The organism is Pleionea sediminis (genome assembly GCF_007570825.1).
Classification (GTDB): domain Bacteria; phylum Pseudomonadota; class Gammaproteobacteria; order Enterobacterales; family Kangiellaceae; genus Pleionea; species Pleionea sediminis.
The window spans coordinates 403,700-461,370 of sequence record NZ_SUNB01000002.1 but is presented as its reverse complement, the minus strand read 5'-3'; the positions used below and the strand labels follow the sequence as shown (position 1 = coordinate 461,370).

Sequence of the window (57,671 nt, the reverse complement as noted above, 5' to 3'; positions counted from 1 at the left end):
GTTAAAAAATACTGAAATTCCAGAAGACCGCTCAAATTACGGAACCTTTACTGAATTAGCTGAACAAGCGCAAAAAGATTTGCGAGCCATTATTGAAGCTTCGGCATCAGCAAAAGACTTAGCCAAAGGGACACCAGAACAAAAAGTTGGTGATCTTTATAATAGTGTTTTAGATACTGAAACTTTGAATAAACGTGGCGTTAAGCCCATTGAACCATTCCTTAATGAGATTGATGCCATCGATTCAAAGGAAAAACTTGCTGATTATTTTGCAATTGTTTCCAAGCGCGGTTCCTCGGCGCCAATGGCAATTTTTATCAATAACGATGCAAAAGATCCGACACAATACATCATGTATTTGACACAGTCAGGATTGGGTTTACCAAATAAAGAATATTACTTTGATGAAACAGAAAGTTTTCAAACCATTCGTGCAGAATATCTTAAGCACATTGCAAAGATGTTTGAACTTGTCGGATTAAAGAATGGAGAGCAGTTTGCCAAAGATGTAATGTCTTTAGAAGCAGACATTGCTGAAATTCATTGGAATAAAGAAGATAATCGCAATAGTGTTAAAACGTACAATAAAAAGTCGCTCGATAGCATGGATGTTTTGGCGGGAGATTTTAACTGGAGCGGATATTTCGCAAGCTTGGGTGTGACTGAGCAAAAAGAACTTATTGTTCGCCAGCCGACTTATTTTTCTGCGTTTAATGACGTATTCAAAAACACCGCATTGGATCAGTGGAAAACTTATCTAAAATGGCACTTAATCTCTGGTAATGCCGGACTGATGAGTGAGACCCTCGATCAGGAAAACTTCGCATTTTATGGCAAAATTTTGCAGGGCACTCCAGAGCAGCAACCTCGATGGAAGCGAGCTGTCACAGCTGTCAATAACTTGTTAGGCGAAGTTGTCGGTAAAGTTTATGTCAAAAAACATTTTAAGCCAGAAGCAAAACAACGTATGTTGGAAATGGTTGAAAATCTTCGAGAAGCCTACAGACAAAGCATTATTGAACTGGATTGGATGGGAGAGGAGACAAAGAAACAAGCACTCGATAAGCTTAGTAAGTTTCGACCTAAAATTGGTTATCCGGACAAATGGCGAGATTATTCTGCTCTGACAATTGAGCCTGGAATGTTGCTTGAAAACTACATGGCAGCCCGTGAGTTCAACTTTAACACGCAGCGTGACAAGCTCGGTAAACCGATTGATCGCGATGAGTGGTTTATGACACCACAAACAGTTAATGCTTATTATAATCCCGTCATGAATGAAATTGTTTTCCCTGCTGCTATTTTACAGCCACCATTTTTTAATATGGAAGCGGATGATGCTGTGAATTATGGCGGTATAGGAGCTGTGATTGGTCATGAGATGGGGCATGGATTTGATGATCAAGGCTCGACCTATGACGGTGATGGTGTTCTCCGTGACTGGTGGACGGAAGAAGACAAAAAGGAATTTAAATCTCGAACGCAACAGTTAATTGATCAATACAGTAGCTTCGAGCCGTTACCAGAAATTCATTTAAGTGGTGAATTTACGTTGGGTGAGAATATCGGTGATCTTGGTGGTTTGACCATAGCTTATAAGGCTTACGATTTATCGTTAGGAGAACAGCAATCTCCAGCAATTGATGGATTTTCTGGCGAACAACGTTTCTTTATGGGATGGGCTCAAGTTTGGGCGCGTAAATATCGTGAAACTGAGTTAAAGCGTCGTATTAAAGTTGATCCTCATTCACCTAGTGAATACCGGGCTAACGGTGTTGTTCGAAACATGCCGGAATTTATGGCAGCATTCGAAGTTAAACCTGGTGATGAATTGTATCTACCTCCAGAGGAACGAGTGAAAATTTGGTAATCACTTTTATTCTTGTCACCAATTTGGCGTTGCAATAGAAAAGCCGCGAAGTTTCGCGGCTTTTTAAATGCTTAATGGTTAGTCTTATATTGAATAATCTCAATTAAGAAAGTAACTTTTTAAAAAGCTGCTACTGTTCTAAAGTTTTTATTGCAAATTTTACAAAATCCCCCGATGTTAAAATGCCGACGACTTTAAATTCATCGACAACGACAATACAGCCATGTCGGTTATTACGAAAAAATTTTGCAGCGTCGATTAAGGGTGTTTCTGGGGCAACGGTAATTGCTTTTTCATCCAGAATATCGGCAATGCTCTGCTTTTTCTCATATTCTTCAAGGTTGTCTAATCCTTGCTCGTTGATTATTTCTATCGCGTGTGAAAGTACTGCTTTTTGGGTTAAAACACCTTCGAAGTTTTCTGTTGTTGCATTCACAATGGGGACATGACGAATGGAGTGCTCTTTCATTGTTGCGCGTCCCTCAAATAAAGAATGAGCATCGGTTAAACACACTGGATCAACCGTCATAAAGTCAGCAACTCGATACATAATATCCTCTGAAAAAATATTGACCTACCGTATTTATAGATCGACCAGATTCTGAAAACAAATAAAAAAACCCGCTAATTAGGCGGGCTTTGATTTTTATCAATCTTATTTTAAATAATACCGTTATTTATATCCGATGAGTACGGCAATGACCAGTGCAATCGAGCCAGCAATGAATAACTTAATCATCAGTGGGCCGATAAAGCGAAACCATTTGCTATAGGGAATGCCGCACATTCCAAGAATTCCCATTAGAACTGGATTGGTAGGAACAATCATATTCATAAAGCCATCACCCATTTGAAAGGCAAGAACCGCAACTTGTCGTGATACACCAACAATGTCTGCAATGGGTGCCATGATTGGCATTGTGACATAGGCTTGTCCCGAGCCAGACGGAATGAAGAAATTCAATACGCTTTGGATAAACAACATGCCGATTGCTGATATTTCAGCTCCCACGCTGGTGAGCGGAGTGGCGAGTGCGTTAATCACCGTATGCAAAACTTGGCCATCACTCAGCAGCATTTCAATGCTTCGAGCAAAACCTATCAGTAGCGCGGTGCCTGTTAATTCCGATGCTCCTTGAGTGAATATTTTGGCAGCCTCATCCAAAGAGGTTTTGTTGATTAATGTGGTGATAATCGCAAGAACGACAAAAATTGCGCCTAACTCGATAAAATACCAACCGTATTGCGCGATTCCATAAACAATAACGACTAAAGCAATAAATGTCGTTATCAATATTGCCAGTCTCTGCGGTGTCATTTTGGGATATTCTGTCGGCTCTGGTGGCTGTGCTTCTTTGATTCCGTAGACCAAACTAGCTTCTGGGTTGTGGCGAACTTTATTGGCGTATTTCCACAGATGGTGAAACCCGATGGCCAGAAAAGGGACAAATAAAATTAAACGGTATTCCCATCCTGACGTAGGCGGTATGTCGGCCACACCTTGTGCGACAAGTACGGTAAATGGATTAATAACTGCAGTTCCGTAACCTAAGCCATAACCTATGACCATAGAGCCTACCGCTGAAACTGTATCCATTTTTAGAGCGACGCACAGCGAAATCAAAATTAGTACTAACGGAATATATTCTTCAGCCATTCCTATGGTTGTCGAGCCAGCCATAAAAGAGAGCATACTCATGAACAGAAGCAAAGCAGGGCGATGAGAAAAGCGATTCAATACTTTTCCTAATAGCGCATCAATAGCGCCCGTAGAGCGTAGAACTGCAATTGAGCCGCCAATGATTAATAAGAAGAAAATAATGCCCTGAGCTTCGCCCATTGCTTTGGGGATTACGGTAAACAATTCCCAAATGGGTAACGATTCGGCATCTTCGATAACTTTATAAGTGCCGGGTACAACAATATCGTGTCCTTTCGCATCTTTGGTCATATCAAACTGACCGGCGGGCAAGATCCAGGTAAGAATGTATGCCAACACCATCATGGAAAAGAGTAGGACGAGAGTATGAGGAACTTTAAGTGTTTTCATTGTGATGTTTTTACTTTGTTATAGCTTAAGTTTTATCGCATTGTATCAAAAAAAAACCCGGCAATTCTGCCGGGTTTTTTGATCGGTGAACGTTATTTAACACCGTGCATAAGCTTGTTGATGAAAGGTGCAACAATAAAGAAGAAAATTGCAACGACTAATCCACCCCAGAAGAGTTGATCAAATACGGCGTAGTATCCTTCAATTGACCCCGCTGCTGCATTACCTTCACCACCGCCACTGGCGGCGATTGCTGCAATTCGACCCGCAACATAGTTTGCTGTAGCGATAGAGAGGAACCAGCCACCCATGGCTAAACCGGTTTCTTTCGGAAGAGCAAGCTTGGTAACCATTGAGAGTCCAATCGGAGAAAGGCAAAGCTCACCCATTGTGTGGATAAGATAACAAAGTGCCAGCATTTCCCAAGGTACTCGGCCATTTTCTCCAACCATAAAGTCAATGGCGAAAACAAGCGCATAAAATCCAACGCCGACACCGAGCAGACCAAAGGCAAATTTTCTCGGAATTGAAGGATTCATATTCCACTTTTCGAGCTTTGGCCATAAGAGTGCAAATAACGGGGCAAGAATAAGTATGAACACGGGATTTGCTGATTGGAATACAGTGAAATCGATATTACCTGGCATATCTACGTAGTCACGAGCAAAGAAGTTTAATGATGAGCCGGCTTGTTCAAACAGAGCCCAAAAACACATATTCGCGACGAAAAGAATTAGCATGGCGATATATCGATGAAGTTGTTCTTTGCTACCACTCTTTATACCGCTGTATACAAAGTAGCCTGCAAGGCCTAACATCATAACACTTAGTATGGCACCAAGAACTTCACTGCGACTTAATAAAATATAAACTGGAGCGATTAAAACAGCCGCACCAATTAATACCTGCATCATTGATTTTTTGCCATCGCGATCTTTTGGTGCTGTTCCGACTTCACCCAACCAATGTTTCAATAGCTGGAACACCATCAAACCTAGAATCATACCGATACCAGCCGTGAAAAAGCCCCACTTATAGCCGTAGAGCGCACCAACGACGGTTCCACAAATGATAGGAGCGATTAATGCGCCTGCGTTGATTCCCATGTAAAAGATGGTGAAACCTGAATCTCGACGAGAATCCGATGGGCTGTAGAGGTTACCAACCATAACGGAAATGTTTGGCTTGAACAGACCGTTACCAACAACGAGGACGGCAAGACCCAATAGGAAGATCGTTAAGTCAGGCGTTAAGAGCATGAACATACCTGCGGCCATCATCGCTCCGCCGAGCATTATCGACCGTTGATATCCCAATATTTTGTCAGCAACGTAACCGCCCAAAATACCGGTCATATAAACCATTGAGGTATATCCACCGTAGGTCAAGCTGGCTTCTGCTTCCGCGCCTTTGCCCATGTGTTCGAAAAAGGTCATCGCAACGTATGGTGCCAAAATGGCACGCATGCCGTAGTACATGAAGCGTTCCCAGAACTCTGCTGAGAACAACATCCACAAACCTTTTGGATGTCCGAGGAATTCTCCTGGTGGAATTCCTGGAACGGTATCTTTCGGAGGTGTCGCCGAGCCGGCGTGAGCTTTCACCTCTTCTTCTGTGTGTGTTGTCATAATTTATTTTCTCCCGAAAAGGATATTTATTGTGCGCTATTATTGAAAACAGCGACTGCCCCAAAACTCCTCTTTATACCTTGTTCGGCGCGGCATACACAAGATTGACGCAGCGTGAATTTTATGTATTCGACAGATATTCAATAAATTGGACAAAATCGACGAGCTTGTCGGACTTCTTTGCTGGTTAATTGTTAATCGGATCGAGACCAAGGCTGCTTCTAATCGCGTTTTCCAGTTCAATGCTATCAGGATCCGAAGTTCTGAGGTGGGCATGCCATTGGTTGTTTTTTGTTAATATTGCGACAGTTGGCGTGCCGGGAACTCGGTAGTCTTTTCGTAAGTTGTCGCCATTGAGACCAACGGTAAATGTATAACCGTGCCTTTCAATGTAAGATTTGGGGTCTCCGTCCTCTAAAATAGTGATAGCAATGACCTTTAGACCATCTTCCTTATACTTGTTGTGTAGGCGCTCGATACCGGGTAGCAACTTTTTGCAATACGGACACCAGGTTGCCCAAAAAACAATCAAAACGGTTTGCTCTTTGTACTCGGAGAGATGGAATGATTGCTCGCTTAAAGTTTCGATTGAAAAGTTTTTGGCGATGGGGAGCTCTTGAGAATTTTCGGCTTGGGCAAAAGTTGAAAAAGTAACAATGAGTAAGAAAGTTAAATTAAGTAGACGTTTCATCATAGTAATAGCGTTTTTTAATTGGTATTTAATGAGAGTTGCTGATATCTAGAATGTTACAACTTAACTTTATAATGAGTATTTATTTAGGCATTTAAGTGGATTTATTCTCTGATACTTCATTGTCTCCAATTATCGCTGAATCTGAGCGAGGAAAATTAATTATTTTCCCTAATTGGATATCGAATTCGGAATGCGATCATCTATTCAATGCTTTGGAAAAGGAGATTGGATGGCAATCAGAAGAAATTTCAATGTTTGGTCGAACTATTGCCGTCCCAAGAAAAGTTGCTTGGCATGGAGATCCGGGTGCAAATTATCGTTACTCGGGCGTTAATCATGAACCTCAGCCGTGGCTACAAAAACTGCTTGAATTAAGAGAACGACTTGAAAAAGAATTTATGGATCCGGTGAATAGCGTACTGTGCAATTTGTATCGCGATGGTCATGATTCTATGGGATGGCATAGCGATAATGAACCGGAGCTGGGGCAGTTACCGACGATTTATTCGATATCTCTTGGAGCGACGCGTTATTTTGATATTCGGTTAAAAGAAAATCACCGAGAAAAGCGGCGCTTTGAACTGGCATCAGGCAACTTGCTGATCATGAAAGGTGCCTTTCAAAAATTTTGGGAACACCAGGTGCCTAAGCAGAAAAAAAATTTAGAGCCGCGAATCAATTTGACCTTTCGAAATATTCGGTCGTACCAGCAAAGTTAAACGGTTGAACTGCATGACGCATCGCCGTAGACTGATATTAAAATTTGATTAAGAGAATGACAAAATGAGTTTTTTAGCCTGTCGAGTGACTAATGAAAATGATCAAGTAACTCATAACTTGGTCGAAATGAATGTTGATGATCTTACTGAGGGTGATGTGGTTATTAAAGTGCATTACTCCAGTGTTAATTATAAAGACGCTTTAGGAGCAACGGGTCGAGGCAAAATCTTAAAAACGTTTCCTTTGAATGCAGGCATCGATCTTGCTGGCGAAGTGGTTAGTTCTGAAAGTGATGATTTGAAACCCGGTCAACTGGTATTAGTCAATGGGTGTGGTATCGGTGAGCAGTTTGATGGCGGGTTAGCTCAAATGGCACGAGTTAAGCGCGAGTTTGTGATCCCAATGCCTGAAGGATTAGATGCTCGTCGCGCGATGGCATTAGGTACAGCCGGTTTTACTGCAGCTCTAGCGTTACATCGTATGCAAGAAAATAACCAAACGAAAGAAAAAGGACCGATTGTTGTGACGGGCGCTTCAGGAGGGGTTGGTAGTCTTGCTGTGAATCTTTTGTCATCACAAGGTTACGAAGTGATAGCGGTTTCTGGTCGAAAAGAATATTACGACTTTTTGAAACAACTCGGTGCCAACGAAGTGGTCAGTATTGATGATTTAAACTTGGGAGGTAAACCCCTAGAAAAAGGACGCTTCGGTGGTGTCATTGATAACGTTGGAGGGGAATTACTGGCTAAGCTAATCGCCCATACAAATCTTTGGGGAAATATTGCGTCTATTGGTTTGGCCGATAGTCATAAGCTTGATACTACGGTTTTTCCATTTATTTTACGTGGTGTCAGCATTTTAGGTGTGAGCTCTACCAATTGTCCGATGCCTCTACGTACAGAAATATGGAATCGTCTCGGTGGCGATCTGAAACTCAATGCGTTGGATTCTATTATTACTGATGAAGTGCCATTAAAAGATGTTTCGCCTGTATTTACTGACATACTTGATCGCAAACGTTATGGCCGTGTTGTTATTAATTGTCAGTAGTTTTTTTGCAAGATTAAGATTGGAAAATTAAATAGGAATGAAAAAAGCTCACTACTGATTAGTGAGCTTTTTTAATGCAAGTTTTCATCACAATAGATGGTGGTCGCTTGAGCCGACATAGGTTGAGAAATTAAGAATCCTTGAACTTGCTGACAGCCTGCATTTTTCAGGAAGTAAAGCTGTTGGTCGTTTTCGACACCCTCGGCAATAACATTTAATTTTAAGTTTTTAGCGAGAGAAATAATGGCATGAGTAATTGCTTCGTCGTTTTTGTCTTGCGCCAAATCTTGGATAAAGGCTTTGTCAATTTTTAAAGCATCAATCGGCAATTTTTTCAGATAGCTCAATGAAGAATAGCCGGTGCCGAAGTCGTCAACCGAAATGCGAACACCCATGTTCCTTAGTTGAGATAAGGTTTCGATTGCAGTATCTGGATCTTCTAATAGCATGGTTTCAGTAATTTCGAGTTCTAGAAGCTCTGGTGGCAACTCTGTTTGTTGCAAGATTGATGAGACTCTTTGAAACAAACTATCCGTTTGAAATTGTCGAGCGGATATATTGACAGAAATGGGAATGTTGAAATTTCTTAATTGCCATTTTTTGGCTTGTTCACAAGCTTGCTCCAGTACCCATTTACCAATTTCGTTGACTTGACCCGTTTCTTCTGCAACGGCTATAAATTCTTCTGGACCAATAGCGCCAATGTCTTTATTGTGCCATCGAAGCAAAGCTTCCATCCCAATAATTCGATCATGTATCAAGTCAAGTTTGGGTTGATACACTAACTCAAGTTCATTTCTTTCCAGCGCCTTACGTAGTTGATTGCCGACGGCTAGTTTTCGTAATGTTTGTGTTTGGATATTTTCATCAAAAAATTCAAAAATGCCGCGACCTTTTGATTTAGCAAAGTGTAAAGCACTCTCAGTGTTTTTTAACAATGCAAAAGCATCGGCACCATCTTGTGGAAATCGTGCAATACCAATGCTAGGGCTAATATTGACTTCATGGTTACGAATGACAATCGCTTCTTTGAATGCTTCAATCAGTGATTGGGCAAAATGTTCAAGCTGACTTCTTTGAACCATTTCTGGAATAAGGAGTACAAATTCGTCACCAGCAAGGCGGGCAACTGTTGTTCGATTGTTAGGTATTAATTGTTTAAGTTTGATAGCAACACGTTGTAATAGTTGATCACCAATACCGTGTCCCAGTGAATCGTTAATATGTTTGAAGTGGTCAACATCGACACACAATAATCCAAAGCCTTTATTTTCTGTTTGAATACTCTCAATAAGTCGTTGCTGGAATAAGCCTCGATTAGGTAGGCTGGTTAGAGTGTCGTAATTGGCCAAAAAAGATAAACGATCTTCTGAGCGCTTACGAGCGGTAATGTCTGAAAAAATTACGACGAAGTATTCGTTCGACTGATTCGGTTGTTGCAGTGCTTTTATTTCGGTGTTGGTGAGTATTTCCTGATTATTCGCTGTCTTTTGCCACAGCTCACCTTGCCAATACTTTTCCTGATTAACTGTCGAGAGCAACTGATCGTAAAACACACGTGTGTGTCGACCGGAGAAGAATTGATGCAGAGGTTTTCCAATGACTTCGTCTTCCTGAAGATTCATTAATTCGGAAAAGGCGGCATTGACAAGACACACTTTCAATTGGTCATCGGTGAGCACGACGACTTCATTCATGCTCTGAATCACCTGAGCAGATAAACGTAGGTTTTGTTCTGCATGTTTGCGTTCAGTGATATCAGTTTGTATACCTGCGGCGCGAATGGGTTTTCCTTTTTTGTCTCGACGTACAATTTTCCCTCGATCGAGTAACCAGCGCCATTGACCTTTGCTATCTAAAATTCGGTATTCGTTTTCAAAATGATCAGTATCTTCAAAAAAGTGATGAGCAATTGAACGCAGTACTTCTTCGCAGTCTTCGGGGTGCATCATTTCGATTAAGTGTGCAAGTGTGCCCGTTACTTCTGATTCATCGTACCCCAATAAAGAATGAAAGCCTTTACGCACGACGGTTCCAGTTTGAATGTTCCAGTCCCAAAGACTATCGCCACTACCTGATAACGCCCAGGCCAATTGTCTTTCAGAATCATTTAATTGATTGCGAGCACGACGCAGTGAGTGAGCCGTGTAGATGGCTAACATGAAAAATGCGAATAAAGCAATGCCGGATAAAACCAACATAGGCACGCTTAGAAAATTTGTTATTTCCAAGCCAGCAGTCGCAGAGTGAGCAGTTAAGCTCACGGCAGTCAGCATAAATTATTTCCTTATGAAACACGAAAATTTTCCAGTGCAGTTCTTACATTTTATCTCTGTTATAATCTGCATCTGTTTTTGTTGCGCTATTGTAACTGCACGCCTACGGGCGCCGCTAGTAAATAGTAACAAATGATGACTATACAACTTATTGCTTTATTAAATTGAGAGATGGGGCACGATCTCTCACAAAAGTATTGAGGTAGAAACAATAATTTATGACTGCTGCTCTTTCGATAAAAGATTTACGCAAAACCTACAAAAATGGCTTTGAAGCGCTAAAAGGCATTAGTTTAGAAGTTAAAACTGGTGACTTTTTAGCGTTGTTAGGCCCTAACGGCGCGGGAAAGTCGACAACCATAGGAATAGTTAGCTCGCTGGTTAATAAATCATCAGGATTTGTCTCCGTGTTTGGCTACGATTTAGACAAGGAATTATCGCAAGCAAAAAAATGTTTGGGGTTGGTGCCTCAGGAATTTAACTTTTCTCAGTTTGAGTCACCTTTACAGATTGTTGTGAATCAAGCGGGATACTATGGAATTAAACGAAAGCAGGCTTTGAACAGAGCTGAAGTGGTGCTTAAACAATTAGGCTTGTGGGAAAAGCGAGATCAACCATCCAGAAATTTATCGGGCGGCATGAAGCGGCGGTTGATGATCGCACGAGCATTAATGCATGAACCAAAGCTTTTAATTTTAGATGAACCAACAGCCGGAGTTGATATTGAACTTCGCCGATCAATGTGGGATTTTTTAACGGAATTAAATGCGCAAGGCACAACCATCGTGTTAACAACGCATTATTTAGAAGAGGCAGAAAGTCTTTGTCGCAATATTGCGATCATTGATGATGGACAGATAATTGAGAATACGAGTAAGAAAGAGCTTTTGTCCAAGTTAGATGTTGAAACTTTTGTTTTAGATATTGAATCGTGGCAGGGAAAACTGCCGAATATCGATAATATTGAAATTCGCTCCATTGATGAGCACACACTCGAAGTTGATGTAATGCGCTCTGATAACGTTAACTCTCTATTTTTAAAACTTAACGAGGTTGGTATTAAAGTGCTGAGTATGAGAAATAAAGCCAATCGTTTAGAAGAGTTGTTTGTGCGAATTGTAGAGAATAAAGGAAGTTAAGGTAACGAAATGCGAGATAATTTAATTGCTCTCCAAAGTATTTTGAATAAAGAGATAACACGGTACTTTCGTATTTGGATTCAAACACTGTTACCACCAGCAATAACGATGTCATTGTATTTTGTCATTTTTGGCAATTTGATTGGTTCCCGTGTTGGAGAAATGGCGGGTGTCTCATACATGGCATACATTACGCCTGGAATAATTATGATGTCGGTTATCACAAATTCATATTCGAATGTTGTGTCCTCATTTTTTAGTGCTAAATTCCAGCGTCATATTGAAGAGCTGCTAGTTGCTCCGGTGCCTAATATTTATATCTTATTGGGGTATATCGGTGGAGGTGTCAGTAGAGGTTTGTTAACGGGAATTATTGTAACATTCATAAGCATGTTTTTCGTTGATATCCAGATTCACAATCTTGCTGTCGTATTTATAGTCATTTTAATGACATCGACTTTATTTGCGTTGGGTGGTTTGGTGAATGCGGTTTACGCTAAAAAGTTTGATGACATTTCGATTGTTCCCACTTTTATATTGACCCCGCTTACGTATCTCGGTGGTGTATTTTACACCATTACTTTATTACCTGAGTTTTGGCAGGGCGTCTCAAAAATTAACCCAATATTGTATATGGTTAACGCATTTCGTTATGGATTTTTGGGGTATTCGGATATTTCTTTGACGGTTGCATTTGCAATTATTGGACTTTTTATTATCGCCATGTTTTCTTTTGCGCTATATTTACTCAATACTGGTAAGGGTTTGAAAAGCTAAGAGAATTCCATTGACGGAACAAACGAAATCTAATTCAAATACACAAACGCGAGCAATTTTTCCATTAAAAACCGTGTTGTATCCCGGTGCTGAAATGGAATTAATTATTTTCGAGCCGCGTTATCTTGATATGGTGAGCCACTGTTTGCAGCATCAAATTCCCTTTATTGTCTGCTGTATTACTGAGGGGCATGAGTCGGGAGCTGAGCAAGTTTTTGAGCCGATAGGGTGTTTTGCTCACATTGTTGATTTTGATCAAAGTGATGATGGTGTTTTAATCATTCGCGTGCGTGGTGGAAGCCGAGTTTGTGTTATTGATCACTCTATGACGGCACAACATCTCCGTGTTTCAGAGAATTATAGAATTTTGCCTGAAGTTGAGGACATTCTTCTGCCGGAAGAAGTCAGTCCCTTGCGTGAGTTGTTGATCAAGTTAGCAAAGCTTCCTGATGTTAAGCTCGACATTGATCAACTTAATTTGAATAGCGCTCTGTATATTGTTCACCATTTAGCACAGTTGTTGCCTTTGGAACTCGATTTTAAGCAGTATTTATTGGAAGAAAACGATGGCTTCGAGAAATGTTTCGAGTTGTACGAACAACTATTATTTGACTCTATTCAGGAAGAAGAATAACTAAAAGTAATTTTATCGGCGAATGCAAGTTTGCTATATATGAAAGGATGTTTTGACGGACAAATTTATGCAAGTTGTAGTCAATTTGCATCTGGTCTGTTAAAGGGTATTTAGCTGTAAGGGAATGTGTTTCGGTATTTTAGTTAAAATATGTTAAGCGCTGTCCTGCTGTCTTCCGGAGTATCTATGAAATCTCAATTGAATAACGTCAATATCAAACGTGAGCAAGTTATAACTGCGCCACTTCAACTCAAAAGTGAGATACCTCTTTCGGATAAAGGCCGTCAAACGGTGTTTCAGTATCGGCAGCAAATAGGAGAGATTCTTGAAGGCAAAGACAAACGAGTTATTGTTGTCGCCGGACCATGCTCAATCCATGATATTGAATCGGCCAAAGAATACGCACTTCGATTGAAAAAACTACACGATAAGTATCAAGATAAAATGTTGGTTGTTATGCGAGTTTATTTTGAAAAACCTCGTACGACAGTTGGCTGGAAGGGCTTGATTAACGATCCTGAGCTTAATGATACCTTTGATATCGAACGTGGACTTCGAACGGCCAGAGAGCTTCTCACCTGGATTGCAGACCTTGGGCTTCCGGCAGGAACGGAAGTTTTGGATCCGATTACTCCTCAGTATATTGCTGAACTGTTCAGCTGGGCGGCTATCGGTGCGCGAACCACAGAGTCGCAAACTCATCGTGAAATTGCCTCTGGGTTGTCGATGCCCGTGGGATTTAAAAATGGCACGGATGGCAACATCGATGTGGCTATTAATGCTATGCAATCAGCTTCTTCACCGCACCATTTTTTGGGGATTAATTCTGAAGGTCAAGTGTCATTGATTGAAACGAAAGGAAATGCACACAGCCACATTATTTTAAGAGGCGGTAAGTTTCCGAATTATGACTCCGTCCATATCGCGATGTTGGAGCAGCGGCTTCATCACTTAAATATTACGCCGCGATTTGTTATTGATTGTAGCCATGGTAATTCGCAAAAGGATTTCCGCTTACAACCTCTGGTGTTTAAGAATGTTGTCGAACAAATTCGTCAAGGTAATCGCTCCATTTTAGGTTTAATGCTCGAAAGTCACCTGACCGAAGGGCAACAAAGCATTAATGACGATTTAACTCAGCTGGTTTATGGGCAATCAATAACGGATGCTTGTATTGGCTGGGAAACTACGGAAGAATTGTTGGACCATTGTTTTAATGCGTTATAAGCGCTAACAGGCATTAATGACTTCTAAGGCTAGACTGGCCGAACTGCGGCATAAAATTGATGAGTGTGACCAAGAGCTGCTCGAGTTGTTGGCGCGTCGACAAAATTATGTCGGTCAATTAGTTGAACTCAAGCAATCACTCGGTGATGCCTTATTTGTGCCAGATAGAGAGCAGAAGATGCTATCGTCGATACGAGCACAAGCAAAATCTCTGGATTTAGAGCCAAGTCTGGCAACCGATATTATTCAAAGAATTATGCGAGACTCATACGAGCGACAGGCTCGCCTGCCGCTGGCCAGTCCCGGCTGTCAATCTCGTAAAATTTGTGTCATTGGTGGTCAAGGGCAAATTGGTCAAGTATTTGTTGATTTGTTTGAGCGCAGTGGACATCAGGTTTCGGTTATTGAAAAAGATGACTGGAACAAAGCTGATACAATATTAAACCATCAAGATTTAGTGATGATCACGGTTCCTATTAGTCATTTGGATGAGGTATTTGCGCAACTTGGCAATTTATCTTCAAAGACTCTGTTAGCCGATGTTACGTCAATCAAAGAACAACCTATTCAGAATATGTTAAAAGTTCACTCCGGTCCTGTAATTGGTCTGCATCCAATGTTCGGCTCGGGTGTGTATCAGTTGGCACGACAACTCATTCTTTATTCGAAAGGTCGAGATTTTGAGGCTGCTCAATGGCTGTTAAAGCAATTTAAATTGTGGGGTTGTCAGCTGACCGAAGTCGATGCGCAGAAACACGATAAAGTTATGGCAACCGTTCAAGCTCAGCGATTGTTGATGTCTTTTGTTTCAGGGTGGCAATTAATGGAAGGTGAAGTGTCCTTAGACGATTTATGGCAATTGAGTTCACCGGTTTTTCGTTTGGAACTGTCTCTGGTTGGACGTCTTTTTGCACAATGTCCCGATGTGTTTGTTGATATTATGTTGCAAGCGCAACAACATGCTTCTAACACGGAACAATTGAGTCATCGAATCGATAAAATACTTGGCTGGTTAAATAATGCTCGCAGAGATGAGCTGCTTCACCAATTTAATAAAATATCGGATTATTTTTCGCACGCAAACCACGACTTTTTACATCAAAGTGATACACTACTGGAAGCATTCCGTGAACGAGTCGAGCCAGATTAAGCTCACACTAGTCGTTTCGTGTTCTCGTCACATCCTGTTAAAAATAACTTCACACGGTGAATGAAAGATCGAATTCTTATGCCAATAAAATCTTTAAGTACTGAGCAATTATCGACACGTATTAGTGTTCCCGAACTTCCTTTTTCAACCATGCAAGAGCTCGAGCATAATATTGAGTTTTTAGGTCAGCAGCGAGCAAAAGACGCTCTAGTTTTTGGTCTTGAAACTCGGCGTAAGGGTTACAATTTATTTGCTATGGGGAATAGTGGCACCGGCCGAATATCAATGGTGATGCGTCATTTGGAAGCTAAAGCCCAACTTGAAAAACCTCAACCCGATTGGATTTATGTTAATAACTTTGATGAGTCGCGTGAACCTTGGGCCGTTCAATTACCAACTGGGTATGGCAAGCGATTGGTCAGTGACTGCCAAATGATGGTTGGACGTTTACTGGTAACTATTCCAGCCGCTTTTGAGAATCCAAGTTATCAGCGTCGAAAGTCGACGGTTGATAAAGAGTTTAATCAGAAGTTTGAATCTGCAATAGAAACACTGGAAGCAGAGGCGAATGCTCAAGGTTTCGCTTTATATCAAGATGCTTTCAATATTTCATTTTCGCCCGTAATAGATGGTAAGCCCATTGACGATATTACGTTTACTAGTTTACCGCCCGAAAAGCGGGAAGTTATCAGTAAAGCTGTGGATGATCTGGAAGATAAACTTACGGAAGCTTTGTTAGAAATGCCACAATGGAAAAGAGAATCTTACGATGCAATGCAGGTACTTAATTCGAGCACGATTGAGTCGGCGTCTTCTCCAATTATATCGGAAATGGAAGAAAAATATCGTGGATTGGCTGGCATCCAAATTTACTTTAAAGAATTACGCAAACATCTTGTTAAATTAGTTTTGGAGAATTTTAATTTATTAGAGTCACCGGAACTTAAGAATGATAAAGACTTGCGTGAATTACTGCAGCACACGTTTGTACCTAACTTATTGGTTTCTAATAATCCAACTTCTGGTGCTCCTGTCGTTTATGAAGCACACCCAACTTTTGCCAACCTATTTGGGCGCATTGAGTATTGGAATGACGGAGGAGCATTCGCAACCAGTTACCAATACATAAGAAGTGGTGCGTTGCACCGAGCTAATGGTGGTTATTTGATTCTGGAAGTCGAAAAAATATTTGATGACCCTTACATCTGGGGACAGCTTAAGCAAGCATTGCAAACTCAAGAGTTAAAGCTTGATCCTCCGACATTGGAAGGTCAGAGCACAGTGACTATTGGTTTGAGTCCGCATGGTGTACCGCTTGATATAAAAGTTGTTTTGGTTGGAAGTCGAGAATTTTATTATTTGTTGCAAGATCAAGACTCAGAATTTAGCGAGCTCTTTCGCGTGTTGGTCGATTTTGATGAACACCTGGATAAAAATGATGGTAGCGTGACACACCTTGCTCAACTTGTTCGAACGCATAGCGAAACCGAAGGTTTTGCAGAAGTAACTCGCGATGGTTTTATTGAGCTCGTAAAATTCAGCTCTCGCTTATGCGGTCATCAAGATCAGTTAACGACACGTTTCGGCGAAGTATTTGAGTTGTTAGGCGAAGCTGAAGTTATGCGTTCGCAAAAACACGATGAGAAAATTGATCGTATTCATATTGAAGAAGCTCTTCAGCAGCGTGAGTATCGTCATTCTCGTATTCGAAATGAAATGTTAGAAGAAGTCTTACAAGGACAAATTATTATTCATACTGAAGGCGAAGTTGTTGGTAGTATTAATGGATTAACCATTTGGGAAATTGGTTCAACAGATTTTGGTACGCCAGCTCGTATTACAGCAACCGTTTTTCCTGGTAATAAAGGTATTGTTGATATTGAGCGTGAAAGTGAATTAGGATTGTCTATTCACTCGAAAGGCGTATTAATTCTCTCGGGCTATTTATCTAATCGTTACGCGAAAGAATTTACTTTAACCTTGTCAGCTAACATTGTAATGGAACAGTCTTATGGTTTAATTGATGGTGATAGTGCTTCTTTGGCAGAGTTGTGCGCATTAATTTCGGCTGTTACCGATAAACCAATTCTTCAGTCAATGGCGGTTACCGGATCTATTAATCAATTTGGTGAAGTTCAAGCTATTGGAGGTGTGAATGAAAAAATTGAAGGCTTTTTTGGGCTTTGTAAAGCACGTGGGTTAACAGGCAAACAGGGTGTAATAATTCCAAAAGCAAATCAATCTCAACTGATGCTAAAGAAGGAAGTGATTGAAGCAGTTGAGCAAGGTTTATTTTCTGTCTTTGCTGTGAGTACGGTAGATGAAGCTCTTGAGTTGCTTTGTTTGTCTGAATCAGGAACGCTTACTGAATTAAATGATTTGATTTCAAAAAATTTAAAGCATTTGCACGATGTTTGTGAGGAAGATGACGAAGAAGATGAAGAGCACGACGATGAAATTAAGCGTGCTGAATTGTCGCAAAAGGAAAATGTTGAACGAAATTCAGATAAAGAGCCTGTTAAAAAATCAAATCCGATATCTGCGTCGTCTCAAGTACGAAACTATGACTCTTCTTCCTCTCAAATGTTAAAAAATCGTTTGGCAAATAAATCTGTTTCAAGTCCCTTATCGACTCGAGAAAATAAGTTGAAAGCGAAAGTGACTAAGGCTATTGCAGCAGGTATTCAGTCAAAGTCTCATAAAAACTGGAGCAACTCATGAAAACTATTGTTTTAGGAGGTGGTTGCTTTTGGTGTTTGGAGGCGGTTTTTCAAAGAGTTCGTGGTGTTTCTAAAGTTATTTCTGGTTATAGTGGCGGGCATCAGGAAAATCCTGACTATAAATCAGTTTGTCGAGAAGAGACTAGTCATGCGGAAGTTGTTTTGATTGAGTTTGATGAGAGCGTAATTTCTGTTGAAAGCTTATTAGAAATATTTTTCACCATTCATGATCCCACAACGCTTAATCGTCAGGGTAATGATATCGGTACTCAGTATCGTTCCGCCATTTATTTTTCTGACTCAGAGTATCAAAATGTAATTGAAAGCTTTATCCGAGAAAAGTCAGATGATTTTGAGAGTCCAATAGTAACGGAAGTAAAGCCTCTCGATAAGTTTTGGCCTGCAGAGTCTTATCACATGGACTATTATAACAATAATGTAAACCAACCTTACTGCCAAATAGTCGTTGGTAGTAAAGTGGCTAAGTTAAAACAATATTTTGAGGATCGACTTAAGGAGTCGTAGGATGCTCAATAAAATTCTATGGATAATCGCTGCAGGCATTGTGGCGATTATGATTTGGCCAGAGCCTGAGATAACTTATGGTCCAGGAGTTCGAGCTCCAAAACAACCCTTGCAAACAAACCTTTCCAATGCTTCCGGATTTAAGCATCAAGATTATACCATCACACCGCTTGCCAACTTTTCTATCAATGCAAAAGTCTTGTCTCGCGAAAATTACTATTCTGGAAGGGAAGCCGACTTATCGCCTGTCGATTTTGCGCTAGGTTGGGGACGGATGTCCGATGAGAGTATTCTACAACACTTTGATATTTCTCAACGTAATCGCTGGTATTATTGGCGCTCAGATAATATGCCTATACCACGTAATGAAATTTCCAGTAGTAGTGCCAATATGCATCTCATACCGGCGAATAACCAAATTAAAGGTCAACTAGCTCGTGTAAAAAAGGGACAAGTCATTTCTTTGAAAGGAAAGCTTGTCAAAGTTAATGCTGCTGATGGGTGGCGCTGGCAAAGTTCTCTATCTCGTACTGATACCGGCGATGGTGCTTGCGAATTAATCTGGGTAGAGTCGATTCGAGTTCATTAATTTTTTCTTCGTTATTGGTTTTTATCAGAGTGAAAGTAAGCCTCAATTGATATGAGGCTTGGCTCTAAATTTGGTAAACTTATTTAGCGTTGGCGACATCTTTTACATGGATAATCATTCGATACCAAACAAATGAAATCCAAAATAGGGTAATAAAAGCTTCGGCAGGGCCTGCTTTGTTCATGTAGTTTTCATCAAACCCTTCTGTTACTCCGACAAAGACAGAGAGTAGAATAATAAGCAGAAACATAACTGGAATGAGTCGAATAAAAACAACAAATCCAATACTCATGTAGCGATCGAAAAGATCTTTTCCGTTGGTTCCTCCGTTTGCTTGATAAAACAAATAGGTTCCGACAATGGCGACAATTAAATAGCCTGCTGTTATTATTCGGCGCCAAATATTAATAGTCTCATAAGGGTAATACGCCATGAGTTCCATGCCTCCCACTATCGATACACCCCAAATTAGAAGGTAGTAGAAGCAGCTATTCTGGCTGAGTCCTGTTGATGCAAGGGTTGCTTTAAGTTTATTAATTTTCCACAAATACATAGGAAACTTACCTTTTGAATGACGGCTAAACTTCGATTTCGGATGGTGACTTACCTTCTTTTTCTGGAAATAACCTATCTAATACGATAGCCGAAACAAGGTATAAGGAAATGAAGACACCGACATCGATAAGTAGCTTTGAAATATTGAGAGGTTCATTAAAAATATCATAGTAAAAATCAAACTGATTAAATATCACTCTCGAGCTTATATACGCGAAGATAAAATTTCCCCAAAATTTCATTATTTTCTCCAATTTATTATTTTAATTTTTCGGCCGGTTTATTTTTTTTATGGCGATACAATTTCTTTTTTAAATCAAAGTTGTTCTAGCGTACTAAGTATTGGTTAAACAAACGTCACATGAACTGACTTCGTCGGATTAGAAAATAAGCTTTCTACCTATCCGAAATCTTATCGAGTTTCTATTTTATCGAGTTTTACTGAATGAAGCCTGAACTTAATATAAAGTGAATTATTTCCCTATCATACATTAATATGAAGGTAAAATTCTGATTGTGAGATTAAAGTCACAAAATTTTGGAGGAAAAATGGGAAAAAGTAGACTTTGGCACGGGACGAGGCCTTGGCGAAAGTACAGAAATCTACTCCGTTTGCATGGTCAATGGGTGGTTATTAAATAAGCTTCCTGTCTTTTTATCTCTTAGAAACTATAACTCAAGGTTGAAAACGTTAAATAGCAAGAAAGCAGTCTAAATTTGGATGACTCGGTCTTTCACATTCTAATGTGTTGTTAATTTTTTATACCTTACAATTTACTAAGTGACTTATATCAGAGTTCTATCTAATGAAGATGGTTTGTCTCAGTAGCTCTACTTACCGTTAAGATGAGAATTAAGGACTCTTTAAACTACTTTTTTGAGTAGTTATTTGGTGTTATTCATCGAGTGGTAATTTGGTCAAAAAATTGTTGGATTTTTGACTTGAAAAATAGTAGAAAGACCCTATTTAATTTCCGTTCAATCGTTATTGCTTTGTTTTTTGGGAGCTGGCTTATCTGTTAGCTCAGCAGGGTTAGAGGCGTTTGATGACATTTCTTTTCCGAACCCGCGGTGGCAAGCAAATTTCTCCTGCCCAATTCAAGAAACAAAGTAAAGTTAGATACAAACCATCTTGAGTAACAGGAGGAAAGGTATGCTTGAGGTTTGTGATTTAATGCGACGGTATGATGACTTTACCGCTGTTGAAAATGTGAGTTTTACTATCGGAAAAGGTGAAATTGTTGGGCTCTTGGGGCATAACGGAGCCGGAAAAACAACCATTATGAAAATGCTTAGTGGTTTTCTTGAACCCGACCATGGGAGTGTTCACTTAGATGGTATTGATTTAGCAAAAGAGCCAAGAAAGGTTCAAGCTTCCTTGGGCTATCTTCCCGAAAATTTGCCTATATATCCTGAAATGACAGTAGCAGATTATTTGGATTACGCTGCGAACCTTAAAGGCCTCTCAGATGAAGAAAAGCGTGATGAAGTAAAACGCGCAATATCCGCGACTGAATTAATGGATAAACTGCTGGCTCCAATAGCCACTTTATCGCGTGGTTACAAACAAAGGGTTGGGGTTGCCCAAGCAATTTTGGGTCGCCCTAAATTATTAATTCTAGACGAACCAACGAATGGGTTAGACCCTGAGCAAACGCAACATATGCGTCAGTTAATTCGGGATATTGCAAAGGATGCAACAGTTATTCTTTCTACGCACATCATGCAAGAAGTTGAGGCTCTATGTTCGCGCGTGATCATTCTTGGTCAAGGACAGCTCGTTGTTGATGAAGAGCTTCATGCGTTAAAAAATAGTAATCGAGTTTGGATTAAAACCTCGCTTAATGAACAACAAGCGCAGTCTTTAGCGTCAATTGAGGGAGTGGCTAATGTCGAAATTGAACAGAGCTCTAAGGAAGGTGATTCGGCGCTTTGGGTTGGTCTGAAGAATGAAGTAGAACAAAGAAAAGTACGAGCAACTATTGCGAAAAGAATAATTGAAATGGGAGCTGAATTGTACGAGTTGAGATCTGAAGAACGTAATTTAGAGTCGTTGTTTAAGCAAGTGTCTGAGCATTCTTTAAGCCATAAAGAGCTAAATAATGGAGGACTAAAAAATGCAGCCTAAAAATGATCGAAAGTCGACAATTGGACGCATTGCATCCAAGGAAATTACCTTATTTTTTGCTTCGCCCACGGCTTATTTGTTCCTAGCGACCTTCTCGGCGATAACTCTCTTTGTCTTTTTTTGGGGGGAGGCATTTTTCTCGCGCAATATTGCCGATGTTCGCCCTTTGTTTGAGTGGATGCCTGTATTACTTATATTTTTATCTGCAACGCTTACAATGCGACTTTGGAGTGAAGAAAGACGTTCTGGGACTTTAGAGCATGTGTTAACGCAGGCCATTCCTCTGTGGTATTTTGTAGTCGGTAAGTTTTTAGGTTGTATGTTTTTACTCACTCTAGCACTTGCCGTTACTTTACCACTACCTCTTACCGTCGCTTGGCTCGGTGACCTGGACTGGGGACCTGTTTGGGCAGGTTACTTAGCGACGTTACTTTTAGGGGCCGCTTACATAAGTATTGGTTTGTTCGTTTCTGCACGCAGTAATAATCAAATTGTTAGCTTATTGAGTGCCAGTGTTCTTTGCGGCATTTTATATCTATTGGGTACTCCGGCCCTAACCAACCTGTTCTCGAACTCGGTAGGAGATTGGTTGCGGATGATCGGAAGTGGTTCTCGATTTGATGCTATTACACGAGGGGTTATCGATGTCAGCGACCTATATTATTATGCCAGCTTAATTATTGTTTTTTTGTCGCTAAATACATACAGCTTACAAAAAGAAAGATGGATTTCGCGAGGTAAGCGACAATCACATTGGTATTGGCAATCAGCGACGTTTTTATTTATTTTGAATGCATTGGCCGCAAATTTCTGGATGGGTCAGATAAATTCTTGGCGAATCGATGTTACTCGTGGCAATCAATACTCTATTTCAGAAGCAACTCAATCTTACATTGATCGTCTACAAGAACCTTTACTTATTCGTGGTTACTTCAGTAACAAGACTCACCCTCTTTTGTCACCTCTGGTACCACAATTGAAAGATCTTATTCGAGAATATGAAGTGGCTGGTGATGGGAAAATTAGAGTTGAGTTAGTAGATCCGCAAAAAGAACCTGAGATTGAAAAAGAAGCGAATGAGAAATATAACATACGCCCGGTTCCTTTCCAGGTGGCTGATCGATATCAGTCTTCTATTGTCAGTTCCTATTTTAATGTTCTCGTTCAATACGGAGACCAATACAAGGTTCTCGGTTTTAGAGATCTAATTGAGGTTAAAGCAACTGGAGAATCTGATATTGATGTTCAGTTACGAAATCCTGAACATGATATGACTCGAGCGATTAAGTCCGTGCTCAATGAATTTCAATCATCGGGCAATTTATTTGCGACAGTTAATGGCGACATGCGATTTACACTTTATGTTTCCGATGACAACTCGTTGCCGGAGCAACTCAAAGATTTTAAGCAAAGTGTTGCTGAGGTTTTAGATGATACAGTGCGCTTAGCGAAAGGCCAGTTTTCTTATGAAACGATTGACCCGGAAGCTAATAATGGAGAAGTTGCTTTAGACATTGCAGAGAATTATGGTTTTCAACCGATGTCGGCAAATTTGTTCAGCGATGATCGTTTCTACTTCTACATGACGTTAGAAAAGGGCGAACAGATAGTTCAAATTCCGTTAGCTGATATGACTAAGAGTAGCTTTGAAAAAAATCTAGAAGCTGGAATAAAGCGGTTTGCCAGCGGATTCACAAAAACAGTAGCCTTAGTAGCGCCGGAGCAAGGGCCTGCCTATTCTCCTTATGGAGCGTCAAATACGACGTTCAATCAGCTTGAACAGGCGTTAAACGAAGAGCTGAATGTTATGCGTGAAGATATATCTGATGGCTCTGTTTCTGGTGAAGCCGATATTTTGTTGGTTGTAGCACCTGAAACTTTGGATGAAAAATCGGTGTTCGCTATTGATCAATTTTTGATGAAAGGAGGAACCGTTATTGCGGCAACTTCGCCTTTCAAGTCAAGCCTTTCGCAACGTAGCTTGACTTTGCAAAAACATACAAGTGGGTTAAGTCAATGGCTGCAGCATCATGGGCTGACCGTTGAAGAGTCTGTTATTCTGGATCCCAATAACGCGTCATTTCCAATCCCTATTTCTCGAAATGTGGGAGGTTATCAAGTTCAAGAGATGAGAATGTTTGATTATCCTTTCTTTCCGGATATTCGGGGGCAGGGTTTAAATCAGGATAACTTGATAACTTCTGAGTTACCGCAAGTCACTATGCCGTGGAGTTCACCAATTAAAGTGAGTGTGGATGAGAGCAAAGTCATAACGCCTTTACTAGAAACATCGGATCAATCTTGGGTTTCTTCCAATCTGGATGTGTCACCCAAGTTGGATGCGGTAGAAAATAGTGGCTTTACGACTCAAGGTGAGCAAGCACGTCGATTGGTTGGTGTCATTAATCAAGGCGTCTTTGATTCTTATTTTTCTGATAAAAAATCACCTTTAATTGAAGGTATAAAAGACAAGGAAAGTGACAGTTTGGATAGCGTATCTATAGAAGATAACGACTCGATGACTGCTGGTAATTCTGCAGCTGAGCCGGACCCTGAAAGTACTTTAACAGTGAGTTCAGTCATAAAACGCTCGCCAGAGTCGGCACGAATTATTCTGTTTAGTTCGAATGACTTTTTAAGTGACCGTGTTTTGCAGTTATTGGGAAGTGCACAACAAAGTGAGTACCTGAACACAGTGCAAATGCTCGCGAATACCGTGGATTGGTCTCTAGAAGATGCAGGCTTGTTAAGTATTCGATCTCGAAGTCACTTCAATAAAACCTTACCACCAATGGAACAGTCGGCTCAAATGTTCTGGGAATACTTAAACTATGGCTTGGCGCTTATCTCATTGGGACTCATAGGCCTTATTGTGAGTCGTAGACGTTACACAAAACAGAAACACTATGTTGAACAGTTTGTAAGTTGAGGAGGCAAAAATGAATCGATTAATACATTGGCTTGTCGGTCTTCTTATCGTACAAGCGATAGTCGTCTTAAGTTTACTATGGGGAGAACAGTCGAAAGGCGACTCTTTCCAAGTAGAGCCGTTACTTAAAGTCTCCAAGGAGTCGATTGATAAGTTGGTTATTACCGATGGTGAAGCATCAGTCACTTTAAAAAAAGTTGACGATCATTGGGTATTGCCGGAATGGAAATCCTTGCCGGCTAACGACAATAAGCTTAGTGTTGCTTTAAATAAGTTGGCATCATTGAAAACGGATTGGCCGGTAACGACAACGAACCATAGCCATGAGCGTTTTAAGGTGACAGAAGAGGTCTATCAAAGACGACTCGAGCTGTATAGTGGCGATGAAAAAGTAGGCGATCTTTTTTTGGGTAGCTCTCCGGGCTTTAAAAAAGTGCATGTCCGACCTGGTAATCGTGATGAAGTTTATGCATTGCCGTTAAATTCTTATGAGTTTCCCAGCGACAAAAAGCAGTGGCTCGATAAGTCTTTGCTTGCGCTAAAAGGAGTTACTTCACTCAAGATCAAAGATATCAAGCTACAACAAAACGGCGAAGAGTGGGAGCTGGTGGAGCCGAATCAAAGTGAGCTTGCCGCCCACTTGAACAAGGATAAATCAGCCAGTTCGAAATTAGGAAAGGAACCGGTGGAGACTCCATTGACCAATGACTGGAAGCTTAATAAAGAAGAAGTCGAGAGACTCGTACGTACAATTGAAAATTTGTCTGTCCTGTCAGTTGCTGAAGAAGATATTTCTTTCGATAAAGCTGTCGAAGTAAATGTTGTTAACGAGCAGCCTTACCAGTTTCAGTTTGTTGAGAAAGATGGGACGTATTATGTGAAGCGATCCGATAACGAATTGGTTTTTCAAACAAATTCTATGGCTCAAACAACTTTGACAGAAGCAAAAGTATCGGACTTGATTGCATCTAATGAAGAACTGGCCGAGGAGTCAATTAACAAGGGTAATGAGTTCAGTACCGAAAGAAAACATAGCGAGGCTTCAGCCCAATCGACTAGTTCCGAGCGACATTCTCAAAAAGATACTGAAAAGTCATTACAACCTTAAATACTAATTCGTTAATTCTAGTTTATAGAAAAGCTCGATTCTCGGGCTTTTCTCCTTATTTGGTCTTTCTAAAGGTTATTAAGACTCTTAGTAAAGTTAAACACCGGCATTGATGACCTGAAAATAGAAGAGGTAGTTATCCACTCTGGGAGCGTTAATACAATAAATATAATACTTAATCATAGCCACGGTGCTTGTTTAGAATATCTTATTGTATAGTTAATAATGTTTGGTAATTTCTTTCAAAATATCTTAATCTCAAAGACTAATGACTGAGTTGTAAACAGTTTGGCTTGATTATAAGCCGTACATGGACCAGTACAGTGAGTAAGACCAATGAATGACTTTGTGAGCGGCCGAGATTTTCGTCTTGGCGACATGTTAGTAGAGTCTGGTAAGATTTCTTCTGAGCAACTTCATCAAGCACTTGCCTACCATCGAAATTACAAGATAGCTATCGGACAAGCTCTTTTGGCCTTGGGATTTATTAGACGAAGACAGCTTAAATATTTGCTGCGAAGGCAAAAGGTACTGCGATTTATTGCCAGCATTCTTATGGCGGTTGTTCCTGCCTCCTATTGTATGGCGTCAGATCCTGTCGCTTTTTCAGCTAATCTAGCATCAAAAGATATAACGAAAAACTTTACGTTTCACGCAGAATCCAAAAGCGAAAACACATATTCAATAGATTTTAGATATCGAATTTCGGATAAGTCCAATATTAACCTGGGCTTTAATCAATATGCGGACAGCAGTGAGAAAATATTTTGGCAGCCCGAAATTAGCTATAGTCAGCAAGACTCTTTTTTTAATGTCCAGCCTCGGCAATATTATAAAATAGCCAGTCTTAATGGTGAAGAATATAATCGATACAAAGATAATTCCCCGGCTTTGTTTCGACTCGCGTTAAGAAGTACTCCGCGTAATGATAATAACTTATTAGGGGTTAATTTATTTAATCTTGAACGTGATGATGGAGATATAGCTCGTAATTATGAGGTGACCTTTAGTGTGTCTAAACAATTTGATTAATTGACTTTTACTAACGTCAATGGTTTTTTGGTAAACGAGTTTCTTTGACGGATTCTTTGATGCGTCGTAAATGTTCCTGAAATACAGGGCCTCGTCTGAGCATCACTCCTGTTGCCAGAACATCCGTAATTGTTAAATGAATAATTCGTGAGGTCATAGGCGTGTATATGTCGGTGTCTTCCTGGTCGCCGGGAACTTCGATCACTAGATGACAAATGTTAGCTAGTGGTGAGTCTGCGCTAGTTATTCCAATTACTAATGCTCCAGCTTGCGTTGCAGTTTGCGCTGCTTCAATAAGTGGAATTGTTCGGCCAGTGTAGGAGTAGAGTACGAAGACATCGCCATTTTGGGCCGCCGCCGCCGCCATTCTTTGCTTTAATATGTCATCGTATACAGCGGTAGGTGTTCCCAACCGAAAAAAACGATTTTCTGCATCGATGGCAACAGCTCCCGAACTGCCAAGACCATAAAAAAGTATGCGCTTTGCTTGCGCTAAAGCATCGACGACTCGACTGACAGCTTTTGTATCTATAGCTTTTCTAGCCTCACTCAGTGAAACTAACGTAGCATCAAAGAGTTTGTTCGTGAAATCTTCAGTAGAGTCGTTCAGTGACACATTACCCGAAAAATAAGGTGTTCCAGTGGCAAGACTTTGGGCTAATTGCAGCTTAAAGTCAGGAAAACCCTTACAATTCATTGAGCGGCAAAATCGATTGACCGTAGGCTCGCTTACCATAGCTGCTTTGGCGAGGGTTGCTATGCTCGACTGATAAGCTTTTTGTGGATCTTGCAAAACTTCTTGCGCAACTTTTTTCTCTGATTTGCTTAGCGTCTGCAAAGCTTGTTCAATTCTATTTATGAGTTTCATAGCAACGGGGGCCAAAGCTGCAAGCTAATTTTGATAACGTAATTATATCAATTTCCCTAAATTTTGAAAGATACTTTCAAATAGATGTAATTTAAAATCAAAAGATATTAGAAACATCGATAAATCATCTATTTTTCACGTAAATAATGAAAATATGGTTATTTATCCGTAGTTTCTATACAAAAGGCATTTATTTGGACCCTTTTGTTTTCTGGGATTCTGTAAAAAAATTACAGCTTTGATTGGAGGCACTCTCTGGTTTAACACGTTTAAAAGAGGAGCAACTTAAGTTGAGTTTATGCTGTAGGACAGCATAGGACTGATTTTAAAGTTAATATTTTAAGAAAAATTCATCTTCTTATCCGGAAGTACATAATAGATGTCTTCTGGTTGCAAAGCGTTGAGCTGGCTTATAAAGTGATTGTTATTTTTGAGTTTGTTGTCCCACAAATGTACATTTACTTGCCAAACTTATCATAAAGTGGTTTAACATTTGGTTTAAACATCAACAAGAAGGCGGAACCTGTATGACCGTTGAAATTTCCGGATTGCATTATTTTGATTCTCGCGAAGAAGCCAATCAGGCAATGTCTCATGAAATATCAGAACACTTGAATGATGCACTAAATAATCATAATAAAGCATCGTTATGGTTGTCGGGTGGTACCACACCCTCGGAAATGTATAATTTATTATCTGATAAAGAGATTGATTGGGAAAAGGTCGTCATCTCATTGGTTGACGAGCGTTGGGTTCCACCGATTGATGAAGCAAGTAATGAACGTATGATCAAAGAGCATATGTTGAAAAATAAGGCAGATGCAGCCGAGTTTTTACCTTTCTTCCAAGTAACAAGTTCACCAGAAGCTAATCGGCAAATTTTAGAAGAGCAGCTACACAATAAGGTGAGAGGGCCTTTGGATGTTGTTGTATTGGGAATGGGTACTGATGGTCATGTCGCCTCATTATTTCCTTGTGCCAATGAAATTGAAGATGTTGTGTCTGCCGAAAATGATCATTACACAGCTGTGACTCATCCCAAGGTTGCTCCTCACCCGCGTTTAACATTAACTCTCAATCGTTTATTAGCTTCACGTAATATTTATTTGTTACTTTTTGGCGAAGAGAAAATGAAAACCTTGATTAAAGCTGAGAAAGAAGGTGATGAAATGGACATGCCGATACGTTACTTCTTGAGAAATGATCAGCCACAGCTGAAAATCTTTTGGGCGCCTTAGTTGAAGTTAGGCACTCGCTAATATTTTTAGTTCTTCAGTCGTTCTCGAGTGAGTAATGTGTTTTGAATAAACATCTAACGATACATTCTATCTTAAAGACAGTTCCTGTCATTCCTGTTCTGGAAATCGATGATATAGATAAAGCGGTTCCTCTGGCTCAAGCTTTGATAGCGGGGGGATTAACTATTATGGAAATAACTTTAAGAACGGACGTTGCGTTTGCTGCGATGGAGCAAATTCAGGAGCATGTGCCAGAAGCCGTTGTTGGTGCGGGCACTGTTGTAAGTGAATCACAGTTGAAACAGCTTGAACAAATGCAAGTGTCTTTTGCTGCGTCTCCTGGTATTACAAAAGCATTGCTGGCTTCATCAGCCGATTGCTCTATTGCTTTGTTGCCCGGGGTTTCCAGTGCGTCAGAAATCATGTTAGGAATGGAGTATGGTTTTAACTGTTTTAAGTTTTTCCCAGCTGAACCATTGGGAGGAACTAAAAGCTTAAAAGCTTTTAGTGGGCCATTTCGCTCAGTAACATTTTGTCCAACGGGAGGAGTTTCGTCCCATAATTTTCATGAGTACCTAGCTTTACCTAATGTTGTATGTGTGGGGGGAAGTTGGGTAGCTCCCAAAGCACTTATTGCTGCGAATGATTGGGAGGGTATATCAAAACTTGCTAAAAGTACGAGAGTCTTTTGAGTTGCAATGTTCTCTGTTGTTTATGCTGATGCTTCAAAGTCTTCGATAGTGAGTTCAAGCTCATCGTCAGCCTCTACAGCATTCATCCAGTCAGGAACGATGGCAAGTTGTGAAAAGCTGAATCCCGCGTGATCAATTTCAGCAAGAAGAAATTCACAAGTTTGCGCAGCTAACTCTGCATGACCAATTGCAGTAAGACATTTTAGCATTCTAGAAATTCGGTCTTGGTTGTGATTGTCTTGGCAACACCATTTTTTGCTTTGTGTTTCAAAATGGGCGGTCCGATTAATCGTGTTATCTTCGAGTCGGGTGAAGCCCCAAAATGCAGCTAGTGTATCGAAGGAGTGAAGTATATTATTTTGAATTTCCGGAGTTTGATAAACCTTCATGATTAATTCGGGAGTTAATGAGGGTAAATGGTCAGGAACAGGCTGACTGTCAGCTTGAGGGAATAACCACTCAATACACTCGCTATCATTTTCGAGTTCGTCGAAAGTCAAAGTCCATAAGTCAACTAAGGTACGTTGTTTATGGTCTGTGCCTTGTCTCATGTAAAAACTGAGCCACTGTTTCGAGAGCGATTCCATAAAGGCTTACTTTAAAATGACATATGCTTTTAAGAATATCTAATAAATAGATAGTTATAAAGTGAAACCCTACAAACGGTCACTTTTTCGGTTTGAAATGTCACCATTTTTATTTTTTACAAATTCATCGTGAGTCGAATTAATTAAAGACGTCACACTTGATGGTTTTTTAAACTCGAATATGAGATGCTGAATGGCGTTGAGCAAAGAGCGTGAACCTAGCAATATTTCTCGGTTTATATTTAGCGTGCTCGAAGCTTTTTCATGATGCAAGTGCCTATCATCGATGAGCTGGTAAATTGAACGATTGAAATCATCATGCGAGGCTTTAATTCTATTTAATGAATCACTGATATTTTGAATATCCAAATCAGTCGTCGTATCATCGAGCCATGATATGAAATTTGAGTAAAGCGTCTCTGTTTCATTTAATAATTTAGAAAGAGCTTTCTGGCCTGCGAAGTCAGTAGTTTCAGAAAATTCATCTAAATCAAGCTGAGCATCTTTAATTGCTTTGGCCGAATATAAAGCGTCTCTAACACAAACTTGATAGTGCTGAATCGTATTGAGCTCTGCTTCTGAAATATCCTGTTTTTGTAAATCAAGTAAATAGTTTGCCATTTGATTTTCTTTTTCTTTTAGCCAGACGTAAGTGGCGTTGACCGTTGGCTTTAAAAAGGTGAGTTTTTCTAGATTTGAATTCTTATGGGTTGATAACAAGTTATTGAGTTTAAGCCGCCAGCTGTTGAGTAGAGTTACGGATATCAACAGTTCGTGAAGGTCTTTTTTTGCAGCTGTGAGAGCGGCTTTTGGTACTCTTAATGAAACTTCTTCGATGCTTAATGTAGATTGTTTCGGTGAGGGGAATAATTTCTCTGCAGTGCGTTCTAACCAGTTTACCAGTGGAATAAACGTCATCATTCCCAATAAATTAAAGGTGCTATGTAAAGCAACTAAGCTGTAAAGAGGATCTTCAATTCCGTAAATATTTGTGATGATTGATAAGAGTATTGGTAAACAGAGAAATGACACAACGTCCACAATAAAGTTGAATATAAAGTGAACGAATGCGACTTGGCGCTTGACTACCGAACCTTGAATAGCACCAAGAATTACGGTACTCGTTGTCCCTAAGTCTGCGCCAATGACGAGAGCTGCAGCGGCTTGAAGGCTCAGAATCTCACTGTTGACAGCGGCCAATGCGATCATCATTGTTGCGGAGGAAGATTGTGTTACAGCAGTTAATAGGACTCCAATTAAAAAGAAAACCCATGGATTTAGTTGAGCGATTGCATTGACATCCACATAATCGTGAATGAATTCGACACTTTCTTTCATGAGAAAAAGACCCATGAGTAATAGCGCGAATGCGAACAATGCATGAAAGCTGATATAAATTCTCTTTTGCGGTTGACTGATTAATAACCCAAGTGCACTTAAACCCAATAAAGGAATATAAAGCTCGGTTAAATTTAATTTAAATCCTAAATAGGTGACTAACCATCCAGTAAACGTCGTTCCTAGATTAGCTCCGAGAATAACTCCGATTGCATCTTTTAATCGTAGAATTCCTGCACCAACGAATGCCAGAGTTATGAGGCCGACAACGGAGCTACTTTGCAGTATGGCTGTCGCGACCACTCCTAATCCAATACCGTGTAGTGGGGTTCTCGTGTAGTCTTGGAGGATTCGGTTTAGTGTTCGGCTGCCCAGCTTTCCTAAGGATTGCTCTAACTGTCGCATTGACCAAAGAAAGATCAGAATTCCAGCAATAAAAAATATAAAATTCATGGGAGAATCCAGTAAGAAAACGCTATTATACTAACGCTTGAGCCTTGTATTAGACAACAATATTGTCGACAAATAGGCGCCGCTTAACGATATTATAATGTGAGTAATTAGGGTAAACGATGTTAATAGCTGCAGAATTATTTCCCGATCTCTTTATTTGGCTAATAAATTTGGTAGCTTTTTTTGTTTTCCTATGGGGAGTAAGAAGCGCAGAATGGAAGCAAGTGACCGAGGTGCCAGAACGACAACATCTGCTGTTGGGTAGTGTATTTTTTTTGATACTTTTCTGGTTAATGCAGTTTGAAGTTGTGGATGGATTGCGTATTCATCCTCTTATCGTGACGAGTGTTGCATTAATGATTGGTTTTCGATTTAGCCTGGTTGTCACAGCGATTGCTTCAGGTATTTATTTGCTCTTTGCTCAGCTTTCAATGTCGGAATGGGGATTTCATTATTTAATTAATGGTGTCGTTCCTGCTGCTTTTATTGTTTATACCTGTAATTGGTTGCGCAAGCGAAAGCCTGGTAATTTATTTTTTTACACATTGGGTATTGGATTTTTTGGTGGTGCGTTAACTATTCCTTTGATTGCCTCTTTTGCTTATCTATTCGTTGTTTTATTTGATTTATCTCTATTTCGGCCAAATGACGACTTTAAATATCAATGGATATTATTAGGCATGTTCCCTGAAGCTTTCATTAATGGTGTAATTGTCTCGACAATAACTGTTTTTTTCCCCGACTGGATGCGCACTTTTGATGAAGAATATTTCTTATCAAAATAATCGCGTCTTAGTCTACCGAAAATAATTGTAATTAAGAAAATATTTCAATAAAGAGATTTATTTTAATATTCTCGCAATGAGAATATTTCTACTTTGGCATGTCAGACATCTGAAACTTTTGCATTTATTAGTCTGGAAATATCATTGATAAGCTGTTTATTCTCAAATTGACATTTTTGATTGAATTTATTTATTAACTCTCATTATTATTTCCTTTCGTTTATGGAGACATAACTCATTCTTCGTTTTAACGATAAAACATCATTAGTGATAATCATTGGAGGAAATCATGAAGGTTGGCACTTTTTCAGCAAAGTATGTTGAAACGATTATTGAGGTGGCAGCACAGTGTGGTGCTTCTAAAGCAGCACTTTGGGATTGTATCGATGTGAATGAAGATTTTTTTTCATCACCTAATAATCGATTATGCTCACTTAAAACGGTGATGTTATTTCATGAAGCTATTAAGCTATGCGGAGATCCGCTCATTGGTTTAAGAGTTGGTCAAGCGTTTAAGCCTGGAACATTTGATGTTTTAGGTTATGCGGTTATGTGTTCTGAAACACTTTATGATGCTATTCAACTCAATCATAGATATCAAAAGTTAAATCAAGAACTAGGACAAACGCCACTGTATTTAGAAGGTGATGTCGCAGTACTGGAGTGGCATTCTTGTTTTGAAGATCAATCATTGATTAGACCGGTTAATGAAGCCGTGATGTCAGGTTATATTGGTATCGGTAGATGGATAACTTGGGGTGATCAGTACCCTGTTATTAAAGTGGAATTTAAACATGAACGTCCCGAGAGAAGTGAACTTTATGAAGATATTTTTGGATGTCCTATCGATTTTAATGCTAAGAGAACTGCATTGCACTTTCATTCTGAAATTTTAAATACACCATTACAACAGTCTGACCCCACGATTGTCGAGCTTATGAAGTTTCAGCTTGATAACCGGTTGAAGCTTTTTCAGGAAAGTGAGTCCGTAAAAAGTCAGGTATCATGCTACATCCAAAGCCAGCTTGGAAAAAAAGTCCCTACTTTATCTGAGGCGGCAACATTTTTAGGGTTTCATGAACGGACTTTAAGGCGTCGATTGCAAGACGAAAAAACCAGTTTTAAGCAAATACTTGATGAGATAAGGCGAACTAGTGCGACAGCTTATTTAAAGAGAGTTGATATGAGTTTAATCGATGTCGCTCTACTCCTCGGCTATCAGGATCAAAGTACATTTACTCGAGCATTCCGAAGTTGGTTTGATGAACCCCCTGGGAAATATAGAGAGCGAGTTGTTGGCGTTTAGTATGTTTATGAAATTTTGATTTATGAATTATTAACATTATTTTTCATATGGAAATATATTGTGAAAGTTGTGTCGTAGGTCATTATTTATTGAATGCAAGCAATAATCTTTTATGCGTTCTCAGATAATCGTTAAGTAGAACTCGACTATACTTAAGTGATTTTAACCTTGGGGACCTGTATGTTTGGTTTTTTTGATAGCAAAGTAAAAGTGAGTAAAACAACTAATGGATCTCATGGTGATCATTGGGGCGCGCTTTTAAGTTTTGATGAGTCGATTGATATGGAGTCTGCTATTAATGAAACTTTAAGCGACTTAACCTTACATGGTAGTGTTAAGAATAAACTGAGGCTCCAAGCAAAATATGGTAATGTTTGTATTCTGGGAATCCAGACAGAAAATGCATTACAAACCTTATACCCAGCATTAATTTCGACCAACGATATTCCTGTGACTATAAATGAAGTGAAAGAGTGGGAGCATGTCAATGGCATTGAAGGGCAAGTTATCGGTTCAGGGAGAGATACTTTCGCGGTTGATTTTTTTGCGACTGATTATTTGGAGAATTCAAAGCGATACAAACAAGGTGGAGAATTACCTATTTCGTTGACGAGTTTCGCTTATGTGATTGATGTTGCAAATGAACTTCCAGAAAATTTTTCTGACGATTTTTGCTCATATATGCCCAGTACTCACACTAATTCCGATAATGATTATGATTTCATTGGTGAAGTTTTAAGAGTTGAGGAAGTCGCCCTGAAAAATCATGACTTGGTTGAGCTCGATATTAAGTTAATTCAAGATCGGAATAATGAGAATATGTTTAATCTGCCCATGGTTACTCATAAGTCAAACATTCGATGCAGAGACATTAATATTGGTGACAAGTTATCGGGTTGTTTTTGGTTACAAGGTAGGATAGCTGAAAAAGATTAGTAATGCCTTTATTTATGCTTTTGAGAGTTTATATGAGTCGTTTTATTGGTATGACGAAGGCTGCTCTATTTTCTCTTTAAATTTGGTGAGTTCTTTATTTAAATATTCATCACGAGAGATACCTGGCGGATAAACGTCCGTGGATAGTAATTCTGAAATAAATGCGTTTTCAATCTTTTTGTATTCCTCTGGAGGCAATTTACTCGAATCAAACGATTCTGGTTTGGATAATGTTGGATTGTCCGACAAAAAATAGCTGTTCAATTTCAATGTTTTTCTCATAATTAATCGTTTTAAATAATTTCTTTCTGTTTGCGAAACCTTTCCTGATGTGAATAATTTTTCGATAGAGGCGATGATGTGAAGCGCTTTTGAGTTTAGGTGGCTTTTGAGCGAATGCTCGTTTTCAGTACTTTTTTCAATGTGTGAAATTTTATCATCAGTTGTCTCTCTCGATGATAAATCAATAACGTTTTTTTTAGGATGAGAAAGTTGTTGACTACCTCTTTCGAATGGAGGAGGTGTAGAAAGCCAGGTTGCCAGAATAATAATACATCCCAGTAGTATAATCGTATAACGCATTGAACCACCTCTGCCAAAGGATCAACTAACACTGTAAATTGGGGTGCTCGTATACTCAAGAGGTCAGAGGGTTTAACTTGCTATATATTTTTTTACGAGATGGTTTTTAATAGCAAATGGTCATTGTTTTCAGTGAAGTAAGATCTGAAAAAGTTTTTAAGCAAAAACTATAAAAATGGAATAATAACAGTCGGCATTGATTATGGGATTTTTATACTCAATGCATGGATATCAGTTTGCATGAGTTCTCCTAAAGCGGAATAGATCATCTGATGGCACTGTAGAGGTCTTTTTCCTTCGAAACTTGGGCTAGTGATTACCACAGTGAAGTGGCCTTTGCCGCTTTTGGCTCCTGCATGCCCTGCGTGTAGGTGACTATCATCAATAACTTCTAAATGAGTTGGCGACAATTCTTTATTTAGTGCGGCTTCGATTTCGACGATACGTTGAGAGTTGTCCATCAGGGTAATACCTTTTTAAAGGGTTTAACAGTAACGGTTTCATAAACACCGGCTTCGGCATAGGGATCTTGATTTGCCCACTGCTTTGCATCTTCAAGGCTATTAAACTCGGCAATGATTAAGCTTCCTGTGAAGCCAGCTGGGCCAGGATCATTTCCGTCGACTGCAGGATGTGGACCAGCCACGAAAAGCCGTCCTTCGTTTTTGAGTTGCTCTAATCTTGCCAAATGTTTGGGGCGTGCTTGTTGTCGTTTTTCCAAACTATTGTCAACATCTTGGGCAATAATGGCGTACCACATTAATCATTTTCCTTTGGCGGCTCTTCTTGTTCGAGTGCTCTTCTGTTTTCTTCGGGCATATTTTTGAAGATGATAAAGAATGTGACAAGCATCATTATAAGTTGAATAATCATGGTGCCCCAAACTTTAAAGTTTACCCATGCATCCAGGCTGAATGAATAAGCAATCCACAAATTTAAAAAGCCCAATGCGAGTAGTGATATTGCCCAGGCCATATTAATTTTGTGCCAAAGCGTATCTTTCAAACCCATATCAATTTTCATAAGTCCTTCAAACAGGGCTTTTATCGCAATTTTTTTTCGTAATAAGAAAACGAAAATAGTGCCACTGAAAATCCAATAAACGACAGAGACTTTCCATTTAATAAAACTATCGTCACGGAAAAACAAAGTCATGCTTCCTAAAATCAATGACGCGAAAAAAGTGACCAAGTGCAATTTTTCAAACTTTTTCTTGATAAGCCAATGACCAACGGTTTGGATAAAGCTGCCCAATATTAAAACGGCAGTGGCAATATAGATGTCCCACACTTTCGCAGAAATGAAAAAGGCGAGTACGGGGAAAAAATCGAGAAATAGCTTCATGGTTTAAGTATCAATGGTTTGACTTGTTTTTGCATTATCGCTAATGATACTTTGCCTGTTCCCAGTAAGCCAACCCTGATTTGAGTATTTGCTGTAAATGAACCCTGCTGCACACTCCCACGCAATCGACTTACATTGCCATACACATTATTCGGATGGAAGTTTATGTGTTGATCAATTGTTGTCGCATGTTGTTGAAAATGGTGTAAAAACACTCGCCATTACTGACCATGATTCAATCGGTGCGCATCTAGAGATAGCAGAGCGAGCTTTGCAAACTCCTTGTGAAATAATTCCTGGCGTCGAAATTTCTTGTCAGTTTGGAAATCGAGAAATACACGTCGTTGGTTTGCAAATAGATATAAACAATCAAGATTTAAACCGTTTTTTGAGTAATCAGCAGCGTTATCGGCGCCAGCGGCTTTCTGCCTTTGCTGAGAAATTGGAGGCATTGGGAATCGACGGAGTTAGTGAAGCCGTTGCTGGTTTGAGCCCAGAATCAGTAACACGCACACATTTATCACAAATCCTGGTCAGTTTGGGGGCTGCACCCGATTCAAATCGGGTCTTTAAACGCTTAATTGGCCGTAAAGGAAAAGCTTATGTGGCAGCTGAATGGCCCGATTTGCAAGAAGTTGTCGAAGTCATTAGCAAAGCCGGTGGTCATGCTATAATTGCTCATCCGGGACGTTATCAGCTCGCTCGTCGTCAATTGAAAGAATTAATATCCCAGTTTGTAGCAGCTGGCGGTCAAGGAATAGAGCTGGCGTATCCTAATGCCGACCCTGCTTTAATTCGGTGGTTAAGCGAGCAAGCAATAGCAGCTGGACTGCATGGGTCGCAAGGCGCTGACTTCCATAATCCTGAATGGCGTTGGGTAAAACCTGGACATTTTGCACCTATGCCATCAAATGTTCAGCCAATATGGGAATTGTGGTAAGTTACGACCTCCCCCGAAAAGCTGTAAAAAATCAACGTCTAATATAAAACTGAGAACAAATTATGGCGCAGTATTTAGAAATTCATCCTGATAATCCTCAACCTCGTTTAATTAGTCAGGCGGTTGCTCTGGTTCAAAAAGGTGGGTTGATGGTTTATCCCACCGACTGTGGTTATTCATTGGGTTGCCATATTGGCGATAAAGGCGCCTTGGATCGTATTCGACGTTTGCGAAAACTGGAAAAAGACCATAATTTCACGTTGGTTTGTCGAGATCTGTCAGAGTTAGCGACTTATGCAAGAGTGGATAATGCGACGTTTCGACTGTTGAAAAATCATACTCCTGGGCCATATACCTTTATATTAAAAGCGACAGGAGAGGTACCTCGCCGATTAATGCATCCCAAGCGAAAATCTATTGGGATTCGAGTGCCTAATAATCCTATTGCACTTGCACTCTTAGAGGCGCTCGATGAACCTATTATGTCTTCCAGTTTCATTATGCCCGATCGTGAAGAACAATTGTTTGATGCCTATGACATTTTTGAAGCTTATGGCAATCAATTGGATCTGGTCATTAATGGCGGACATTGTGGCGATTTGGCGACATCGGTTATTGATTTAACGGAAGGAACGCCGGAAGTTTTACGTTATGGAGCGGGCGATCCTGACTCATTTTCAGCATGATTTTTGAACAACTAAATCACTTACTCAAACCGGGCTCAGTCTGTATAATGCTCGGTTCTTTTAACAAAGTTAAAACACAACGTCATTAAGGGGAAAGGCTTTGAGTTCGGTGGCAATTCAGAATCAGCGTATCTTGTCAGGTATGCGGCCATCTGGGAAATTGCATTTAGGGCATTATCACGGTGTATTGAAAAACTGGGTACAACTGCAACACGAATATGAGTGTTTCTTTTGTGCTGTTGATTGGCACGCGTTAACGACCCATTATGACGATCCAGCGATTATTGAACCAAGCATCTGGGATATGGTGATTGATTGGTTAGCTGCTGGTGTTAATCCAGGTAATTCAACGATTTTTATTCAATCTAAAGTACCGGAGCATGCAGAGCTCCATTTGTTGTTGTCGATGATCACGCCAATGGGCTGGTTAGAGCGTCAACCCACTTATAAAGAGCAACAAGAAAAGCTGAAAGATAAAGACTTATCCACTTATGGATTTTTGGGTTATCCATTATTACAAACTGCTGATATCTTAATCTACAAAGCAGGACAAGTTCCGGTGGGCGCTGATCAGGTTCCACACATCGAATTGGCTCGAGAAATTGCACGACGATTCAATCATATTTATGGGAAAGAGCCGGGGTTTGAAGAAAAAGCATTAGCTGCTGTTAAAAAGCTGGGCAAGAAAAACTCAAAGTTATACTCCGCGTTGCGTAAACGTTATCAGGAAGAAGGTGACGATGAAGCGCTTGCGACGGCGCGAGCTTTACTTGAAGGTCACGCTTCAATAAGCCGTGGTGACAAAGAGCGGCTCTATGGTTATTTAGAAGGTGGTGGAAAAGTCATTTTGCCTGAACCGCAATCTTTGCTGACCAACTGTTCAAAAATGCCAGGACTTGATGGTCAAAAAATGTCCAAGTCGTACGGCAATACAATTACTTTGCGAGAAGAGCCTGAGTCGGTGGAAAAGAAAATCCGAACCATGCCGACCGATCCTGCTCGTGTTCGTCGAGATGATCCAGGTGATCCGGAAAACTGCCCAGTTTGGGAGTTTCATAAAATTTATTCGAATGATGAAGTAAAGAGTTGGGTGCAGGAAGGCTGTAAAACAGCGGGAATTGGCTGCCTCGAATGTAAGCAGCCGGTAATTGACTGCGTGATTAAAGAGCAGCAAGTTTTTCGTGACAATGCACAAGAATACATTGAAAATCCTGAGTTGGTGAAAAACATTGTCAACGAAGGCAGCGAGCGGGCTAGAGACGTTGCTCGTGAGACAATGGATGACGTTCGACAAGCGATGGGTTTGAACTATCGTTAAGTGTTAAACCTTGGTAGTGTACTCGGTGGGATATCGATATTAGGTGGCAATTTAAATGAGTCAGCAAGACATAACAGAGCAACCCGAATTGGAGGAGTCGCCAGAGACAACTTCCGATGATCTTGTTGTGACCGAAGACTCTGCATCGTCACCGAAAGAATCAGACAATGACCAGGTGGAAAGCGAAACGGAGCGTAGCGAGTTGGACTCTGAAGTTCCAGATAGCGACAATGCGGCAAGTGATAGCTCACCCGGTCAGGCGTCTTCTGAACAAGAGGCTTCGGCAGATGAAGTGCAGGTTTCATCTGAAAAATCCGATGCTCAACCTGTTCAAGAGGAAATGCCCTTTGCTTTAGTTAACGGCGAGCCCGTTCGGGAAATGCCGAAAGATCTCTACATTCCCCCGGACGCATTGGAGGTTTTTCTCGAAGCATTCGAAGGTCCGCTCGACCTTTTATTGTATCTTATCCGACGTCAAAATTTAGACATTACCAATATTCCGATTGCCAATATTACCGAGCAATATATGGAATACGTAGAGTTGATGAAGAACTTGAATTTGGAACTGGCCGCAGAATACTTGGTAATGGCTGCCGTTTTGTGCGAAATAAAAAGTCGAGTTCTGTTACCACGACCAAAAACCGAAGAAGAAGATGAAAGTGATCCTCGTGCAGATTTGATTCGCCGGCTGCAAGAATATGAGCGTTTCAAAAAGGCTGCTGAAGATATCGATGAAATGCCGCGTTTGAGTCGTGACGTCTTTCCAACAGAGGTCGAAACTCCGGAATTGAATTTAGTGCGACCACAACCGGAGCTTGATTTAAAAGAATTGCTCTTGGCATTTAAAGACGTTTTAAAACGTGCGGATATGTTTACGCATCATCAAATTGAGCGTGAAACCCTTTCCGTTAGAGAAAAGATGACGCATGTTTTGGCTGTCTTGTCGGCAGAACACTTTACTGACTTTGTTACGCTTTTTACTGTGGAGGAAGGGCGACAAGGTGTTGTTGTGACATTTCTTTCGGTGATGGAGTTGTCGAAAGAAAAATTGATCGAGTTGGTTCAAAATGAACCCTACGGTCCGATTCATGTTCGTGCGCGCGCTCAAATTGAAACCGATGAATTGACGTCGTGAATTAAAAACACCATGAGACAATTATCATCATGAGTAGTATGACCCCTGAAAAATTACAGAACTTGCTTGAAGCAGCCATTATGGTTTACGGCAAACCCATGTCTATCGATAAAATGTTGCTGATGTTTGAGGAAGATAAACGTCCTACCACAGGTGAAGTTCAAGAAGCCTTAAATGCTTTAAACGATTCTTATGAAGATCGTGGAATAGAACTCAAGCAAGTGGCCAGTGGATTTCGGTTTCAAGCTCGACAAGATTATGCAGAATGGATTGCTCGACTTTGGGAAGAAAAAGCACCGCGATATTCTCGTGCGTTGCTCGAAACTTTGGCATTGATTGCCTATCGTCAGCCAATTACTCGTTCTGAAATTGAAGAAGTACGGGGTGTTGCCGTTAGTTCACATATTATTAAAACTTTGCTTGAACGAGAGTGGATTCGTGTCGTAGGGCATCGTGATGTTCCCGGGCGTCCAGCCCTGTATGCAACAACAAAAGATTTTCTTGATTATTTTAATCTAAAAAGTTTGGAAGAGTTGCCAACGTTATCTGAAATTCGTGATTTAGATAAAATAAATGCAGAGCTTGAGTTGGAAGAAAAAGGTGATGAACAATCGGATGATGTAGAGCACTCTACCGAAACGAGTGACGCTACTGAGAAAGATGTTCAAGATAACGATGAATCACAACCCGATTCAGCTCACGGTGATTCCGATCAATCTTTCGAAAGTGATGTAGAAAATCAGCAAGATATGCTCGAAGAAAATGACGAAGCTGAGGATGAGGAAAGTCATTTAACCACTGATGAATTAATGGCGGAGTTAGATAATACTTTGCATGCGGTAGATGCTTTAACCAGTAAAAAAGATCTATCGGAAGAAGAAATAATTGAGCAGGCAGAGCTTTCAAAATCAGAAAATATTCAAGCTGATGATGAAACATTTAATGATGCGTTTGAAGCTGAATCGGTCGAGGTAGTCGAGGATTCAGAAAATGACACATTGACTGAAAGCTTGCATGCTGAAGAAAATGAGATCGATAGTTCGAGTGATGAGGAAATAGAAGACGATGAAACATCGTCTGAAAATGATTCTCAAAACCGACAATAATGAAAGAAGGGTATGACTTTGTCGGATTCGACTGAAAAAGTACAGAAGTTATTAGCGCGCGCTGGAATGGGCTCGCGTCGTGAAATGGAATCGGTTATTTCTCAAGGCCGGGTGTCGGTTAATGGTGAAATAATCGAATTAGGTGCACGTGCCAGTGAAGCGGATAAAATTCGCGTTGATGGGCGCGTTATATCGATTCCTCGTCAAGAGGCAATGGTCCGTCGGGTAATTGCTTATAACAAACCCGAAGGTGAAGTTTGCACTCGAAAAGATCCCGAAGGTCGAAAAACAGTATTTGATGCCTTACCTAATCCTGGAAACGGCCGCTGGATTGCTATTGGTAGACTGGATTTAAACACGGCGGGATTATTATTGTTTACAAATGATGGTGAGCTTGCCAATCGTTTGATGCATCCCAGCTATGAGCTAGAGCGAGAATACGCTGTTCGTGTTAACGGAGAGATAACTGATGAAGTTATCGAGCGGTTAAGAAAAGGTGTCGCTCTCGAAGATGGAATGGCCAACTTTGATCGCATTCGGTTCTCAGGTGGTGAAGGTTTTAACCAGTGGTATCACGTGACATTGAAAGAAGGCCGTAATCGAGAAGTGAGGCGCTTGTGGGAGGCTGTTGGTTGCCAAGTTTCACGTTTGATTCGAGTAAAGTATGGCATTGTTAATTTAGAACGAGGTTTACGCAAAGGCTCATTTTTGGAGTTGGAACCAAAAGTGGTGCGTGATATCGAAAAGTCTGTTCAACTTGAACCATCCGCTCGAAATTTTAAACGGACGACTGAAAGCAGTACACAGCGAAAAAAGCAGATGAAATACAAAACTAAGCGGCCTTCTAACAGAAGACGTCGCTAAGTTTGGGAGTATTTTTTAAATGGTTGACCCGGTGGAATAACGTTTTATTGGGGTGACTCTTGCACTTTGATCGCCTCTGGCCTGTGAGAATGCTCGCTCAATGAAGTTTATACTGATGGGTTCTCTCACTCGTTTTTGGGTATGCAAATTAAATTGCAAGGTTCCCGGAAAAAGGAAGTACCAGCGAGGATTTTCGGTCAGCTGGTTGTGCTTCAAAGGATTAGGGTTTCTAAAGTAGACGCTACCCTGGCGAGTATCTTGCTGATGAGCATTGAGGGCCTTTTTCACCTGGAGTGCTAAAGGTTGATACAAGGTCGTCGATATTTCTATTTCACTAAATTCGCCAAAGGCATCTCTAATACGGAGTTGTCGTCTTTCCAGCTCGACATCTTCGATACGCAAGTTAGTAATTTCCTCCAATTTCATGCCACATTGGAACATGATTTGCGCAATGAGTCTGAAGGGTTCTTGTAAACTTTGAGTCCATTGAGGCGATTCTGTATCGGGAAGTGCTGGCGGAGGAATCGTATCATTTAATCCAGCGACAAAATCTGTTTCGTTGTCATCGAATTTGACGCTGCTCCAAAGCGAGCGTCTAAGTACCTGATTATAAAAGAAATTGACAGCTAAGTAAGCTTGCTTTTGACGAGATGGCATTAAACCTTTTTCATCACAAAGATAACGTAGGAAGGTTTTAACCGATTCTGTAGTTAATGATTTGGGATTTTCATCTTTAAAATGATTTAGAAATAGCTTAATCCAATCAAGGTACTCTTGTGCGTCCTGTTTTTTGAAGCGATGCCGTTTAAATGCTTCGATTATGTGAACCATGATTTCATGTCTATCTTCCATAATAAAAATCTCCGATGAGCGATAATTGCATTATTTAGGAGTGTGAACTAGTTCACAATAAGAGATTGTCCCGCCCGCGTGTGAGACATTGTCCATAGTCTTCAACTGCTAAGTTTAAATTTAAGTTTCTTCTGCTCAACAATTTACTCATAGTAATTCATAAGTTAACTTTAAAATGCGAAGTTTATTAATAAAAACCTGATAATTCAGTAGGTTACAGTTTTAATTCTCCGTGTGAAGAAGTGCGCATATCGTGGGTCACACGATAACAGAGATCGCGACGATAGCGACCAGGCCGTAGTAAAGCCTTGGTACCCAGTCATAAAAGAGTTCGATAGTGTTTTCTAATAGTTTGGCTTCATGGGTTAAATACTTTTCTAAAGCATGCTGTAAACTTCCACTGGCTTCTGACGAACGAATTATTGCTTGCCCACCATTCGTAACCGGCAAGTTAGCGGAAGAGAGGCTGTCACTAACGCTCTGGCCCTGCTGACAATGGGTTGCAGCTGTTTGTAAATTTTTGAAAAAGGGACTTTTTTTAATAAGGTTCGCACTGCGTTTAAGTGCAGCGCTTGCATCGATGCCCGATCGGAGTTGCCACACTAAAGCACCAAAAATGACTTGTTCGAATAATCTGCGGTACCAAACATGGTTACTAAAATATGAAAACTTTTCTATCGATGAACAGGGATCGAGAAATATTGATTTTAAGATAGCACGAGTGATAATAAATCCAATGAGTAACAGCATAATGCCCTGAGTTAATGCAGAAAGCACTGTGCTGTCAGGATCGTTTAATGCGAGCATTAGGCTTCTGACAAAAATTGCAATAATATAAATCGCAAAGGGTAAAATAATTCGAGTTTTGATTTTACTGCGTCTTATACGTTTATTATCGTGTTCGACAGCTATTTTTCTTAAACCTTCAGGTAAGCGTCCCGCTTTTTCTGAAATGGCCAATATTTCTGTTTCATACCGATCAACGAGTTGACTTTTTGCTAACGCAAGAGAGAAAGAAGAACCTTTCTCGGCATGTGTTATGGCTGATTGCCAGTTTTTATCTTTTCCATCGGCCAGTTTCTTTAATGCGGATACTGGAGTAACACCAGCCTCAATTAAAGTTGCCAGATCATTGAATAAAAATAGTGGAGTATTTCGGTTCAAACTTTAGTTACCAGAATTGTTATAGCCATCAATCAATTTAGGCCACTGCTTTTCATTCCAGTGAAACTCGTCGTTTTTTCCTACTTCTTTTTTGAGCGAACGCAAAAGTCGATCTAAATTTTGTTGCTTCCATGTTGTATTGGATGTTCGAAACTCACATTTATCAAAATCAATAATCCAAATTTTGTTTTGGTCGTCGACCAATATATTGTGGATATTAAGATCTGAGTGAAAAACATTTTGATCATGAAATTTTCGTACGGTTGCCCCTATTTTTCTCCAGATTTCATCTGGTAACTTCTCTGTTTTTAAAAGTTCAAAAGCGTCTTTTGAGTTGTTGATTCTTTCAATTATTAATTTCGCTCGGTAGTGACTGCCTGTTTTTTGGATTAAACCAGCTGTAGGACGCGGACATGGCAGGGCTTTTTGCGTCATTTTTTCTAATAAACTCAATTCAAGATAAGCTCGAGTGCTTTCTATTGAGTTGAAGCGATATCTATCTTTATTGAACTTCGCAATTAAGCCACCACGCAAATACTTTCTGAGAACGTATTCGTGGTTATTAGATGAGAAAAAGTAAGTGGTATTTCTGCCTGTTGATGTACCTGTAATAGCATTTTGATCGATCCAATGATTGGGTTCGAACCACTCGGGCGATAAATTTTGGGGCGTGAAACTGCAGGTTAAAACATATACTCCTGATTCCACTTCGTTACTTGATATCAAGACTCAGGCTCTTTTTTATACTGATAACTCATAATAACCGAATTAAGAAGGGTTAGGCAAAATAAGTGGTTAAAGCGAGGTTCTCTAAAAATTGACGATCATTCCCAAAAGGGTGGTCTATCAGTCAATAGAGCTCCGAAGCGCTGTATTGACTGATGTTTAAGTGCTTATACCTTGTCGAGGTGAACGTCCATTTGTGGATAAGGAATAGAGATTCCTTCTTCATCAAACTTTAGCTTAACGCGTTCGTGTGTATCCCAGTACACAGCCCAATAATCAGACGAGTTAACCCAGGGGCGAACGATAAAGTTTACAGAGCTGTCACCGAGTTCTGATACCGCGATTACTGGTGCGGGATCTTTTAAAATCCGCTCGTCAGAGTTAATTAAATCGGTTAAAACAGTCTTAGCTTTTTTTAAGTCATCGTCGTACCCAATTCCAAACACCATATCAACACGCCGCGTCGCTCGGGCGGAGAAGTTAACGATTTTTTCACCGTATATATTTCCATTAGGAATGATAATTTCTTTATTGTCAGGCGTTCTCATCGTTGTCGAAAAAATTGCTATTCTTTCAACTGTACCCGAAGCGCCACCCGCTTCAACAAAATCTCCCGCCTTGAAGGGTCTGAATATTATTAACATAACGCCTGAGGCAAAGTTTTGTAATGAATCCTTAAGTGCGAGACCAACCGCGATACCTGCTGCACCGATTAAGGCCACCAACGATGTTGTTTGTACACCCAGCTCGGATAACGCTGCAACCGCAACAAAGATAAGTAGTAAAGTTTTAACGATCCCGGACAGAAAGTTAATAAGTATGTCTTCAACTTTGGCCTTTGAAAGGAGCTTGGCAAAGCCTTTTGTTAACAAGTTGGCGATCCATTTACCGATAAAAAATATCAGCAATGCCATTATTAATGATAAGTAATTTTGCTGAACCCAGTTGATGGCTACTTGAGCCATACCTTCGACAAATTCTGCAAGTTTTTCCATAACGCCTCCGATTTTCTTTTTATGGAGTCATACTACGATATAAGTTGAGACTTTAAAATGATTTAAGGTCGTGAGTATAGCTCTTTGTTAATCTTTTGCAGAGATGTATGGGGTAAAGTTGTCAAAAAAGGAAAACTACCAAGTTTCGAGATTATCCACCGATAGGATAAATTGTATTTATTCAGTTATAAGTTCATTGAAACACAGAAATATTGTGAAACCAATTACCATTGTTTAATTATGGGTACTTGGCGTCTATCGACTGAATTAACAGCGTTAAAAGTTACTGTGGTACTTTAACCAACCAGAGATACCTGTGTGTAAACTTTTGCAGTCAAATCCGTATTTGTTCAACTCTTCTGCTGCATTTAAACTGCGACGGCCCGACTGGCAATAACATAAAATAGTCTTAGTTTTATCCAGCTTATTCAGATTTTGTTGAAGAGTATCAAGAGAGATATGCAGTCCTCCTAAATTAAAGGCATTTCTTTCAGGGTGTGTCCTAACATCGAGTAATATGCAATTCTCGAGATGTTTAAGGTTATCAAATTCTTCCGTAGTTAATTCGAAATCTTTTTTTGGGGAGGGAGAGCAGCTTTCAGTATAGAAAGAACTATTTTCTTTCGACAGGTTATTTGAATGACACGTTGGGCAATCGGGCGAGCGACTGAGTTTGATGTTGCGAAAGGTTAACTCTAGCGTTTCAACAAGTAGCAGCGTATTTTTTAAAGGTGTGGGAAGTTCGGTTAACCATTTAATGGCTTCGTTTGCCTGAATTAATCCTAATATTCCTGGAGTAACCCCAAGAACCCCACCACTGTTACAATCAGGTATGTCTGTTGGCATTTCTGGAAAAAGACAGCGAAAACACGCGGTATCTGGAGTAAACAAGGCACATTGGCCAGAAAACTGGTGCACACTGGCGAAGATCCAGGGTGTTTTTAAATAAGAGCAGTAGTCATTGATTAAGTAACGAGTGGAAAAATTATCGGTGCAGTCGAGCACTATATCTGCTTGTTGAATGAGTTTTTCCGCATTGTCAGTCGACAGCGAGCTTTTTATTGTGTTAAGTCGAATGTGGGAGTTTAGTTTTTGCAGGTGCTTCTGGCCTTGAGTCACTTTTAGCTGCCCGATATCATCTTCTGTATACAATATTTGTCGCTGTAAATTACTAACGTCGACGGAGTCTGCGTCCACTAAAGTAATTTTCCCGATACCTGCTGCTGTTAAGTATAAACTGGCCGGAGAACCAAGACCTCCGGCACCAACTATGAGAACATGAGAATTTTTTAACTTTGATTGTCCTTCGGCTCCCATTTGAGGAAGTTGAATATGCCGAGTATATCTTAGCCATTCTTTGGCATTAAATTCAGTGGGTTGATTCATATTTAAGAACGATGCTTTTTAAATTGAGCAATAAAGGTTTTGGTTGCCTCTATCGGGTTTTCTGCTTGGGTAATCGCTGAAATCATGGCTGCGCTATCAGTGCCTGTTTGGCAGATCTCTACAAGGTTGGACTCATTAATTCCGCCTATGGCAACAATGGGATAATTTAAAACCTGTCGCCAGTAACGGAGTCCTTCAATGTCATGTGGTTTCCATGGCATAACCTTGGTGGACGTTGGAAAAACTGGACCAACAGCAATGTATGATGGACGTAAACTATGTGCGCGTGCTACTTCATAATGACAGTGAGTGCTTATACCGAGTCTGATGTTTGCATCTTTTATCGCTGAAAGGTCTGCTTTTGATAAGTCTTCTTGCCCTAGGTGAACACCAAACGCTTGGTGCTTTATCGCCAACTTCCAGTAGTCATTGATAAATAGTTGGCAATTGGCTCCTTTTGCAATCTTTATCGCATCTTTAATTTCTTTCTCAAGTTCATTTTCAACTAAATCTTTCACTCGCAATTGAATGATATTGACTCCTGCTTCACACAGCTGTTTTACTTCGTGAGCTGAAGAGACAATTGGATAAACTCCTAATGGCTCATCACAACTAGCAAATTGAATTTTTTCAAATGGATAAGATGCCTCCGACGTTAAACAGGGTAAATCAATTTGTCGGTCAGGAAAGTGTTGAATTGAAACTGGCCCTTGTTGAGTTTCTGTACCATAACCAAGTCGAAGACCCTGGTTGATAGCCATTTTTGCAATGACTATAGAGTCATAGACGCTATAGTCTAATGCAATGGAGCTGGCGATAGCGGATGCAAAGGCACATCCTGTTCCCCTGGTATTAATGGTATCGATACGTTTGCTCGATAACCAAAAAGCTTTTTGCTCGGTTAAAACAAAATCTTGAGACCACGGAGTGTTAGCATGGCCACCTTTGATAACCACTGTTTGTGCACCCATTGATAAAATCATTTTGGCGGCAGCTTCAACATCGTCTGTTGTTCTTATTTTTAAACCACATAGAATTTCTGCTTCATCCAGATTGGGCGTTATCACTTTAGCATGAGGGATAAGATCATCTCTTAGATAACTCAAAAATTTATCGTCGTGAAAAGCAAATCCGCTCGAGCTTGCTAATACCGGATCGCACACTAAAGGAATGTTTTGTGAAGAAAGTCGATCTTTCAAAAATTGAATTTGTTGATAATTAGCGATGAGGCCTGTTTTTATTACATCCACAGGCATTTTAAGACTGGAGTTCATCTGGGTGCGAAATTCATCAAAACCCACTTCATTAATTGCATCCAAACTATCATTCGATTGTGCTGTATTGGCGGTTAAACAAATGGCACTGTGAACACCCATTGCGGCTTGTGTTTTTATATCGGTAGCGATTCCGGCCATTCCCGATGAATCACTACCGCACAAATTGAGAACAATTGGGCGGACTGGAGCACTGTGGCATAGAGACATAGAACTAAACTCGTTTGTGAGATGATGTTTGTTAGATAACTCGTTTCAAAGTATCGTCGAAATTTAAGTTTGATGCCAGAATGGAGTGCCCAAAGTTGGTGTACTGGGTTGCGCCATATCTCTTTGTTGCATTAGTCCAGCCTCAAATCCTAGTCTTCCAGCTTGCACTGCATGACTAAAAGCTGTGGCCATTTTTACTGGCTCACAAGCTTCGGCTACGGCCGTGTTCAACAGAACACCATCAAATCCTAATTCCATTGCAAACGATGCATGAGATGGAGCACCAATTCCAGCATCTACAATTAAAGTTGTTTCAGGCAAGCGGTGTCTCAATGTTCTTAATGCGTATGGGTTTATCAGTCCTTTTCCTGTACCGATAGGCGCACCCCAAGGCATTAAAATTCGGCAGCCTGCGGCAACCAGTTTTTCGCAAATTACCAAGTCGTCAGTACAATAAGGAAAAACTTCGAATCCTTGTGCAATGAGTTCTTTACTCGCCTCAATCAAACCTAATGGGTCGGGTTGTAAATTATATTGATCGCCTATGACCTCTAACTTAATCCAGTTTGTGTCGAAAACTTCGCGCGCCATTTGTGCCGTTGTTATAGCTTCTTTTACGGAATGACAACCAGCCGTATTCGGTAATAGATGGTATTGACTATTTTTGATAAGACTCCAAAAATCCTCACCGCTATTTTCTCGGGGATTTTGTCGTCTTAATGATACTGTGACAATTTGCGACTCTGATGCGGCGAGTGCTTCTTGCATAATTTGTGGTGAGGGGTATAAAGCTGTACCTATAAGTAAACGACTTGTTATTGTTTTATCTGCCAGCTGCCAATTTGATGATAATGGATTCATCTTATCCTCCTTGCATTGGAGACAATAGTTCAATGCGATCGTTATTTTTTAGAGTGATAGTTTGATATTGAGAGCGGGGCACAAAATTGTCATTAATAGCAATGGCAAATTTAAACTCAGAGTTTCCATCTGAAATGTTTTCATTGGGACTACTTTCTTTTTTGTGTGATTGAAGACAACTTTTCATAAAGTAACTATCTAAAAACTCACAAAGTTGTCGATGCTCTGTTGTTATTGCGGTTCCATTGATAGTGATATCAATCATTTAAGCGACCTCTGAGAATAAGGTTTGAAATGGAGACTGATAAGATTCATTTGAGTTCAACCATTGCGTGACTTCTTGTGCGATGGTTGGAGCTAATAAAAAACCATGGCGGAAAAGGCCATTAATCTTAATCAATCGATTGTCAATGAGAACTTGGGGTAAGTTGTTACGTAAAGCGGGCCGACAATTCGTTTGGCTCTGAATAATTTTGGCTTCGCCAAAACCTGAGTGCACAGCATAACTTGCAGATAATAACTCCATCATTGAGCGCACACTGATTGGTGAAAAGTCATGACTTTCAATTTGCGTGGCGCCGATAATGTAGAGTTGATCTTCTAATTGAGGTACAACATATAATCGATAACGGGGATGCATTAATCGAATCATGTGAGTCAGCTTTACTTCAGGAGCCTTTAACCAAACAAGTTCCCCTCTGACTCCACGCAATTCCTGCCACTGTGGTTTAGCTCCAAGTCCACGTGTATCAATGACCCAATCAAATGGATAAGATTTTTCTAAGGTCGTTATTTTTCTTGAGTGAACTTGGCTCACATGTGTCTTAGCATACCAGTTAATACCGCTTCCTAATAAATGTTTGGCCAAAGCTTGCATCGTTTTTTGAGTGTTTAACCAAGCTTCATCTTCCAAATAAATGGCTTGGTCAAATGATGAGTTAAGCTCGGGTTCTTTTTCTGATAGTTCAGTACGACTTAACCTTTTAACATTATTGTCAGAGGAAATTTTCTTGTGGTTGAGCTGTTGATTAAACTTTAGAAAGTCTGCTTTGTCATTGTTGTGGGCAACGACGAGTGTTCCTTGTTGTTGAAAACCGAGATCGCTTTGCAAAGTACTTATTAACTTGGGCCACAATTTTAATGATTTAAGCCCCATGTTATAAATTGGTTGTTCAGCTGATTCTAATTCTGTGTAGGGGGTTAACATGCCTGCGGCAGTGTAAGCTGCAGCACTGCCCGATTCAATCGAGTCTTGATCAAATATAGATACTGAATAACCTGATTCAATAAGCTGCATGGCAAGCAGCCGGCCCATTATACCAGCTCCTGCAATACCTACCTTTGCTTTCATCTGACTCAATGATTAATTCTCCGAAAGATCATGTCGACTCAATATTTTTATCAACTTTATTAAACAATTTTAGCTATCCGACGTTTCGACATAAATTTCACCGCCAGCATTTTTGAATTCCTCAGACTTTTTTGCCATTTCTTTTTTGATCGATTCTTGTGAGTAGCTTTGAACTTCTTGACTGATTTTCATGGAACAAAACTTGGGACCGCACATTGAGCAAAAGTGAGCAACTTTTGCGGAGTCTTTAGGAAGCGTTTCATCATGAAAAGCGCGTGCTCGCTCGGGATCGAGTCCAAGATTGAATTGATCTTCCCAGCGGAATTCAAAGCGTGCTTTTGATAATAAATCATCTCGATAGACAGCCCCTGGATGTCCTTTTGCAATATCTGCTGCATGTGCGGCAATTTTGTAAGTGATGATTCCCTCTTTAACATCGTCTCGATTGGGAAGGCCCAAATGCTCTTTAGGTGTCACGTAACACAGCATAGCGCAACCAAACCAGCCAATCATTGCGGCACCAATTCCGGAAGTAAAGTGATCGTAACCAGGTGCTATATCCGTTGTTAGTGGTCCTAAAGTGTAGAAGGGAGCTTCATGACAATGCTCAAGTTGCTGATCCATATTTTCTTTTATCATATGCATGGGGACGTGTCCTGGGCCTTCTACCATTACTTGAACATCGTGCTCCCAGGCGCGTCGAGTTAATTCACCCAAAGTTTTTAATTCACTGAATTGGGCTTCATCATTGGCGTCAGCAATCGACCCTGGACGTAATCCATCGCCTAAAGAAAAGCTAACATCGTAAGCTTTCATAATTTCGCAAATTTCATCAAAATGAGTGTATAAAAAGTTTTCTTGATGATGTGCGATACACCACTTAGCCATAATCGAACCACCGCGAGAAACAATTCCAGTCACTCGATCCGCTGTAAGTGGGACGTATCTCAGGAGCACTCCTGCATGAATGGTAAAATAGTCGACGCCTTGTTCGGCTTGCTCAATAAGAGTGTCGCGAAAAACTTCCCAGGTGAGGTCCTCCGCTATACCATTTACTTTTTCGAGTGCTTGATAAATGGGAACGGTTCCAATAGGCACTGGCGAATTACGAATAATATAATCACGAGTGGCATGGATGTGTTTACCGGTCGACAAATCCATGACGGTGTCTCCTCCCCAGCGAATCGACCATACAAGCTTCTCAACTTCTTCTTCGATGTTTGAAGATAGCGCTGAATTGCCTATATTGGCGTTAATCTTAACGAGAAAGTTGCGCCCGATTATCATGGGTTCTAATTCTGGATGATTAATGTTGGCTGGAATGATTGCTCGACCTTGCGCTATTTCTGCTCTCACAAATTCCGGTGTTATAGGTTTTAAATTTGCTCCCAATGGATTACCAGCACGACGTTTAGAGCGTTCAGCTGTTGAGAACTCATTATTAATATGTTCTCTTCTTTGATTTTCTCGCAATGAAACAAATTCCATTTCAGGAGTAATAATGCCTTTTCGAGCGTAGTGTAGTTGAGTAACGTTGCATCCTTGCTTGGCGCGTCTTGGTGTTCTCTGTAGGTCAGGATTGAAATATTTAAAAGCTTTATCTTGATCGGTATGGCCATTGTCTGCAGGAATCATTGGTCGCCCGTCGTAAAGCTCTGTGTCATGTCGGCTTTCTAGCCAATTCTTTCTAATACTGGGTATGCCAAGGTGTACATTAATATGATGATTAGGATCGGTATATGGACCTGACGTATCGTAAAGGGTTATGTTTGTACCGTCAGTTAAATTAATTTGCCGCATGGGTACTGACACTTCTGGATTACGGTCAGATTTAATAAACACTTTTTTACTGGCTGGTAAGGGTGCTTGTGTAATAGACGTTGTTCTATCGGAAATGCGTTCTTGAGTGACTGTTGAATGTTCTGAAGAATGGATATTGGTCTTGCTATTCATGTTGTTCCTCACTGTGATAAATGTGAGGCGCAGAGGGCGTTTGTCTTGTCGGGCATTTTAGTTTTAGAGAGTCAATTTATAAATAAAATCGACTCTAAGACAAATAATTCGCTCATCCCTACGCCGATATTAGTCGGATCAGGTTCTGCGGGTTTGCGAATTAACAACAATGATTGAATAGCTTGCCGTGTTATCGCATCTCAGCTCGATAAAACCATACGGTTCAAGCACCCCGAGAGCATTTCGCGAGGATTATATCAAATCTAAGGTATAGAGGAAGAAGTCGTTAAGTATTTTCCGTGAAAAATAACAGTGAGTTCGGTGAAGTCGTATTTTAGGGTATAATTATCTTGTTGTGAGATTGTTTTGGTTGGAGCTTATGAATTTTCGAACGTTTCTCCTAGGTTTTATTACTGTTATTTATAGCACGCCTTCTCTTGCTTTTGACGCCGGTGAGCACGCAATATTAGGCGATATGGCGATGGCTCAATACTTTCCTGAATATGAAAACCGGATAACTAATTTAGAGGCCGATATTGATTTTCGTTACGGTCATTTAATTGCTATGTCGGGAGACATGTATAAAAGCATTGAGGAAATGGCATTGGATGAACCGAGTTACCTCAAAGATTACTACCTTCATAATAGAAAAAAGCTAAAGGAATGCATTGATAAGGAAATTCGCTCAATTCGAGAAAGTAAAGAGTATGAAAAATGTAGCGAGACGCGAATGGTAAAGAGAAAATTTCGTTATCTTACATTGGCCCATGACAATTACTCTCACTTTGCCTGGCATAATATTAAAAATTACATTAATTTTCATGAGAAAGCACTCTGGTTTGCTCAACTTGCTTATTTAAAGTGTGATAAGAAGCAATGGAATGATAATAATGCTGGTTGTAAGGAAAAAAGCCATGAGTTAAAAAGGTTAGTTAATAAATCTTCTTACAAGAAAAGACTATCTAAAAAATATGAATATTTAGATTCTATTTTAGCTCGGCGTCGCTTAACGAAAAAGTACCTAATAGAACTATCCAAAAAGAAAATGATCGATTTGGCATTATTTGCAAACTCATATGCCGATCACTTTCTAAGTGATGCATTTTCATCTGGACACTTGAGAGTTCCACGTTCTCAAATTGACGCTTTTGTTGATGCCGATGCTGACATAAAACAACTTTTTCGAAAGTCTAAACGTGAAGAGGGTAGTGTGATTTCTGGTGCTTTAACTCAGTATTTGCATAACTTAGATGGCGACCTTGTTGGCGTTCAAGTTAAGAATTCCCGAGGAGAAGAGTTTATTTTACGCGGTGATAAGCAACTTTTTGCCGTTGATAATGGAATAGAGATGGCGGGTGAGCCCGATAAACAGATGAGAGCAAAATTACCGATAGAGGCAATTGGTTTATCTCTAAAGGAAGTTTTCGATGTCATCGAGAATGGTAATTACAACTCGTTAACTACTTATACAGCTTTACAGCTTGTCCCCTTTGTTGATTTTGATAAGGAGAAAAGTTTACAGGAGATTGTGTCTGGTCATATTGAAAAAGAGGGGTCTGTGAAGGCCGCATTAGACAAAATGAGTCCTGAGATGAAGAATTTGTATCGTAGTGCTATGTTGTTTGAGGACTTGAGTTATAAAAAGTTTTTTACTCGGTTTTCGCAAAGTATTGATCCGATAATGCAAAAATTTCGACGACAGATAGAGAAGGAAATGGAAGAAGAGCGTTGGGCTGAGAGAATTCCTAAAGCATTAAAAACCGCATTAGTTAACATTCGGTGATAATGCGGTTTGATTGTGCTTTACCTGAAATCTCATTTGTGCCAAAGTTCATACACTGGAAAATAACAAGTCTATTCAAAATGAAAAAATTATTAATAACAACCGGACTGGCTATACTGACAGGGCATTCATATGCGACACAACCACATATGGCTTTAATCGATGTATCTTACATTGAAACGAGTGATGATGAGTTGTCTGGGGAGCAATTTAGATTGCAGTTACCTGTTAAACAAGGATTATATGTTAGTTATGAGCGAACTTCGCTTGATGGTGATGTTGCGAATTCTGGCTACAAAGCGAAATCGCTTGGTGGAGGTGTTTTTTGGGGGGCTGCGGCAGGGTCTTCAATGTACATTGGATATAAAAAGGTCGAACTTGATTTGCCTGTATTTGATGACAAAGATGTGACTCGATACGAACTAGGGTGGCGCCGTCGATTGACTAACCAGCTTGAGCTGAATCTGGAATACAACCAAACTGGTTTTGATATGGAAGGCGTTGATGAGGATGGATATCAAGTCGGAATTCATTATTATTTCTCGCCAACTTTTGCTGTAACTTTTACTCGTGATCGATGGTTTGAGCAAGACAGAACATTTTTAGGAGTTCGGTTTACGTCGGGTAAGTAGAAACGGTTTAGTTAGCTGTAAAAAAGATAGAAAAAAACCGGCTTATGCCGGTTTTTTTTCTTGAGCAGTTTGAGCTGCTTTACCATTGTCTAGTGATGGAATGTTTGGCTTAAACCATAAAATTAATCTTGGAAGTAGTGTAAGGTTTGCTAGTAGTGCGGTACCCATAGCAATACTGGTTAAAATTCCAAAGTAGATTGTTGGTATGAAGTTTGAAAATACTAGCACAGAAAACCCTGCAATAACGGTTAACGATGTGTAGTACAGTGCTTTACCTATCGAATCATGGCACGCTTGAACACATGCTTCATAATCTTTACGTGTTGCATATTCTCTCCTAAAGCGGAAAATATAATGAATCGTATTATCCACACCTATCCCGACAGCTATTGCCGCTATCATAATTGTCATCATATCTAGAGGAATATTGAACCAACCCATCGCTCCTAGCACCATTGCTGCAGCCAATGCATTGGGTATTAAACCTAAAATAGCCAAAGCGAATGAGCGGAAGATAAATATGAACATGACCAATATAACTAAAAAGACAGTCACAATTGTTTTGATTTGAGAATCAAATAAGCTCGATAACATATTGTTGTATAAAACAAACATGCCGGTGATCGTATAATCTTCCTTGCTCAAACTTAACTCGTTCTGAAAATGATTGTGCAAACTATTTATGAAATCGTCACGTTTTAGTTTTGGGTGTGAATCAATCATTCTTATATTAAAATGAATCTGAGAGCCATCGTCGTTGTGATAAGGTTCGATAAGCTGACGCTTAATATCTGCAGACATTCTTTTGTAAAATAAACCGAGCAGAAAATCATCTAAGGTTTCACCGCCATTTAAATCGTTTAGCAAACGAAAACTGGAAGTTAAAGAGAGCACTTTTCCCGTGACTTCAAATTCTTCCAGGTAGCGATGTACTTTCGCAATTGACTCAACGCCATTGCGGGAAAATGATAGCGGAACAGCTTCTTCTTCATCTTCGAACTCAGAGAAACCATCATCGAAATCAAGTTTTTCAGGCTTGGGGATAAGAGCTTCTGTTTTGATAACGATATCCAATGGTGTTGTACCACCTAATTGCTCATCAATTGTTTTCATTCCCTGGTGTATTTCGGTGTGGCTGCGGAAGTAATCGATGAAAATATTATCAACACTTAGACGGGTTATGCCCGATGTTGCGAATATCGCGATCGAGAGCGCCGTAAATAATATTATTTTGTTACTTTTTAAAGTCCATCGTCCCAATGCTGACGTGAATTCGGTCAGTTTTGATTGCAACTGCTTTTCTGATTTATTGCGATAAGTCAATTTTACAAACAAAGGAAATGACAAAAAGGCGATGATAAAAGCTAACGCTAAACCCATCGACATCATTAATCCGAAGTCTTTAACAGGTCGAATATCACTAACGACTAATGAGCCGAAGGCCACCATAGTTGTTAATGCAGTAAAAAGACAAGGAATAAACATGGTACTCAAAGTATTTCTTA

Annotated in this window: 53 protein-coding genes and 1 riboswitch (2 of these 54 running past the window's edge); of the genes, 28 read left to right on the top strand and 25 right to left on the bottom strand. The window is 40.1% G+C overall.

What is annotated here, in order from left to right:
- Positions 1-1,870, top strand: the 3' portion of a protein-coding gene (locus tag FAX86_RS11930; RefSeq protein WP_144393640.1) for a M13 family metallopeptidase. It extends 254 nt beyond the left edge of the window; 1,870 of the gene's 2,124 nt are visible here — the last part of the coding sequence; the start codon falls outside the window, past its left edge; its stop codon occupies positions 1,868-1,870.
- Positions 1,871-2,000: 130 nt separating this feature from the next.
- Here the strand turns inward: FAX86_RS11930 and FAX86_RS11925 are convergent, their stop codons facing one another.
- The 4 genes from FAX86_RS11925 to FAX86_RS11910 all read right to left on the bottom strand — a co-directional run bounded on the left by FAX86_RS11925 (position 2,001) and on the right by FAX86_RS11910 (position 6,242).
- The gene (locus tag FAX86_RS11925) at positions 2,001-2,420 is read right to left on the bottom strand and encodes a CBS domain-containing protein (protein WP_144393639.1); all 420 of its coding nucleotides are present in this window, start codon (positions 2,418-2,420) and stop codon (positions 2,001-2,003) included.
- A 123-nt stretch (positions 2,421-2,543) separates the two neighbouring features.
- On the bottom strand, positions 2,544-3,920 hold the full coding sequence (locus FAX86_RS11920) for a YfcC family protein (protein ID WP_144393638.1): 1,377 nt from the start codon (positions 3,918-3,920) through the stop codon (positions 2,544-2,546).
- A gap of 92 nt (positions 3,921-4,012) precedes the next feature.
- Positions 4,013-5,548, bottom strand: coding sequence for a peptide MFS transporter (locus FAX86_RS11915; RefSeq protein ID WP_144393637.1), 1,536 nt, complete (start codon positions 5,546-5,548; stop codon positions 4,013-4,015).
- A gap of 187 nt (positions 5,549-5,735) precedes the next feature.
- Positions 5,736-6,242 carry a TlpA disulfide reductase family protein gene (locus tag FAX86_RS11910; protein ID WP_144393636.1) on the bottom strand — a complete coding sequence of 169 codons (507 nt, stop codon included), beginning with the start codon at positions 6,240-6,242 and terminating at the stop codon, positions 5,736-5,738.
- A 95-nt stretch (positions 6,243-6,337) separates the two neighbouring features.
- Here FAX86_RS11910 and FAX86_RS11905 point away from each other — a divergent pair, with 95 nt between their 5' ends.
- Positions 6,338-6,961, top strand: coding sequence for an alpha-ketoglutarate-dependent dioxygenase AlkB family protein (locus FAX86_RS11905; RefSeq protein ID WP_144393635.1), 624 nt, complete (start codon positions 6,338-6,340; stop codon positions 6,959-6,961).
- 64 nt (positions 6,962-7,025) lie between these two features.
- On the top strand, positions 7,026-8,012 hold the full coding sequence (locus FAX86_RS11900; RefSeq protein ID WP_144393634.1) for a YhdH/YhfP family quinone oxidoreductase: 987 nt from the start codon (positions 7,026-7,028) through the stop codon (positions 8,010-8,012).
- A 71-nt stretch (positions 8,013-8,083) separates the two neighbouring features.
- Here the strand turns inward: FAX86_RS11900 and FAX86_RS11895 are convergent, their stop codons facing one another.
- A complete protein-coding gene (locus tag FAX86_RS11895) occupies positions 8,084-10,288 on the bottom strand; it encodes a putative bifunctional diguanylate cyclase/phosphodiesterase (protein WP_144393633.1) in 2,205 nt (734 codons plus the stop codon).
- Positions 10,289-10,506: 218 nt separating this feature from the next.
- On the opposite strand from FAX86_RS11895, the gene FAX86_RS11890 reads away from it, so the two are divergent.
- The 8 genes from FAX86_RS11890 to FAX86_RS11855 all read left to right on the top strand — a co-directional run bounded on the left by FAX86_RS11890 (position 10,507) and on the right by FAX86_RS11855 (position 19,049).
- Entirely contained in the window at positions 10,507-11,427 is a 921-nt protein-coding gene (locus tag FAX86_RS11890) for an ABC transporter ATP-binding protein (RefSeq protein ID WP_144393632.1), read from the top strand.
- A gap of 9 nt (positions 11,428-11,436) precedes the next feature.
- Entirely contained in the window at positions 11,437-12,204 is a 768-nt protein-coding gene (locus FAX86_RS11885) for an ABC transporter permease (RefSeq protein ID WP_144393631.1), read from the top strand.
- Between the two features lie 10 nt (positions 12,205-12,214).
- On the top strand, positions 12,215-12,838 hold the full coding sequence (locus FAX86_RS11880; RefSeq protein ID WP_144393630.1) for an LON peptidase substrate-binding domain-containing protein: 624 nt from the start codon (positions 12,215-12,217) through the stop codon (positions 12,836-12,838).
- 186 nt (positions 12,839-13,024) lie between these two features.
- Complete coding sequence (locus FAX86_RS11875) at positions 13,025-14,065, top strand: 3-deoxy-7-phosphoheptulonate synthase (RefSeq protein WP_144393629.1); 1,041 nt, start codon at positions 13,025-13,027, stop codon at positions 14,063-14,065.
- A gap of 16 nt (positions 14,066-14,081) precedes the next feature.
- Positions 14,082-15,215: a bifunctional chorismate mutase/prephenate dehydrogenase gene (gene tyrA / locus FAX86_RS11870; protein ID WP_144393628.1), complete on the top strand. Its 1,134-nt coding sequence runs from the start codon at positions 14,082-14,084 to the stop codon at positions 15,213-15,215.
- Positions 15,216-15,275: 60 nt separating this feature from the next.
- Positions 15,276-17,936 carry a Lon protease family protein gene (locus FAX86_RS11865; protein WP_144393627.1) on the top strand — a complete coding sequence of 887 codons (2,661 nt, stop codon included), beginning with the start codon at positions 15,276-15,278 and terminating at the stop codon, positions 17,934-17,936.
- A complete protein-coding gene (msrA, locus tag FAX86_RS11860) occupies positions 17,933-18,460 on the top strand; it encodes a peptide-methionine (S)-S-oxide reductase MsrA (RefSeq protein ID WP_144393626.1) in 528 nt (175 codons plus the stop codon). The genes FAX86_RS11865 and msrA overlap by 4 nt, the downstream gene beginning before the upstream one ends.
- A gap of 1 nt (position 18,461) precedes the next feature.
- Entirely contained in the window at positions 18,462-19,049 is a 588-nt protein-coding gene (locus tag FAX86_RS11855; protein ID WP_144393625.1) for a hypothetical protein, read from the top strand.
- A gap of 79 nt (positions 19,050-19,128) precedes the next feature.
- Here FAX86_RS11855 and FAX86_RS11850 read toward each other — a convergent pair whose 3' ends face one another.
- Both FAX86_RS11850 and FAX86_RS11845 read right to left on the bottom strand, forming a co-directional pair.
- Complete coding sequence (locus FAX86_RS11850; protein ID WP_144393624.1) at positions 19,129-19,602, bottom strand: hypothetical protein; 474 nt, start codon at positions 19,600-19,602, stop codon at positions 19,129-19,131.
- 25 nt (positions 19,603-19,627) lie between these two features.
- The gene (locus tag FAX86_RS11845) at positions 19,628-19,846 is read right to left on the bottom strand and encodes a hypothetical protein (RefSeq protein WP_144393623.1); all 219 of its coding nucleotides are present in this window, start codon (positions 19,844-19,846) and stop codon (positions 19,628-19,630) included.
- Between the two features lie 911 nt (positions 19,847-20,757).
- Here FAX86_RS11845 and FAX86_RS11840 point away from each other — a divergent pair.
- The 4 genes from FAX86_RS11840 to FAX86_RS11825 all read left to right on the top strand — a co-directional run bounded on the left by FAX86_RS11840 (position 20,758) and on the right by FAX86_RS11825 (position 26,801).
- Entirely contained in the window at positions 20,758-21,732 is a 975-nt protein-coding gene (locus FAX86_RS11840; RefSeq protein ID WP_144393622.1) for an ABC transporter ATP-binding protein, read from the top strand.
- Positions 21,722-24,661, top strand: a complete 2,940-nt coding sequence (locus FAX86_RS11835) for a Gldg family protein (RefSeq protein ID WP_144393621.1) — start codon at positions 21,722-21,724, stop codon at positions 24,659-24,661. The genes FAX86_RS11840 and FAX86_RS11835 overlap by 11 nt, the downstream gene beginning before the upstream one ends.
- 10 nt (positions 24,662-24,671) lie before the next feature.
- Positions 24,672-25,769, top strand: coding sequence for a DUF4340 domain-containing protein (locus FAX86_RS11830; RefSeq protein ID WP_144393620.1), 1,098 nt, complete (start codon positions 24,672-24,674; stop codon positions 25,767-25,769).
- A 336-nt stretch (positions 25,770-26,105) separates the two neighbouring features.
- Positions 26,106-26,801, top strand: coding sequence for a cyclic di-GMP-binding domain-containing protein, MshE-related (locus FAX86_RS11825; RefSeq protein WP_144393619.1), 696 nt, complete (start codon positions 26,106-26,108; stop codon positions 26,799-26,801).
- A gap of 16 nt (positions 26,802-26,817) precedes the next feature.
- Here the strand turns inward: FAX86_RS11825 and hexR are convergent, their stop codons facing one another.
- Complete coding sequence (gene hexR / locus FAX86_RS11820; protein WP_144393618.1) at positions 26,818-27,669, bottom strand: transcriptional regulator HexR; 852 nt, start codon at positions 27,667-27,669, stop codon at positions 26,818-26,820.
- A gap of 527 nt (positions 27,670-28,196) precedes the next feature.
- Between hexR and pgl the strand changes: the two genes are divergently transcribed.
- Both pgl and FAX86_RS11810 read left to right on the top strand, forming a co-directional pair.
- Positions 28,197-28,907, top strand: a complete 711-nt coding sequence (gene pgl, locus FAX86_RS11815; RefSeq protein WP_144393617.1) for a 6-phosphogluconolactonase — start codon at positions 28,197-28,199, stop codon at positions 28,905-28,907.
- 62 nt (positions 28,908-28,969) lie between these two features.
- Complete coding sequence (locus tag FAX86_RS11810) at positions 28,970-29,599, top strand: bifunctional 4-hydroxy-2-oxoglutarate aldolase/2-dehydro-3-deoxy-phosphogluconate aldolase (protein WP_144393616.1); 630 nt, start codon at positions 28,970-28,972, stop codon at positions 29,597-29,599.
- Between the two features lie 20 nt (positions 29,600-29,619).
- Here the strand turns inward: FAX86_RS11810 and FAX86_RS11805 are convergent, their stop codons facing one another.
- Both FAX86_RS11805 and FAX86_RS11800 read right to left on the bottom strand, forming a co-directional pair.
- The gene (locus FAX86_RS11805; RefSeq protein WP_144393615.1) at positions 29,620-30,186 is read right to left on the bottom strand and encodes an opioid growth factor receptor-related protein; all 567 of its coding nucleotides are present in this window, start codon (positions 30,184-30,186) and stop codon (positions 29,620-29,622) included.
- Positions 30,187-30,255: 69 nt separating this feature from the next.
- Positions 30,256-31,977, bottom strand: coding sequence for a Na/Pi cotransporter family protein (locus FAX86_RS11800; protein ID WP_144393614.1), 1,722 nt, complete (start codon positions 31,975-31,977; stop codon positions 30,256-30,258).
- Positions 31,978-32,096: 119 nt separating this feature from the next.
- Between FAX86_RS11800 and FAX86_RS11795 the strand changes: the two genes are divergently transcribed.
- The 3 genes from FAX86_RS11795 (at position 32,097) to FAX86_RS11785 (ending at position 35,004) form a co-directional block, all read left to right on the top strand.
- Positions 32,097-32,762: an energy-coupling factor ABC transporter permease gene (locus FAX86_RS11795; protein WP_144393613.1), complete on the top strand. Its 666-nt coding sequence runs from the start codon at positions 32,097-32,099 to the stop codon at positions 32,760-32,762.
- A gap of 289 nt (positions 32,763-33,051) precedes the next feature.
- Positions 33,052-34,068 (top strand): AraC family transcriptional regulator, encoded by a 1,017-nt coding sequence (locus tag FAX86_RS11790; protein WP_144393612.1) that lies wholly within the window; start codon positions 33,052-33,054, stop codon positions 34,066-34,068.
- A gap of 180 nt (positions 34,069-34,248) precedes the next feature.
- Complete coding sequence (locus FAX86_RS11785; protein WP_144393611.1) at positions 34,249-35,004, top strand: hypothetical protein; 756 nt, start codon at positions 34,249-34,251, stop codon at positions 35,002-35,004.
- A gap of 42 nt (positions 35,005-35,046) precedes the next feature.
- Here FAX86_RS11785 and FAX86_RS11780 read toward each other — a convergent pair whose 3' ends face one another.
- The 4 genes from FAX86_RS11780 to FAX86_RS11765 all read right to left on the bottom strand — a co-directional run bounded on the left by FAX86_RS11780 (position 35,047) and on the right by FAX86_RS11765 (position 36,930).
- Positions 35,047-35,586: a hypothetical protein gene (locus FAX86_RS11780; protein WP_144393610.1), complete on the bottom strand. Its 540-nt coding sequence runs from the start codon at positions 35,584-35,586 to the stop codon at positions 35,047-35,049.
- A gap of 200 nt (positions 35,587-35,786) precedes the next feature.
- Positions 35,787-36,047 carry a BolA family protein gene (locus FAX86_RS11775; protein WP_144393609.1) on the bottom strand — a complete coding sequence of 87 codons (261 nt, stop codon included), beginning with the start codon at positions 36,045-36,047 and terminating at the stop codon, positions 35,787-35,789.
- Positions 36,047-36,346, bottom strand: coding sequence for a YciI family protein (locus tag FAX86_RS11770; protein ID WP_144393608.1), 300 nt, complete (start codon positions 36,344-36,346; stop codon positions 36,047-36,049). Before FAX86_RS11770 ends, FAX86_RS11775 begins: the two co-directional genes overlap by 1 nt.
- The gene (locus tag FAX86_RS11765; RefSeq protein WP_144393607.1) at positions 36,346-36,930 is read right to left on the bottom strand and encodes an inner membrane-spanning protein YciB; all 585 of its coding nucleotides are present in this window, start codon (positions 36,928-36,930) and stop codon (positions 36,346-36,348) included. Before FAX86_RS11765 ends, FAX86_RS11770 begins: the two co-directional genes overlap by 1 nt.
- Positions 36,931-37,027: 97 nt before the next feature.
- Between FAX86_RS11765 and FAX86_RS11760 the strand changes: the two genes are divergently transcribed.
- From FAX86_RS11760 to rluB, 6 genes are all read left to right on the top strand, one after another.
- Positions 37,028-37,870: a PHP domain-containing protein gene (locus tag FAX86_RS11760; protein WP_144393606.1), complete on the top strand. Its 843-nt coding sequence runs from the start codon at positions 37,028-37,030 to the stop codon at positions 37,868-37,870.
- A 62-nt stretch (positions 37,871-37,932) separates the two neighbouring features.
- Positions 37,933-38,556: an L-threonylcarbamoyladenylate synthase gene (locus tag FAX86_RS11755; RefSeq protein ID WP_144393605.1), complete on the top strand. Its 624-nt coding sequence runs from the start codon at positions 37,933-37,935 to the stop codon at positions 38,554-38,556.
- A 100-nt stretch (positions 38,557-38,656) separates the two neighbouring features.
- Positions 38,657-39,874, top strand: a complete 1,218-nt coding sequence (locus tag FAX86_RS11750) for a tryptophan--tRNA ligase (protein WP_144393604.1) — start codon at positions 38,657-38,659, stop codon at positions 39,872-39,874.
- A gap of 55 nt (positions 39,875-39,929) precedes the next feature.
- Positions 39,930-41,009 carry a segregation and condensation protein A gene (locus tag FAX86_RS11745; RefSeq protein ID WP_144393603.1) on the top strand — a complete coding sequence of 360 codons (1,080 nt, stop codon included), beginning with the start codon at positions 39,930-39,932 and terminating at the stop codon, positions 41,007-41,009.
- Positions 41,010-41,038: 29 nt separating this feature from the next.
- Entirely contained in the window at positions 41,039-42,115 is a 1,077-nt protein-coding gene (scpB, locus tag FAX86_RS11740) for an SMC-Scp complex subunit ScpB (protein WP_246128587.1), read from the top strand.
- Positions 42,116-42,127: 12 nt separating this feature from the next.
- Entirely contained in the window at positions 42,128-42,979 is an 852-nt protein-coding gene (gene rluB, locus FAX86_RS11735) for a 23S rRNA pseudouridine(2605) synthase RluB (RefSeq protein ID WP_144393602.1), read from the top strand.
- A gap of 15 nt (positions 42,980-42,994) precedes the next feature.
- Here the strand turns inward: rluB and FAX86_RS11730 are convergent, their stop codons facing one another.
- The 10 genes from FAX86_RS11730 to thiC all read right to left on the bottom strand — a co-directional run bounded on the left by FAX86_RS11730 (position 42,995) and on the right by thiC (position 53,751).
- Entirely contained in the window at positions 42,995-43,831 is an 837-nt protein-coding gene (locus FAX86_RS11730) for a phage integrase N-terminal SAM-like domain-containing protein (RefSeq protein WP_144393601.1), read from the bottom strand.
- A gap of 258 nt (positions 43,832-44,089) precedes the next feature.
- Positions 44,090-44,995 carry a type II secretion system F family protein gene (locus tag FAX86_RS11725; RefSeq protein WP_144393600.1) on the bottom strand — a complete coding sequence of 302 codons (906 nt, stop codon included), beginning with the start codon at positions 44,993-44,995 and terminating at the stop codon, positions 44,090-44,092.
- Between the two features lie 3 nt (positions 44,996-44,998).
- The gene (locus FAX86_RS11720) at positions 44,999-45,703 is read right to left on the bottom strand and encodes a 3-deoxy-D-manno-octulosonic acid kinase (RefSeq protein ID WP_164503556.1); all 705 of its coding nucleotides are present in this window, start codon (positions 45,701-45,703) and stop codon (positions 44,999-45,001) included.
- 185 nt (positions 45,704-45,888) lie between these two features.
- Positions 45,889-46,686 carry a mechanosensitive ion channel family protein gene (locus FAX86_RS11715; protein ID WP_205859206.1) on the bottom strand — a complete coding sequence of 266 codons (798 nt, stop codon included), beginning with the start codon at positions 46,684-46,686 and terminating at the stop codon, positions 45,889-45,891.
- 306 nt (positions 46,687-46,992) lie between these two features.
- Positions 46,993-48,102: a HesA/MoeB/ThiF family protein gene (moeB, locus tag FAX86_RS11710; RefSeq protein ID WP_144393597.1), complete on the bottom strand. Its 1,110-nt coding sequence runs from the start codon at positions 48,100-48,102 to the stop codon at positions 46,993-46,995.
- 2 nt (positions 48,103-48,104) lie between these two features.
- Positions 48,105-49,586, bottom strand: coding sequence for a thiamine phosphate synthase (thiE, locus tag FAX86_RS11705; RefSeq protein ID WP_144393596.1), 1,482 nt, complete (start codon positions 49,584-49,586; stop codon positions 48,105-48,107).
- 63 nt (positions 49,587-49,649) lie between these two features.
- Positions 49,650-50,447 carry a thiazole synthase gene (locus FAX86_RS11700; RefSeq protein ID WP_144393595.1) on the bottom strand — a complete coding sequence of 266 codons (798 nt, stop codon included), beginning with the start codon at positions 50,445-50,447 and terminating at the stop codon, positions 49,650-49,652.
- Between the two features lies 1 nt (position 50,448).
- Positions 50,449-50,712 carry a sulfur carrier protein ThiS gene (thiS, locus tag FAX86_RS11695; RefSeq protein WP_144393594.1) on the bottom strand — a complete coding sequence of 88 codons (264 nt, stop codon included), beginning with the start codon at positions 50,710-50,712 and terminating at the stop codon, positions 50,449-50,451.
- Complete coding sequence (gene thiO, locus FAX86_RS11690) at positions 50,713-51,798, bottom strand: glycine oxidase ThiO (protein ID WP_144393593.1); 1,086 nt, start codon at positions 51,796-51,798, stop codon at positions 50,713-50,715.
- A gap of 69 nt (positions 51,799-51,867) precedes the next feature.
- A complete protein-coding gene (thiC, locus tag FAX86_RS11685; protein WP_144393592.1) occupies positions 51,868-53,751 on the bottom strand; it encodes a phosphomethylpyrimidine synthase ThiC in 1,884 nt (627 codons plus the stop codon).
- Positions 53,752-53,849: 98 nt separating this feature from the next.
- A riboswitch (TPP riboswitch) is annotated at positions 53,850-53,996 on the bottom strand.
- A 134-nt stretch (positions 53,997-54,130) separates the two neighbouring features.
- Here thiC and FAX86_RS11680 point away from each other — a divergent pair.
- Both FAX86_RS11680 and FAX86_RS11675 read left to right on the top strand, forming a co-directional pair.
- Positions 54,131-55,534 (top strand): hypothetical protein, encoded by a 1,404-nt coding sequence (locus FAX86_RS11680; protein WP_144393591.1) that lies wholly within the window; start codon positions 54,131-54,133, stop codon positions 55,532-55,534.
- Between the two features lie 80 nt (positions 55,535-55,614).
- On the top strand, positions 55,615-56,166 hold the full coding sequence (locus FAX86_RS11675; protein ID WP_144393590.1) for a hypothetical protein: 552 nt from the start codon (positions 55,615-55,617) through the stop codon (positions 56,164-56,166).
- A gap of 42 nt (positions 56,167-56,208) precedes the next feature.
- On the opposite strand, the gene FAX86_RS11670 is transcribed toward FAX86_RS11675, so the two are convergent.
- Positions 56,209-57,671, bottom strand: partial view of an efflux RND transporter permease subunit gene (locus tag FAX86_RS11670; RefSeq protein ID WP_144393589.1) — the 3' portion only. Its footprint extends 1,063 nt past the window's final position; only the last 1,463 of its 2,526 coding nucleotides appear in the window; the start codon falls outside the window, past its right edge; it ends in the stop codon at positions 56,209-56,211.

Coding starts and splice junctions, on each gene's coding strand:
- FAX86_RS11925 (WP_144393639.1), bottom strand. CDS start 2,420: ATGTATCGAGTTGCTGACTTTATGACGGTTGATCCAGTGTGTTTAACC.
- FAX86_RS11920 (WP_144393638.1), bottom strand. CDS start 3,920: ATGAAAACACTTAAAGTTCCTCATACTCTCGTCCTACTCTTTTCCATG.
- FAX86_RS11915 (WP_144393637.1), bottom strand. CDS start 5,548: ATGACAACACACACAGAAGAAGAGGTGAAAGCTCACGCCGGCTCGGCG.
- FAX86_RS11910 (WP_144393636.1), bottom strand. CDS start 6,242: ATGATGAAACGTCTACTTAATTTAACTTTCTTACTCATTGTTACTTTT.
- FAX86_RS11900 (WP_144393634.1), top strand. CDS start 7,026: ATGAGTTTTTTAGCCTGTCGAGTGACTAATGAAAATGATCAAGTAACT.
- FAX86_RS11895 (WP_144393633.1), bottom strand. CDS start 10,288: ATGCTGACTGCCGTGAGCTTAACTGCTCACTCTGCGACTGCTGGCTTG.
- FAX86_RS11890 (WP_144393632.1), top strand. CDS start 10,507: ATGACTGCTGCTCTTTCGATAAAAGATTTACGCAAAACCTACAAAAAT.
- FAX86_RS11885 (WP_144393631.1), top strand. CDS start 11,437: ATGCGAGATAATTTAATTGCTCTCCAAAGTATTTTGAATAAAGAGATA.
- FAX86_RS11875 (WP_144393629.1), top strand. CDS start 13,025: ATGAAATCTCAATTGAATAACGTCAATATCAAACGTGAGCAAGTTATA.
- tyrA (WP_144393628.1), top strand. CDS start 14,082: ATGACTTCTAAGGCTAGACTGGCCGAACTGCGGCATAAAATTGATGAG.
- FAX86_RS11865 (WP_144393627.1), top strand. CDS start 15,276: ATGAAAGATCGAATTCTTATGCCAATAAAATCTTTAAGTACTGAGCAA.
- msrA (WP_144393626.1), top strand. CDS start 17,933: ATGAAAACTATTGTTTTAGGAGGTGGTTGCTTTTGGTGTTTGGAGGCG.
- FAX86_RS11855 (WP_144393625.1), top strand. CDS start 18,462: ATGCTCAATAAAATTCTATGGATAATCGCTGCAGGCATTGTGGCGATT.
- FAX86_RS11850 (WP_144393624.1), bottom strand. CDS start 19,602: ATGTATTTGTGGAAAATTAATAAACTTAAAGCAACCCTTGCATCAACA.
- FAX86_RS11845 (WP_144393623.1), bottom strand. CDS start 19,846: ATGAAATTTTGGGGAAATTTTATCTTCGCGTATATAAGCTCGAGAGTG.
- FAX86_RS11840 (WP_144393622.1), top strand. CDS start 20,758: ATGCTTGAGGTTTGTGATTTAATGCGACGGTATGATGACTTTACCGCT.
- FAX86_RS11835 (WP_144393621.1), top strand. CDS start 21,722: ATGCAGCCTAAAAATGATCGAAAGTCGACAATTGGACGCATTGCATCC.
- FAX86_RS11830 (WP_144393620.1), top strand. CDS start 24,672: ATGAATCGATTAATACATTGGCTTGTCGGTCTTCTTATCGTACAAGCG.
- FAX86_RS11825 (WP_144393619.1), top strand. CDS start 26,106: ATGAATGACTTTGTGAGCGGCCGAGATTTTCGTCTTGGCGACATGTTA.
- hexR (WP_144393618.1), bottom strand. CDS start 27,669: ATGAAACTCATAAATAGAATTGAACAAGCTTTGCAGACGCTAAGCAAA.
- pgl (WP_144393617.1), top strand. CDS start 28,197: ATGACCGTTGAAATTTCCGGATTGCATTATTTTGATTCTCGCGAAGAA.
- FAX86_RS11805 (WP_144393615.1), bottom strand. CDS start 30,186: ATGGAATCGCTCTCGAAACAGTGGCTCAGTTTTTACATGAGACAAGGC.
- FAX86_RS11800 (WP_144393614.1), bottom strand. CDS start 31,977: ATGAATTTTATATTTTTTATTGCTGGAATTCTGATCTTTCTTTGGTCA.
- FAX86_RS11795 (WP_144393613.1), top strand. CDS start 32,097: ATGTTAATAGCTGCAGAATTATTTCCCGATCTCTTTATTTGGCTAATA.
- FAX86_RS11790 (WP_144393612.1), top strand. CDS start 33,052: ATGAAGGTTGGCACTTTTTCAGCAAAGTATGTTGAAACGATTATTGAG.
- FAX86_RS11785 (WP_144393611.1), top strand. CDS start 34,249: ATGTTTGGTTTTTTTGATAGCAAAGTAAAAGTGAGTAAAACAACTAAT.
- FAX86_RS11780 (WP_144393610.1), bottom strand. CDS start 35,586: ATGCGTTATACGATTATACTACTGGGATGTATTATTATTCTGGCAACC.
- FAX86_RS11775 (WP_144393609.1), bottom strand. CDS start 36,047: ATGGACAACTCTCAACGTATCGTCGAAATCGAAGCCGCACTAAATAAA.
- FAX86_RS11770 (WP_144393608.1), bottom strand. CDS start 36,346: ATGTGGTACGCCATTATTGCCCAAGATGTTGACAATAGTTTGGAAAAA.
- FAX86_RS11765 (WP_144393607.1), bottom strand. CDS start 36,930: ATGAAGCTATTTCTCGATTTTTTCCCCGTACTCGCCTTTTTCATTTCT.
- FAX86_RS11760 (WP_144393606.1), top strand. CDS start 37,028: ATGAACCCTGCTGCACACTCCCACGCAATCGACTTACATTGCCATACA.
- FAX86_RS11755 (WP_144393605.1), top strand. CDS start 37,933: ATGGCGCAGTATTTAGAAATTCATCCTGATAATCCTCAACCTCGTTTA.
- FAX86_RS11745 (WP_144393603.1), top strand. CDS start 39,930: ATGAGTCAGCAAGACATAACAGAGCAACCCGAATTGGAGGAGTCGCCA.
- scpB (WP_246128587.1), top strand. CDS start 41,039: ATGAGTAGTATGACCCCTGAAAAATTACAGAACTTGCTTGAAGCAGCC.
- rluB (WP_144393602.1), top strand. CDS start 42,128: ATGACTTTGTCGGATTCGACTGAAAAAGTACAGAAGTTATTAGCGCGC.
- FAX86_RS11730 (WP_144393601.1), bottom strand. CDS start 43,831: ATGGAAGATAGACATGAAATCATGGTTCACATAATCGAAGCATTTAAA.
- FAX86_RS11715 (WP_205859206.1), bottom strand. CDS start 46,686: ATGGCTCAAGTAGCCATCAACTGGGTTCAGCAAAATTACTTATCATTA.
- moeB (WP_144393597.1), bottom strand. CDS start 48,102: ATGAATCAACCCACTGAATTTAATGCCAAAGAATGGCTAAGATATACT.
- thiE (WP_144393596.1), bottom strand. CDS start 49,586: ATGTCTCTATGCCACAGTGCTCCAGTCCGCCCAATTGTTCTCAATTTG.
- FAX86_RS11700 (WP_144393595.1), bottom strand. CDS start 50,447: ATGAATCCATTATCATCAAATTGGCAGCTGGCAGATAAAACAATAACA.
- thiS (WP_144393594.1), bottom strand. CDS start 50,712: ATGATTGATATCACTATCAATGGAACCGCAATAACAACAGAGCATCGA.
- thiO (WP_144393593.1), bottom strand. CDS start 51,798: ATGAAAGCAAAGGTAGGTATTGCAGGAGCTGGTATAATGGGCCGGCTG.
- thiC (WP_144393592.1), bottom strand. CDS start 53,751: ATGAATAGCAAGACCAATATCCATTCTTCAGAACATTCAACAGTCACT.
- FAX86_RS11680 (WP_144393591.1), top strand. CDS start 54,131: ATGAATTTTCGAACGTTTCTCCTAGGTTTTATTACTGTTATTTATAGC.
- FAX86_RS11675 (WP_144393590.1), top strand. CDS start 55,615: ATGAAAAAATTATTAATAACAACCGGACTGGCTATACTGACAGGGCAT.